We start from the raw sequence: 57,671 nt of genomic DNA, 5'->3' as shown, positions 1-57,671 counted from the left end.
AACTACATATTATTATTTTGCGATAAAACGGGCGTTCTTCGTAATAAGCAACAGAAGCGTTATTTTTCCGTAGTCGATGGAATCGTTGCTGGTGAAGGTGATGGTCCCATGGAGCCGCTGGAAAAGCATGTTGGATATATTGCATGTGGAGAAAACCCCTTTGCTGTTGATTATGTGTGTATCTGGCAGATGGGATTTGATCCTAATAAGTTGAAATTAGTCTCAGCTCTTATGCGGAGACCAGAGTTACAGTTTGATGAAGCAAAACTAAATGTAATATGTAATGATCAGGAAAACATAATTGATTATAAAAGTGTTAATTTGAAGTTTATGCCACATCCCGCTTGGATTGGGCATGTTGAGCGGTGATTAAGTGGAAAAAATAAAAATGCTTTTAAGTAATAAAACTCCACGTCAAACAGCGTGTTTATTTATATCGCAAATCCTAGGTTTAGTCTCTGGATTTGTATCCAATATGATTTTAGCAAAGAATATGGGTGTTCAGGCATTCGGTCTTTATTCTTTTACAGCAGCAGTCTTGAGTTTTTGTGCTATATTTTTTGAATTTGGGTATTTTGCTAGTGGATCTAAACTTTTAGCGGAAAACAAAGAAAAAGATAGGGAAGAAGAACTTATTGGAGCATTGATGGTTATTGCTGGCTTAATTTCGTTGGTCTATATTTTAACTATTATTATTATCTCTTTTGTTATAGATCAAGTTTTTCAAGACAAAATTGGTGATATTTTACGCGTTCTTTCCATTGTTTCATTTTCTTTTATATTACCTTTCTTTTTTGAATTGGTTATGAAAGGTTGCAATAGAATTCTAACACTGTCTGTATTCAATGTTTTATGGAGGTTGTTATTTCTTTTTGCCATTTTTGTTTTATATTTTATTAACCAATTAACACCGCTATGGGTATCTATGATGTTTTCTTGTACGTGTTTAGCAGCCTTTCTAGGATGTGTTTTATGGAAACGTCCAAAATTCACTAATTTAATTATTAATTTAAAGAGAATACATCAAGAAAATCAATGCTACGGGAAACACTTGTATTTAGGAAGAATTGTCGATGTGGCTGCTTATCAAATTGATAAAATGTTAGTATCGTTTTTTGCAGGAGCTAAAGAGGTTGGAATATATTCAATGGCTTTTTCTATAGCTAATCCTGTAAATAGCTTCTCAACAGCCTTGGCTTCTTCGAAGTTCAGAGATTTTGCTGGAAGTGAGGAAATTTCAAGAAAAGTTTTGAACTTTAATTACTATGGTATTATTGTTTCTGTAATAGCTGCGGTTTCCGGTGGATTTATTATTACTCATTTTTATTTAGGCGGAGATTTTAAAGAAAGTTTTATAGTTTTACTCATTTTGGTAGCTGCTGTCTCGTGCCAAGCAGGTTATAAACCTTATAATTCTTGGCTGACAAGTAATGGGCATGGAGTACTGCAAAAAAAGATGGCATACCAGATGACGGCAGTAAGTTTACTCTCCAATATACTTTTAACTCCGATCTTTGGTAAATACGGCGCAGCAACAGCATGTTTTATTTCGATGCTATATGCTCTTTATTTGTATAAAGTAAAATATGAGAAATTGATTAAAAGAGGCATACAATGAATAATTCTATATTAACATCATATGGGCGAACGGCTCTCTATTTAGCTTTGCTATCTATCGGGGTTCAAGGTAAAAAAGTTATACTGCCAGCCTTTACTTGTAATACTACAGTGCCGTCAGCGATTGTCCAAGCAGGTGGATATCCACTATTTGTTAACGTCAATTTAAGCAATTTAGGTATAGATACAAATGATTTAAAATCTAAGCTAGATAAAGATGTAATAGCAATTATTTCACATCATTACTTTGGTTCGTTTAATAAAAGTGTTTATGAAATACAAGAGATTTCGACTAATGCCGGTCTAATTCATATAGAAGATTGTGCTCATTCTCTAGGGGCAACAGACAATAGTAGACAAGTAGGATATACTGGAGATATTGCAATATTTTCTTTCTCAAAATCATTAAACAATCCCGCCGGAGGTGCTATTTATTTTCGTGATTTGTCGTTAAAAGAACATGCAAATGAGCTCCAGGAACAACATAAAAACTTTTTCCATTCATTTATTAACGACTATGAAACATTTAAATATTTATCAGCCATTACAAAAGATCGGAATAATGTCGAAGACAAGATGTTTCATTATCATTTATATTTCTCTAGGATTTTTATAAAAATTTTAAAGGAATTAAAAATATACATTCCCAATCATTTTTACAAAATTATGGATAATCAAAATAAGGGTAGTTATCCCGTTTTTGATACAAGAATGACTGTAAAACAAAAGAATTATATTGAAAGTTCCATAAATAATTTGCAAAATATTATTCAAAAGAGACAAATGATAGCTTCTAAACTAGATAAAATCATACCAGCTTATTTACGAGATTTTGAAGGTAATACATTTACCCAATATGTAGTCAAGCATAGCAATGTTTGTAAACTAGAAGATATATTTAGAAAAATTAATATTAAAACTCGTAGAGTATGGCCTGCTTTTCAACCAATGTGGAGTGGACAATATAATAGCAATATAGAATATCTTAAAAATCATTTATTATTAGTTGATTTAGATTTTATTACTGATGAAAAAATAATTAAACTGGAGAAGCTATTGTGAATTGTTGTTTAAAATCAAGTATGGACGTAGATAGTTCTATTTGGAATCATGACGTTTTACAGAAAACCGGCAATCCTGCCCAGTTGTATGAGGCTGCATTTGCAGTATCTACTAAAGTGACGCCTGTTTTTATAGAAATAATAAAAGATAATGTAGTTGTATTTAGGTGGCTTGTTTTTTATCGAGGATATAAATGTTTTGGTTATATACAAGCTAATGCTGAACCAACAAATTGTAATCTAGAATATATAGACCTTGCGGTGAAAGAAATAATAAAAAAGTTTAGACCATTTAAATTTGAATTCTACTCTATTACTTTATCAAGATTTACTAATCGAAAGATATTGTATGATTTGGGTTTCTGTCCAATTTATGAGTATGGCAGTAGTATTATAGATTTGACTAAAAGTGAAGAAGAGCTATTTGAAGGGGTTCATTCTAAACATAGAAATGTTATACGAAAAGCGGTAAAAGAAGGGGTACAGATAGTAGAAGATACGTCAGTAGAAGCCATAAGCACATATTTTGATCTATCTCAGGAAACGTATGCTCGTTCTAATATTCCCGGTGTAGCTAAACAAGAGTTGATACATCATTATCAGGCATTAGCAGCTACAGGAAATTGCCGTATATTTTTTGCAGTACATCAAGGATGCTTTCAAGCGGCTGCTTTTATGTTAGTGTCGAAAAACAACGCAGTTTATTGGCATGGAGCTTCAAAAAACAAACCAATACCAGGGTCGGCAAATCTATTGCACTGGGAAATAATAAAAAAATTTAAAAGGGAAAATATATTATATTATGATTTTGGAGGTATCATACTTGATGCCCCAACTGGCAGCAAGGAAAGAGGTGTTAGCTTGTTTAAAACCCGTTTTGGGGGTACGATTAATAGTTTTTTTGGGGGACAGCTAATACTAAATAGTATGAAAAACTCATTGCTTAATTGGTGGAGGCGTATTCAATGAATACACAAGATAAAATTTTTAAGTCATATAAAGCAATACGAAGTGATTTTTTATATGAAAATAGGGATCAACGGAATAATTTTATTGATAATCTATTTAAAACCCACTATCTTCCGCATATTTCCCGCAAAAAGGAGGAGGGAATCTTGGAGATCGGGTGCAATCGTGGATATATGCTCTCCGCTTTGCGGAAATATGGCTTTACTAATGTAGAAGGAATTGATTTATCTTTAGAAGATATAAAAATGGCTAAAGATATGGGTTTTTGTGCTGAGAGTACAAATGTGTTTGATCATTTAGATGGCAATAGAAAATATGATGTGATTATTTCAAAGGATGTCATGGAACACATCCCTAAAGATAGGCAGGAAGAGTTTGTTAAGAGAGTATATGATGCACTCCAGCCGGGAGGGGTTGCTTTGGTGCAAGTCCCCAACATGGATTGGATGTTTAGCAATCATGAACGGTATATGGACTTTACACATGAGATAGGGTATACTCGGGAAAGTTTAGCTGATATGTATCGGCTATATTTTTCAGGTGACCAAGTAGAAGTAGTACCGGCCTCATATATTTTTCTTAATACATTAAAACAAAAAATTATCTTTGGATTTGTTCGGCCAATCTTGTTAAAGATGTTACGACTCTTTTTTAAAATATTAGGGGAAGGTGCTTGTGATATATGGTTTGAACATAGAGAAATACTAGTTATTGCTAAGAAAGAGGACTTAAATGAAAAGAATATTGGTAACTTGTGATACCGAAATAGGGGAATTAACGAATATAGATAATGCTTTTGAAATATTTATTGAGGGTAACGTCCTTAGCAAAACAGTCGGGTATACATTCATTAATGAAATTGCCAATGAATATAAGGCCATTGTTACTCACTTTGTTGATGTCTATCCATGTGAAACTATTGGAGATAAAAAATTTGCTGCATTATGCAGTTCAATTATGGAAAACGGACATAAGATAGAATTACACACACATCCTTCAAGGAAATTTAACCTTAGACGAAGATATCTGCATCAATATAATGAAAAAGAGCAGCAAAAAATTATTTCGTTTGGAAAGAAAAAAATATATGAGTGGACAGGATATGAAACTAAGGTTCATCGGGCAGGTGGTTATGGAATAAACCGCGATACATTTAAGGTGTTGGAAAGTGAAGGTATTATTATTGATACATCTTATTTGCAGGGAAATGAGGCGTGTTTATACAGAGATGGTCGCTATAATGCACCATTTCTGGTTAATGGTATAATAGAAATTCCGATAACCGTATATCGGCGTGATACAATTTACTGGCCGATGATAAGTAGAAAATATTACCAGAAGTTAGACTTCAGATATGGCTCTACTGCACAGGAAATACTTTCGGTAATATCTCGCATGCCTCTGGATTCAGTGATCGTACTTTTTTTACATAGCTTTAATTTTCTAAAGATACCGTATAACTTCCGGACGAAAAAATATGGTGAGATTACCATTAATGATAAATTAATTGAAGAATATCATAAGGTTCTGCAAGGCATTAAGCAAAATGAGGACTGTGTCTTTTGTTCATTTTCAGATATTAATCTTGATGAACAATACGATGACTTTTTAGTCCATATTAGACAAGGCGGCCATTGGGGTGCTGTATTACGGCGTAGATTTGATAATATAATGGGTAAAGGGAACATATAAACATGCAAGGATTATATCTAAGAACTGTGTTCTGGTTTAATTTAGCAGCGGGAGGGTCTGTTGGTCATACTGCTGGAGTAATAAACTCGTTACGAAAATATATTGAACTACATGTTATTTCTAATGACAATTTGATAGGAGTCAAAGAAGATATTCAGATTATACGTCCTAGTAGTTCGCTAAGTAATTTTTTCCCTTTACATATCCGAGAGCTATTATATAATTTTAAGCTTATTTTAAATTTGAAGGAAATAAAGAGTGACTTTATTTACCAAAGATATTCAGGGGGATCTTTTATAGGAGCATACTTAGCCAAGAAATATCATATTCCGTTTGTTTTGGAATTCAATTCATCTGATGTTTGGAAAATAAAAAATTGGAATGTACAGCCGAAATCATTTTTATTTAGTATTGTAAAATATTTATACAAAAAGATTATACAATTGCCACTTGTTAAGTTTGTCGAACATTATAATCTAAAATATGCGGATATTATAGTGGTGGTATCAGAAGTATTAAAAGAAGATTTGATTCTATCAGGTGTTAACTCTAGTAAAATTTTAGTTAATCCCAATGGAGTTGATATAAAACATTTTTCTTCTAATAAACAGGGAATGGAAATTAAAGAAAAGTATGGTTTAGGCAGTAAGATTGTAGTTGGCTTTATAGGAACTTTTGGACAATGGCATGGTGTTTTGGAGCTAGCTCGTGCTATAAGTTATTTTTATAAACATAATCGACATTTACAAGAAAAAGTTAAATTTCTTTTAGTCGGAGATGGTGTCTTGTTAGCGAAAACAAAAAGTATTATAGCTAAAGATAGTCTTGCAGATAAGGTAATCTTTACCGGCTTAGTTCCTCAGCAGGAAGCAGTAAGTTATCTGGATGCATGTGATATTTTGGTTTCACCACATATCCAAAATCCCGATGGGACAAAATTTTTCGGCAGTCCAACAAAATTGTTTGAATATATGGCTATGGCAAAGGGGATTGTAGCTTCTGACTTGGAACAAATTGGAGAAATTTTAAGCCATAATGAAACTGGATATTTAACTGAACCAGGAAATATTATTCAGATTGCTGAGGGAATTAAGGTTTTGGTTGAGGATGAAGCGCTACGAAATAAAATGGGACTCAAAGCTAGAGAATATGTTTCAAGATATTACACTTGGGAACAACATGTTTTACGTATTTTAAATGAGCTGAAATATAACTATAATAGTTAGTATTAATTCAATTTCGATTTGTACTCTAAAATGGGAAAATTAGTAAAGGTGAATAAAATGAAGTTTTTTTATTATATTCATAAAGCGAGAAAATTACCGTTTCAAATAGCATTACTGAAAGCTATAAATTTATTGTGGCGAAATATTAAGGTAAGGAAATTTTTTTTTAAAGATCAATTATTTTCAACATATATAAAGAAAGATAATAAAATTAATATAAACAAGTTTAATTTTTCTGCAATAGAACTCAATGAATTAAAAAATCATAAAAAAATGATTTTGGATATTTCTGATTATTATTACAAACATTATTTTGATTTACTTGGTTCTGGATGGACTAAAGTATTTTATGGCATAAAGGTAAGAGGCTTAGAAGGCTACTGTTACACTGATAGTAAGTTGAGCCATAAAAAGAATTTAAAAAATAGAATTACTCGAAACAATTTGAAACAAGCACAAAAAATAGCATCGCTAATTGATGTTAATTATGAGCCGATTGATTGGCAATTAGATTTTAAATCAGGCTATCGTTGGTCGGAAAAAAATTGGTATATGAATATCAAGTATGGGCATAAACCGGGTGTAGATATTAAAATACCCTGGGAATTGTCCAGGATGCAACATTTGGTGATGCTAGCATATGCATATATGATTACGAATGTGGGCGATCGTAATAAGTATTTGTGTGAGTACCGGAATCAAATTTTGGATTTCATCGCTAACAATCCGCCACGTTTTGGGGTTAATTGGCGGTGTACGATGGATGTTGGGATCAGAGTTGCCAATTGGTTAATAGCGTATGACTTATTTAAAGCGGCTGGTGTGGAGTTTGACAATGAGTTCGAAGACATAATTGCTTCTTCTGTTTATGATCACGGTTTTCATATTATAAATAATTTGGAATATACGCCTTCTTTGCGTTCTAATCATTATCTTTCTGATATTGCCGGATTATTATTTGTTTCAGTATATTTAAAATCTACTAAGGAAATTGATTCGTGGCTAGCCTTTTCTGTACAAGAATTAATCAGTGAAATGAAACATGAATTTCATCCTGACGGCAGTAATTTTGAAGCTTCAACGAGTTATCATCGTTTGTCGACAGAAATTATGCTATATTGCTCTATCCTTTGTTTGAGTTTGCCAGAGGAAAAGAAAAAAGCTTTGGTCAGTTATTCTAATATAGGGCATTGGATAAAACCGAAACTTAATCTAGTCTCAGAACAATTGTATGATATTAGTAATAAGCAGTTATTTCCTGATTGGTTCTGGGTCCGTCTAGAAAAAGCCTGCGAATTTACTTTGCATATTACCAAACCCCATGGGGCGATTCCTCAATTTGGTGATAATGACAGTGGACGTTTTTTAAAGCTATGGCCTTCATATACCAAAATGACAGTTGGGCAAGCTGTAGATAAATACGAGAACTTGAAGGGGTATCAAGATTTATCTGTAGACGCAACATATTATGACGAGAATATTCTCGATCACCAGCATATCCTGGCCGTTGGTGGAATACTGTTCAATCGTCAAGATTTTTTGCAAAAAGTTGATAGTAATAACTTGGAGAAATATGTAGTTAATAAAATCTTGAATGGCATAAGAATACCTTCCTATCATATTAGAGGGAACTTGATACAGTCTGATGCTTTTAATCGTTTTATTTTATCTAATAAAAATTTTGAGCAATGGGAGACTTACTTGCAAAAAAATTATGGTCAACCTGTAGTATCAATTTTTAGCAGCTTAAATAACAATGATCTTATTGATGGATTACAGGTTTTTAGTTATCCAGATTTTGGTTTATATTTATATAAGTCTAAAGACTTATACTTGGCGATACGATGCGGTAATGTCGGACAAAATGGTAATGGGGGGCACGGGCATAATGATCAGCTAAGCATAGAATTATGCATAGATGATCAAGAAGTAGTGCGTGATCCTGGCACATATATATACACACCATTACCAGATAGCAGGAATAAATTCCGTTCTACCGAAGTGCATTTCACACCTCAAGTCCAGGGTAAGGAACAAAGTACCTGGTTTTCTGGACAAGTGGGTTTATTTGGGCTCGACAGGGTGGTTCAGTCTGAAGTATTACTATTTGATAGTAAGGGATTTATTGGTCGGCATTCGGGTTTTGGTACAAATGTTTATCGTATGGTGCAGCTAGCTTCCAGTGCTATAATAATTTCAGATTATAGCATGGATCATTTAAACAATGGATTTTTTGAAAAGTATTCAAATGGGTACGGTAAGTTAGTGAGTTGTAAGAATTGAACTATTATAAAGTGAAAGAGGGAAAAATGCGGATACTCTATATTTCGGATGGCTTTGTTAATTTGTCAGTTTTTGATAGTCAAGTTCATACTCTTTGCAACTACCATGCTCAGAGGAATGTAGTTACTTTATTAGCTTTGAGCGGTATTAAGGAATATCATAAAAGTGGACGGTCTAATGCTCAGTATTCTTTGCGAAAAGCGTTGAGATTACCTAAGGCCTTTATTCCTATAATAAATTTATATAATGCAAAATTAATAAATAGTAATTTATTTAACAGTGTTGATATCATTCATTGTCGTGGACATGTTTCTGCAGCAATAGCAATATATTTAAAAAGAAAATATAAGTTTTCCATACCAATTATTGCTGATATTCGTGGGGCGATTGTAGATGAATTAAAAAATAAAAATAGTATTCTGGCTCGATATTATGCAAACCAAGCCGTTGTTTTGGAGAGATTTGTTTTTAGCTATGCGGATTTTTTCTTTTTTGTTTCTTTTAATATGAAAAAGTACTATTCGGATAAATATGATATTTCAATTGATAAGAGCGAAGTTTTTCCGACAATAGTTGATGAAACATACTTTTTTTCATCAGATTCTTTACGAAATAAAATGCGTAAAAAATTAAATATTACAGATAAATTTGTCTATGTGTATTGTGGTGGAACGGATTATTGGCAAAATATTGATAAGATCTTAATGAAGTTTAAAGAAGCTTCTTCAAAAGATAAAACTATTTTTCTTTTAATGCTTGTTAAAAATCCGCAGGATATCAAAGAATTTTGCCATAGGCATTCGATCAAAGAGAATATTATAATTATGTCGGTTGAGTATTCTGAAGTGGGAAAATATTTAAATGCTGCAGATGCTGGAATTATTATTCGCAAAGAGGATATTATAAATTTTGTTGCATCACCTACCAAAGTTAATGAGTATTTAGCATGTGGATTGAGGATAATTGATCAACTGGATGATATTGGCAATAAAAATATAGAAAGTTCAAAGAAGTATCATTATATGCCTTTACAAAATATTATTGCAAGGCAGCAACAGGTGTATAGTGAATTAGTTGCAAATAATAAAAGGTAGGTTGTTGTGTTTGAATAAAAATATAAAAAAAAAGATACTGCATATTACTGTTCGAGCAGATTACGGTGGTGGGCCGGAACACGTCTATCAACTTATTAATCAATTAAATGATAAATGTGTAAATTTTATCGCATGTCCTAAGGAAAGACCATATTGGAATAAGTATTCTGATGTAGTAGGCGAAGGAAATTTGATAGAAATCCCACACCGAAAACTTTCTTTTAGCTGTTTATATAAATTAATTGTGTATATGAAAGATAATAAAATAGACATCATTCATACTCATGGTAAAGGTGCGGGGTTGTACGGGCGGTTTCTAACTTTATTTGCAGGTATTCCATCTATCCATACCCCTCATGGTATTCATATCGGAAAATATAACGCTATAATGAAGAGACTCTATATATCATATGAGTATTTCTTCTCAAGATATATAGATAAAATCATTTTTGTATCTCCATCAGAACAATCAATTTCAGAACAATATACCATTTGGCCTAAAAGTAAACATCTTGTTATTTTAAATGGTGTATGTGCAGTTGAGAAAAATCAGATGATTAGAGCTAATATAAGGAAACTGCTTGGCATTGGTGATGATGTACAAGTTGTTTTATCAATAAGTCGTTTCGATTATCAAAAGAATATGCAAGAATCCCTGAGCGTTGCTAAAAAGATGACCCACATGATGTTCATATGGGTCGGGGATGGTTCGGATAGGATTGCGTTGGAAGGTTTATGTTTAAAAGAGAATATAAATAATATTTTTTTTACAGGTTTTGTGGACAATGTGAAGGACTATATTGCAGCTTCGGATATAGTTTTATCAACTTCAAGATGGGAAGGTTTGTCACTTGGTTTATTAGAGGCTATGTCTGCTGGATTACCGGTTGTTGCTAGCGATGTTACTGGAAATCGAGATGCTGTTCGACATGGGTATAATGGGTATCTTTATCCATTAGGTAATATTGAGCAGGCTTGTAGTTATCTACATCGATTTAATACCCCAACGGTGTATCGGGAAGTGTCTTTAAATGCAAAACGTGAATATGAGCAAAATTTTTCAGTTGAAGTTATGGCGGAAAAAGTAGAAAAAGTTTATCAGGACGTGTTGGATAGGAAGAGGTATTAGTATGAAGGTGGCTATTGTTTGTGATTGGCTGGTTACTTATGCTGGGGCGGAACGTGTACTCGAACAATTATTGCAGCTGTTTCCCGAGGCTGATTTATTCAGTGTAGTTGATTTTATTAACATAGGAGAGAGAGAGTTTTTGTTAAATAAATCAACTACAACAACTTTTATTCAGAAATTGCCAAAAGCAAGAAAAAAATACCGGCAGTATCTTCCGTTAATGCCTCTAGCTATAGAACAACTGGATGTATCAGGATATGATCTGGTTATTTCAAGTTCCCATGCAGTAGCTAAAGGAATTTTGACCGGACCTGATCAAATTCATATTTCTTACGTTCACTCTCCTATTCGCTATGCCTGGGATCTGCAGCATCAATATTTACGTGAAGCCGGGTTGACTAAAGGTGTAAAAGGGTGGGCCGCAAAAGCGATATTGCATTATATGCGTATGTGGGATCTACGTACCGCAAACGGTGTTGACCATTTTATTGCTAACTCTCAATTCATTGCCCGGCGTATTTGGAAAGTATACCGCCGTGAGGCTAAAGTGATTTATCCACCGGTAGATATTGAATCGTTTACTTTAAAAGAAGATAAGGAAGACTTTTATTTAACTGCATCAAGAATGGTACCTTATAAAAGGATGGATTTAATTGTTGAAGCATTCGCTGACATGCCAGATAAGAGACTCATTGTTATTGGTGACGGACCCGATTTCCCAAAGATTAAAGCTAAAGCAGGAAAGAATGTGCAGTTATTAGGATATCAGTCTTTTGGGGTATTAAAGGATTATATGCAGCGGGCAAAGGCCTTTGTTTTTGCAGCGGAAGAAGACTTTGGCATTACACCGGTAGAAGCGCAAGCCTGTGGTACGCCTGTTATTGCATTTGGCAAGGGAGGGGCTTTAGAAACTGTCATTGGTATTGATGATAACAGTAATAAGGCTACAGGAATATTCTTTAAAGAACAGGTAAGCGGCTCTTTGATAAAGGCTGTACAGGAATTTGAAATATATAGTATTTCTAGTGAATGTTGTCGTATTAATGCTGAGAGATTTAGTATATCACGTTTTCAAAAGGAGTTTAGGGAATGTATTGAACTAATTAATTTACATAAATATACAACAGCGAACTTCCGATCAAATAGATAGTGACAATAAAAGTTTGCAACAATCATTGCGTTTACGAAAGGCTAGTATTTCCTGCTAATATATGTCATCGATTTATACTCCTAGGATTGTTATTTATCTTTTGGAGCTATCGATGGCTTTTTCTTTTGCAAACTTTATTTTACTTTATGGGCATAACCAACGATTAACTCTCATAAATTTATTATAAATATGATTATTTGTATTGAGGTAGAAAAATGAGGACAATATTAGTCACAGGTGGAGCAGGATTTATTGGCAGTAACTTTATTCGCTTTATGCAACAAAATAAAAAACTGAAGATTATTAATCTTGATAAATTAACTTACGCAGGAAACCTCGCTTCCTTAAAGAGTATTAATAATTGTCCTGACTATCGGTTTGTTCAGAGAGATATTTGTGATCAGACAATTGTCAATGATCTTTTGGAAGAATATTCTATTGATCAGATTGTTCATTTTGCAGCGGAATCCCATGTGGATCGGTCAATAGATGGACCGGCCGAGTTTATTAAAACAAACATTAATGGTACTTTCTCGCTTTTAGGGGCGGCAAGAAAGTATTGGCGAGAGCTAAGCGATGAAAAGAAGGACCAATTCCGGTTTCTTCATATATCAACAGATGAGGTATATGGCTCTCTTGGTGAAACGGGCTATTTTACCGAAGAAACACCTTATGCGCCCAATTCTCCTTATTCTGCCTCAAAGGCATCCTCTGACCATTTAGTTCGGGCCTATTATCATACCTATAGATTACCTACGATCATTACCAACTGTTCCAACAATTATGGTCCTTATCAGTTTCCGGAAAAACTGATTCCACTTATGATCTTAAATGCATTGGAAGGAAAGTCGCTACCAGTCTATGGTACAGGTTTAAATGTAAGGGATTGGCTATATGTAGAAGATCATTGCCGGGCTTTATTGGCTGTATTAGAGAAAGGGAGGCCGGGAGAGAAATACAATATTGGCGGTCATAATGAAAAGACCAATATAGATATTATTCACACGTTATGTGATATTCTAGATCAGAAGAAACCTCGCGTTGACGGGAAATCTTATCGGGAGCAGATTACTTTTGTGAAGGATCGTCCCGGCCATGATATGAGATATGCTATTGATGCTTCTAAAATAAAAGGGGATCTTGGATGGGTTCCTCAGGAAACTTTTGCAACAGGCATTGTGAAAACAGTTGACTGGTATCTTAATAACTTAGATTGGTGTCAACGAATTACCGATGGGAGCTATCGGAGAGAACGGCTAGGATTGAAGAGTAGGGACGTGTGAGGAGGAGGACCTGTGGCGGTAAAAAGAGGCATTATTCTGGCAGGTGGTTCAGGCACCCGCCTCTATCCAGCTACTAAAGCGACTAGTAAGCAACTTATGCCTGTATATGATAAACCTATGATTTATTATCCGTTAACAACGTTAATGTTAGCCGGTATTCGCGATATTCTAATTATTACTACTCCGGCAGATAAGGAAGGTTTTCAACAGCTATTAGATAATGGTGAACAATGGGATATTCAATTGTCCTATGTGGTGCAGCCTAACCCGGGTGGATTGGCCCAAGCCTTTATTATCGGTGAATCTTTTATTGGTAAGGAGAACTGTGCTCTTATTTTAGGGGACAACATTTTTTATGGATATAGTTTCAGTCAGATGCTGCAAAGTGCAGCCTGTCAGGATAGCGGAGCTACGGTTTTTGCTTATTGGGTAAAGGATCCGGAACGGTATGGTGTGGTAGAGTTTAATGCTGCTGGAAGAGCAATTAGTTTAGAGGAAAAGCCTCTTAAACCTAAATCTAACTATGCTGTAACTGGTCTTTATTTTTACGATAATAAAGTGGTGGATTATGCGAAGTCCTTGAAACCTTCTGCCAGAGGTGAATTGGAAATTACTGATCTGAATCGCTTCTATTTGGAAGAGAATAGCCTAAAGGTAGAGATTCTGGGTAGAGGATTTGCTTGGTTGGACACTGGGACGCATGAATCACTGCTTCAGGCGTCAAACTATATAGCGACTATCCAGGAACGGCAAGGGCTAATGGTGGCTTGTCCGGAAGAGATTGCTTATCGGATGGGATATATATCACAGGAAAAACTTATTCAATTAGGCAGTGTTATGAAAAAGAATAGCTATGGACAATATCTCCAGCAGTTATTGGAAGAAAAAGGTGTATAGATATGTAGGGGGAAAGTAATGAAAGTAATAGAAACAACACTTCCTGGTGTAGTCATTGTGGAACCTAAAGTATTTGGTGATTCCCGTGGATTTTTTCAGGAGACATGGCAGAAAGAAAGGTATGAAAAATTTGGCATAAAGGGAACCTTTGTGCAGGATAACCTGTCTTTTTCTACCCGTGGCGTATTAAGAGGGCTTCACTATCAAAATCCTAACGCGCAGGGGAAATTAGTATCTGTAATTCAGGGCGAAGTTTTTGATGTAGCAGTGGATATCCGGGCAGGTTCTCCTACCTTTGGTCAGTGGGAAGGCGTTCATTTATCCGATGAGAATCATCGGCAGTTATGGGTACCAGCAGGATTTGCCCATGGTTTTTGCGTCTTAAGTGATACGGCTTATTTTATGTATAAATGTACCGATGTATATAACCCTTTAACTGAGAGGGGCATCCTATGGAATGATCCGGATATTGGGATTGCCTGGCCGTTGCAGGAAGTCATTCTTTCGGATAAAGATAAAGTATATCCACGGCTAAAAGAAGTGGAATCAGAGAAACTTCCAGTATATTAGCATGATGAATCCAGCTAACATGATCGACAATAGACTATTCAGGAATGAAAATTTAGAATAAATGTAAAAAGACTGTTGGAGAATATATATCTTTCAGCAGTTTTTTACATTTATTCTAAAAAAATCAAAGGTTTTTCAAAAGAAGAGTAGAACCCTAGAAAATATAACCAAATAAGACCAGCTATTAAAATATCAATAGAACGAACTGAGCTGTACGAGAGCTTGTGTAGCGGCGAATTTCAATGTTCGGCGTTTTTTTATGCTGGTTATGAAGAAATTTCTAAAATATGGAAGGTGATATTGGCTAGTACTGAATTAAAATCTTAGCATTGTTTACGGGGGGGAAGGTATATTGTTAAGGATAAATCGCTTTTATAAAGGCATGCAGCAGGATCTTAAGTTTTTTTTGTTTTTCTGGATTGTTTTCACTATATTTAGACTTAGCTTTATTATTATCATGTTTCCGACGGAAACTATCTTGGATAATCTGAGCGGCATATGGGTTTCACTTTATTATGGTGCCAGACTTAGTTTAAAAAGTACCGGAGTTTTGGCACTTAGTACATTTCTTTTTTGTACAATGGCCGGATTGGTAATAACATCTGAGAAATATCTGCATAAAATACGTGTTTCAATGGGTTATATCTATGTTTTTATTATTACGCTGTTATTTCTTGTAAGAATACCGTATTATCGTGAGTTTGATTCCGGCTTTAATCAATTCATATTTAATACTTTCCGCGATGACACAAGAGCTTTATTTTATTCTTCGCTTCACTATGTGCCACTTGGTATAATTTTACTAATACCTATTTGTTTTTTGCTCTGCAAAACCCTTAAAAGATGTTTAGAAACTAAAGTTCTTGATTTTCCTAAATTTTCAAAGCCATATTATACGGTAGCGTTTCTAATATTTTTACTGCTATTTTCATATACTTTTTGGCGATTTGTTCGTTTTGGCGGCGGTTTAACCGAGAACTCGGTCAGATGGACCAATGCGGCGAAAACCAATCAGCTATTGTTGAATGAAGCTATATTAGATGATTTCCAGGCATTATCCAGGGCCTATGATACCCACGAGGTTCTAGCTAAAGCTAGAAATCTGGATCTTAATCCAGGTAAAGTAGCTGAATTTGGCAGGATGCTTTCAGGAGAGGTAACAGAATCTAATGATATGTATGATTATTTTAGAAAGAGTGCGCAAGGGGCAAAACTGCCCAAGCCCAGGCATATCTTTCTTATTGTTGCAGAAAGCTATTCACAATGGCCGCTCATGCCTGCATACGAAAATTTAAATATTGCTTCCGGTTTGAAATCAATCGCGAATAAAGAAGAAGCTGTATACCTGACGTCATTTCTATCGAATGGGAATTTTACCATTGGGGCGGTAAATGGAGTTGTCACAGGATTGTCAGAAGTGAAAGTATACCCGAACTATCAGAAGAAATCGCTTACTGAGGCATATCCTACAGCACTGGCTGCTCAAATGAAAAATTTAGGATATAAAACAAACTTCTGGTATGGCGGATATGGCTCATGGCAGAATGTTGAAAAATTTACATTAGCACAGGGATTTGAGGATTTTTTCTCATGTGGAGACCTAATATCCCCGAATGGAAATACGTGGGGAATCGATGATGGAGTATTTCTAAGGTATGTATCAGCTAAAATGACTGATGATCAGCCAAGTTTTAATGTGATTTTGACAGTTTCCAACCATCCACCGTATTCGATCGATTTGGAAAAGGCAGGTTTTTTTAATACAACAACTTATAATAATTTTCCTGCTGCTGTCAAGCAAGATGCCGAAATGGTAAAAATGTTGGGGCACTTTTGGTATAGTGATAAGGTTATAACTGAATTTATTGAAACGGTTAAAGCCCAGTATCCCGACAGTCTGTTTATTATTACGGGAGACCATGTTGGCGGTAATATACGATATATCTCAAATCCCACGTTGTTTGAAAGATATTCAATACCCTTAATTATTTACGGCAAAGGTGTGAATAAAGGAATACTCCCGGCAAATACATCAGGAGCCCAAATTAACATTGGTCCTACGTTAATTGAGTTGATTGCTCCCAAGGGATTTATTTATTATTCATTGGGAGAAAGTTTAACAAAAGGGCGAACCTTAGGGGTCAACCTGGACACCTGGATGTATGGCAATTATATAGGCATGCACGGCGATAGTAATTATGAGAAATCGCCGTTATCAACAGAGGATAACTCAAAACCTGACTTAGGTGAAATAAAGAAAATGACGGATGCCATGCGTGGTTTATCCTGGTGGCAGGTCATGAAGGGAAATAAAATTAATTAGGGGCGTAAGCTATTTATCTGGGAAAGTTATCGTCAGTTATGGTTCTAGCCTGGATTTGTCCATGGGTTTTAAATGTACCGATAATATATATCCCTGCGATTGAAGGTGGTATTCTCTGGAACGATCCTAATATGGGATTGACTGGCCGCTGTAGGAGGTCATTTTTTCAGTAAAGGATAAAGTATATCCATGCTGAGGGATATGGCGGCTGAAAGACTTCCGGCATATAAATAGTGGAGAGGCGGTTCTAGGGGACTGCCTCTCCACTATTTATTGAAGCCACTATCCTGTGGTATGATAGGTACATGAGTTGGAAAGGATAGAGTAAATATGAAAATACTGGTTACCGGTGCCAAGGGACAGCTTGGCATTGAGGTGGCGAAACAGAGCGGTGAGCACGATTTAATATTAGCCGGACGAGAGGATTTGGATATCACCGATGCCTGGCAGGTTTCTTCTTGCTTGCGGGAGGTTAAACCTGATGCTGTGATTCATTGCGCGGCCTACACCAATGTAGACGGAGCCGAGTCTGATGAGGACGGAGCTTTCCAGGTGAACGCCGTTGGGGCACAGAACATGGCGGCTGGTTGCCTAGAGACAGGGGCGCGGCTGGTCTATGTCAGTACTGATTATGTCTTTGACGGTACGAAGCAGGGTTTATACCGGGAGTTTGATTCCGTTAATCCTCAGACGGTATATGGTCAGACAAAATGGCAGGGAGAAGAACTGGTGCGGCAAATTCTCGGCCGTCATTATGTTGTCCGGACAGCATGGCTGTATGGCGAGGGAAAGAATTTTGTCCGGACCATGCTGCAGTTGGCGGAAAAGCAGCATACATTAAGGGTAGTGGCCGATCAGGTGGGCACACCTACCTCTACGGTAGATGTGGCGCGGGCGATCTATCGTCTCTTAGACAGCGATGCCTATGGGACCTATCATGCTTCGTGCCAGGGCCAGTGTTCCTGGTACGATTTTGCCTGCGAAATATTCCGGCAGGCCGGGAAGCAGGTTCAGGTACTGCCGGTCACTACGGCTGAATTTCCCCGGCCGGCGAAACGGCCGGCCTATTCCGTGCTGGATAACTACATGCTGCGCATGACGGTAGGCGATCCCATGCGTTCCTGGCAAGAGGCTTTGGCTGAGTACATACAACTAGAACTGAACAGAAAGGTATAACGGAACGGGAAGCGAGGGTATAAAACCAATGAAGATTATCATATTAGCCGGTGGCGGGGGAACCCGGTTGTTCCCTTTATCACGGACAAAGTATCCGAAACAGTTTTTGAAGCTGGAAGGTAAGGAATCTTTATTTACGCAGACGGTTCAGCGTTTTCTGCCGCTGGTTAAACCGGCGGATATTGTTGTGGTTACCAATAAAGAATATGTCCATCATGTAAAAAATGAGCTGTTTGCCTGTGGTGCCGAAGCGGCCCATGTCGTACTGGAACCGGTAGGACGCAATACGGCGCCGGCCATTGCCCTGGCGGCCAACTATTGCGGGGAAGAATTGGGAGTTGACCCAACGGAAGTGCTGTTCGTCACGCCTTCCGACCATATTATCCGGCCTGTAGGGCTCTTTGTGGAGACGGTGCGTCAGGTAGAAAAGCTGGCAACGAAAGGGCATGTGGTAACCTGTGGGATCAAACCGCAGCAGGCCGAAACGGGTTACGGCTATATTCAGGCCGGTGAGCCTTATGAGGCCGGGTTTAAGGTCAGTTCCTTTAAGGAGAAACCTGATAAGGAGACTGCTGAACAATATCTGGCAGCCGGCAATTACTATTGGAATTCCGGCATGTTTGGCTTTACTGTCGGCACTTTTCAACAGGAACTGCAGAAATTCCAACCGGAGATATTTGCTTTAAGCCAGCAGCCGTTAGAACTGCTTTTGGCGGAGTTTGAAAGCATGCCCGGCATTTCCATCGACTATGCCGTAGCGGAAAAATCGCAGCAGGTAGTGATGCTGCCCTTTACAGCGTACTGGAATGACATTGGCTCCTGGGATGCCATCTATGATGTATTGGATAAGGATGCCGACGGCAATGCCCTGCAGGGTGATTGCCTGCCGCTTGCTTGCAGCAATACATTGATGATGGGACGTAGCCGCCTGATCGCCGGCATTGGCCTGGAAGACCTTCTGATTGTGGAAACCGATGATGTCATTGTAGTAGCTAAACGGGGCGAGTCACAGCAAGTGAAAGAACTGGTCAATGTACTCAAGGAAAAGGGTCGCCGGGAAGCGGAAGAGCATACTACTGGCTACCGGCCATGGGGAAGCTGGACGGTGCTGGGTGAAGGCCCTGGCTATAAAATAAAAAAAATCACCGTCAATCCCGGACAGCGGCTTAGTCTGCAGATGCATTACCACCGCAGCGAACACTGGGTGGTCATTAGTGGTACGGCCAAAGTGCATATCGACGGACAGGAATATATGGTACCGGAGAATAAAAGCATTTTCGTGCCCCAGTGCGCTAAACACTATATGGAAAACCCCGGTAGGGTACTGCTGGAAATTATCGAGGTGCAGAACGGCTGCTATCTGGAAGAGGACGATATTGTTCGTTTTGAGGATAAGTACGGACGTTGTTAATGGATAGAAGGAGTGGGATGTGGTTTGCTAATAAGTCGCAAAGCCTTTAAGGCTTACGATATCCGGGGCAGAGTGCCCGATGAATTGAATGAGGAAGTTGTCTATCGCATCGGTAAAGCCTATGTGGACGTATTGGGCGCGAAAAAAGTGGCAGTGGGTTATGATATCCGGTTGACCGGGCCGGCGTTTCGTGATGCCCTGGTGAGGGGCCTGACAGAACGGGGCTGTGATGTGCTGGATATCGGCCTGTGCGGAACGGAACAAATTTATTTTGTCGTCAGCCATCTTAAACTGGACGGCGGTCTCATGATTACAGCCAGCCACAACCCCAAAGACTATAACGGCATGAAACTGGTAGGTCACGAGTCACGGCCTGTCGGTGCGGAAAACGGGCTGCGTGAGATTGAAGAACGGGTAGTAACTGGTACGGTAAGTAAACAATATACCGGCAAGCCTGGTTCGGTGACGGTTATTGATATTATGAATGACTATGTACAGCACCTGCTTACCTATATCGACAGGGCTGCGTTAAAGCCGCTGAAGGTGGTAGTCAACGCAGGAAACGGTGGTGCCGGTGGTGTGCTTGATGCGCTGGGAAAATATCTGCCTTTTCAATTTATTAAAATTAACCATGAGCCGGACGGCAACTTTCCGCAAGGTGTCCCCAACCCGCTGCTGCCGGACAATCGGGAAGCTACGGCGCAGGCGGTCAGACAGGCTGGTGCCGATGTGGGGATTGCCTGGGACGGGGATTTTGACCGTTGCTTTTTCTTTGATGAACAGGGGAATTTTATCGAAGGCTACTATATTGTCGGTTTTTTGGCCCAAGTTTTTTTAAAGCGGCATTCAGGCGCGAAAATTCTTTATGATCCGCGATTGACCTGGAATACAGTGGAAGTGGTAAAGGCGGCCGGGGGGATTCCGCTGCCCTGCAAAACAGGTCATGTCTTTATTAAAGACCGGATGCGGCAGGAGGAGGCCGTCTATGGTGGGGAAATGTCAGCCCATCATTACTTTAAGGATTTCTTTTACTGTGACAGCGGGATGATACCGTGGCTACTGGTACTGGAGATTCTTTGCTGTAGCGGCAACCCTTTGAGTGCGCTGCTGGCCGAACGGATTGAACGTTATCCGGCCAGTGGTGAAATCAACAGCCGGGTGGCCGACGGGCCGGCTGTTCTTGCCAAACTGGAGGCGCTGTGTGCACCGGGGGCGGTGCGGGTGGATAATATCGACGGACTCAGCATTGAATATAAAACATGGCGGTTCAATGTCCGCTTATCAAATACCGAACCACTGCTTAGGCTGAACGTGGAATCACGGGGTGACGCAGCGCTGATGCAGCAAAAGACAGAAGAGCTGCTGGCGATCATTAACGGATAGGGGAGAACCTCTATCTGTTCTTTTATTTTGTTTTGCGGCAAGAACTTGGTATAATAAGGTAGAATGGAATGGTGAGGAGGAACGGGATGAAAATAAAAAGTACAAGCCTCTATTTGCTCGTCATACTACTGGTGATCGTTGCTGCGGTGCCGGCCTGGGCGGCGGATGCGGAACTGCAGCGGACCGGACGGGTTGTTCATGTGGAACTGGCCGGCGGTTTTTATGGTATTCTCGGTGATGACGGTGTGAAGTACCAGCCGACTAATTTGCCGCATCAGTACCGCAAGGATGGTACGTTAGTCAAATTTATTGCTTGGCCTCGCGAGGACATGTTTACGTCAGTGATGTGGGGAAAAGTGATTGAAATCAAAACAATGGAGAATCTTAACGGTTCCTTATCGGATGCGGAGCGCACAGCCATCTATTTGCTCGGTAAACGGCTGGAGGCGTTTAATCAAAAAGATTTGGTGAAGCTGCAGGACGTGGATAGTCAGTCCAAGGGGCTGCTGCCCCAGCAATTTATGGACTGGCTCGGCAGCTATACCAACTTTACGCTGCGATATGTGAATATTGGGAGCGCTGATTCCACCACGATAACCGGCTTCTGCATCTATACCCGGGAGCTTCCCGGCAGTATGGATTTGAAAGATGGCGAGAATATAGCGGCCCTGCAGTTTACTCTTAGCCGCAAGCGGGATGGCTGGAAGCTGACCGACTCGTCCGCTGCCGGTGTAGAAGGCTTGCCGCAAACACTGTCCGGTGTGAAGGAGTTGGCCCGGCAAAAATACGGCACTGATAATCTGAACACTCTGTGGTTTCAGTAAAGACCGGGAAAATGTGAGGGTATAGCATTGTTTATATATATTTACAAATTTTTGGTAAGTTTTATCATGCCGCCGGGAATTTTTATTGTTGCCCTGCTGTGTATGACCGTTCATTTAGCTAGAAAGCGGGAACGAATAGCCAAGTGGTTAGGCTTGTTGACATTTGTGTTTTATTTGCTGTCGACTCCCTATGTAGGCGATTTGCTGGTCAGAACATTGGAAGCACGGTTTGTGCCGCCGGAAAACCCTGCCGGTGACGTGATTGTTATGCTGGGAGGCGGTGCAACCTTTGGCACGCCTGACATTGACGGAACGGGACAGCTTAGCGGTAATGCGGCCAACCGTCTGCTGACCGCCGCCAGGCTGCAAAAAAGACTGGGAATACCGGTGATCCTGTCCGGTGGACAGGTATTTGATGATTCCGGCCGGGAGGCGGTTATTGGCAAGCGCATTCTTACCGGCATCGGTGTCCCGGCAAATGAAGTTTTTATTGACGACACCAGTCTGAATACCGAACAGAATGCCCGCAATGTCCGGGAAATTTTGGAAACCCAGGGCTTTAGGCATCCTATTCTGGTAACTTCGGCTTTTCACATGGAGCGATCGGTGCTCAATTTTGCCCAGGAGGGTGTTGACGTTACTCCCTATCCCTCAGACTATTGGGTCAGTATCGGCGGCAATTCCGTTTACCTGAATAAGCTGGTGCCGTCAGCCGATGGCCTGCGTAGTTCCTATATCGCCATCCATGAATATCTGGGTATTGCAGCGGTAAAACTCCGGTAGCCAGCAGCCCGCTTGTGAATAATTTAACCCGGTTTTTACCAACTGGTTGGCAGGATTTTTCAGTAAATGGGCGAATTGTTTTTTAAATACATTAAAAAGTACATTCTGATGTCCGAGGTAGAAGCCGGGCCTCTTCGTCTATTAAGCCTAGTACCCTGACCGGATTAGAAAGTAAGGTTAGAGTAGTATATCCCCGGGGATAATGAATACAAGGTGGTGTAGCTATGCCAAACACACATAAGAGTAAAATACGGAAAGCTGTGATTCCGGCGGCGGGGCTGGGAACCCGCTTTTTGCCGGCCACCAAGGCGCAGCCGAAGGAAATGTTGCCGATTGTTGATAAACCGGCTATTCAGTATATTATTGAAGAAGCGGTGCAGTCAGGTATTGAAGAGATTCTGATTATTACCGGCCGCAATAAGCGGGCGATTGAAGATCACTTCGACCGGGCGGTGGAACTGGAAATGACGCTCAAAGAGCAGGGGAAATATGACCTTCTCGGGATGATCGAGGAGCTGTCGGCCGTCACCATCCACTATGTGCGGCAAAAGGAAGCGCGGGGACTGGGCCATGCCGTCCTCTGCGCCAAGCAATTTGTCGGGCAGGAACCCTTTGCGGTCCTCTTAGGTGACGATATTATTGATTCTGCAGTCCCCTGTCTAAAGCAGCTCATTGATGTATATGAAGACCGGCCTGGCAGCATCCTGGGAGTCCAGGAGGTGGCGCCCGCCAAGGTGTCCAGCTATGGCATCGTCAAGCCGGAGCTGATTAAGCACCATCTGTACCGGGCTGTCGATCTGGTAGAAAAACCAACCCTTAATCAGGCTCCTTCACGGCTGGCTGTACTGGGACGCTATATCATTGAACCCGAAATTTTCTCCCTTTTGGAAAATACTCCGCCCGGCAGCGGCGGTGAAATTCAGTTGACCGATGCGCTGCGACAATTGGCGGTTCAAAAGGATGTATATGCCTATCACTTTGAGGGGAGGCGGTACGATATCGGTGACAAGCAGGGATATTTGGAGGCCACAGTCGAGTTTGCCCTGAAACGGGCCGACTTGCGGGAACCTTTTTTACGTTATTTAGCAAAAACCATAGGACCGGTGCTAACCGGCGATTGTGAAGATTAGCATAATAGATGAGAGGATGATGGATGTGTCCGCAACAAAAGGCTGTCTGAAATTAAACTCCGGGTTTGTCTTTGATTATGAAAATCTGTATGGAGCAGGAAAAGTATCCGACGCCGATATTGAGGCGTTGGCCGACCGGATTCGTCTGGCTCACCGGGCGGTGGAGCATATGCGGGCTACCGGTGAAGTGCGGGGCCATCTGTCGAAGGATGGTGCGCCGGAACGGGTGTTATTTTCTCAACTACCCTATGTGGTGGAAGGTAATTTAAACTCACCGGCTTCGATTAAGCGACTAAAGGACTTTGGCGAGTCCTTACGCTACAAGGTAGACAGCGTGGTATCCTTCGGGATTGGCGGTTCTTTCCTGGGCAACAAAGTATTCTTTGATGCCTGTGCCGGTGAGTTTTGGAACAGCAAGTCGCAGAAAGAACGCAACGGTTATCCGAAGCTGTACTTTAACGGTAACAATATTGATGCACGCCGTACTACGGATATGATCCAGCAGTTGAGGACCGAGGCCCAGATCAAAAAAGTGCATGGCGAAACGACTCCCTATAAAGTGCTCTTGATCGTTATGTCCAAATCAGGCGGTACGCTGGATACCATGTCAACCTTCATGGTTGTTTATGAAGCGTTAAAACAGGAACCCGGCATGGAGGTAGAAGTTGTTGCTGTAACCGATCCGGCCGGCGGCGACAAGGCGACGCTGTTAAAACGCCTGGCCGATGAACAGGGTTGGAATACCTTTAGCATACCCGATGGCGTAGGTGGTCGGTTTAGCATTTTTTCGGAAGTGGGCTTGGTTACGGCGGTTTGCCTGGGTGTTGATATTGATGCTTTCCTGGCTGGCGCCAAAGATATGGATGAAGTTTGCCGGACACCGGATATCTGGCAAAATCCGGCTATGCTGAATGCAGTCTTAAAATATCTGGCTGCCGTTAATCATGACCGGGATGTGGAAGTATTTATGCCTTATGCCGATTACCTGAAGTCGCTGGCTGAATGGTATGTACAGCTATTGGCCGAGTCACTCGGCAAGCGTTATGACCGGGAAGGCGGGGAGGTATTTTACGGACGCACCCCGATTGTGGCTGTCGGTACGACCGATATGCATGCCCAGACTCAGCAGCACCAGGAAGGCAAGAAGGACAAAGTCGTTCAATTTGTCAAAATTGCCGAATGGGAAAATGACCCGGTCATTCCCGATGCATTCCCTTCGGCGGCTAAGCTGTCGGAAATTTCCGGCTTACGGCTCAGCCAGGCCCTGGATGTAGCCCGGGAATCCAACGCGGCGGCGTTGATCAGTGAAAATCGGTTTAATGCGACCTTTGTCCTGCCGAAGCTGGATGCTTACCATTTAGGGGAGATTCTCTATCTGTTGGCTCTTTCCATTGCCTATGAAGGTGAGCTGGCTAATGTCGACGGTTTTGATCAACCCGGCGTAGAGGCCTATAAGCGAATTATGGGACCCCGTCTGAAAGCACTGAAGCAATAAGCAAAGATATAAAAGCTGTAAAAAAATAATCCTGTCCGAGAGGACAGGATTATCTTATTTTTTGTAGAAATTATGTCTGAGAAAGTTTTACATACCAAAGGACACAAAGTACAGAGGGGCGGTGACAGAGATCCGTAAGATGAATGGTTTCCTTTGTGCTATTGGTGTCTCTTTGTGATGCTGACAATGAATTGTGGTCGTAGTTAAAATGGGGTGATAGTTATGGTTATTACAATTTTGGTTGCCGATGATCATGCCCTGCTCAGGCAGGGAATCAAAAACGCTTTGGAGTTGGAGCCGGATTTTCGTGTAATTGGTGAAGCCGGTGATGGCGAAGAAACCATAGAGAAGGTTAAAAAATTGAATCCTGACGTACTGCTGCTGGATATTAATATGCCGCGGCTGAACGGTTTGGAGGTGGCCAGACGGTTGGGAGACTCAGGCCACACTAAAATCGTGATTTTAACCATTCATGATGATGATAGTTACATAGTGGAAGTAATCCGGTCCGGCGCGTCCGGCTATTTATTGAAGGACGTGGAGCCGCGGATGCTGGTGCAGGCCATCCGCTGTGTCCACGGCGGCGATTCGTTTATTTATCCTACCTTGGCCAAGCGCCTGTTCAACCAGATGCGCGGTCAGGAGATCAGAAGGGCCGAATCCCTGAAGATCGCCGATCTGCCAAGCGAGGAACGCCTGACCGGGCGGGAAAAGGAAGTGCTCTACTATACCTGTCAGGGTTTAAGCAATCTGGCGATTGCTCAGAAGCTGTTTTTAAGTGAAAAGACGGTGAAGAACCATCTGACCAATATTTTCCGCAAAATCAATGTGACTGACCGTACACAGGCCGTTCTGTACGCTTTAAAACACAAAATAGTGGAACTGCCTGGTGATTAATGCCGGGCAGTCACCCTAGTGCTCCACCGACTCTGAACCCACAATTTCTTCACGGACCTTTTTCCGTAAGACTTCGTTGTCGTTCGGCTTACCTATGTTCGATAGGCGCACCTCCTCCGCCTTGCCTTACGAAAAAATCCCCGCAAATGTAATTTGCAATTTCAAAGTTGGTGGAGCACTCGCCGCCAATCTGGCATAAGCTATCCTATCCCAGGAAAAGGGGGTAGGATATTTTGTTGTTGTCATATCCGGTCAGTGTGGTATTGATATCACTTGCTCTGTATGGGCTCTATTGTCTGATCCGGGAGCTGTGGCTGTGGGCTGTGATGCCGCAATTGGCGCAGGGGGTCAGCGTTTCTTTTCTGGTTGTTACCCGCGATGCGGAACAGCAGGTGGAGAGCCTGCTCCGGGAACTGGTGCAAAAGGTGGAGCTGGCCGACGCGGATTGCGATATTGTGATTCTTGACCGGCAGTCAAGAGATTTGACGCCGGCGATTTTAGACAGGCTGGCAGACCAGAATCCCATGCTGCGGGTGGTGCATGCCTCCGACACCGTACTGTCAGTGGCCGAGGCACTACCCCTGTGTCGCGGCGACGTGGTACATATTCTGGATATTGGCTCCCGGCTGACTGCCGAGCGTTTTGCCGGAGTGACCGGCTCTTTGCTTAGACAATATGAGGGCGGCCGGACGGGACGCTGGGGTGAATACTAGTCAATTAGTCGGAAGGATGCTGCTTGAGACGGAGTATATCGTAAAATACCTCAACTAGTTTTTGGGCAATCGGTTCCAGGTGAGGATCATAGGCTACGGTTGATTCTTTTAAAGGCCGGCAGTGTCTTGCCGTCTGGGAGTAACTGGTGAACAGCCGGGCCTGTTGCAAAGTTTTGCGGACGGTAGTGCTTGTCCAAAGGCAAGGAATACTTGCCCCTCCTTGCAGGCAGATCAGGGATTTTGGTGCAGCCGGGCTATCGACCGGCTTGCAGGCTTCGAGCCCGGCAACACAATAGGAGTTGACATAGCCGATACTGCTGTCGCCAGGCACCCGGGGCAGCCGGACCTTTACCGGCACCAGGGTGAGTGATGGGCAGATCGGCAGCGGCTGGAGAATAACGCGCTGAGTAGCCAGAGCTGTCTGCTTTTTTAGTGCTGCCAGGTCAATGGCCCAGGTACGGGCCAATTGGCGGATCAGTGTGGAAGTCCGGAAGGAGGTAACGGTTTTGCCGCCTGCTGCTGTATAGAGGACAGTATGATCACCGGTGTCGGTATATTCCGGGATCAGCGCGGCAATGGTTTCCGGTGCGGAGAGGTAGGTAAGCATGATAAGACTCCTTTGATATAGAACGTATGTTCGGTTGCTTCTATACTAACAGAAATTATCTTGTCTGACAAGAGCGAATCATGTTACATAGTTCGACATCAGTCGATAGGGGTTCATCGGTTAAGAGATGCATAATATTGCCATAAGCTGCATATGCTGTGACAAGGTAGTTCCTTATCCGGCGGAATTATGGAGTATAGTACCGGGTTTTCGCTGAATGAGGTGCTGGGGAGGCGAGCCACTGTGGAAACTGGGTCTGAGATGTCTGAGACGATCGAACAGTATTATAAATGCAGTCGTTGCGGCGGGATATTTACGGTTCAAGCCGGCTTGACCATTGGCTGCCCGTATTGTGGAATGCCCTGTGATGAAGCTGCCTGCAGGCTGGAAGCAGGAGAGTGAGGAGTGGCAGCGAACTCTATCAGTAATGATAGAGTTTTTTTGTGTTATGTTTTATTAGAATTACGGGGTGAATGAATGGGAGTTTTACGGGTAGACAGGCTTTCCAAGGCATTTGGTGTGGAAACCCTGTTTAAAGAAGTCAGTTTTGAATTGCGGCGCGGCGAGAAGGCCGGTCTGATCGGCGGTAACGGGGCCGGCAAGACAACCTTGCTGCGCTGTTTGCTTGGCCGGGAGAAGGCTGACGACGGCAGTGTGCTGCTGCCGCCGGGCGAGACCATCAGCTATGTGGAGCAGGACGCACAGCTAGGTGAAGGTACGCTGTATGAGGAGCTGTGCTCGGCTTATCAGGAAGTGATTGCCTGGCAGGCCGATTTGCGCCGGCTGGAGCAGGATATAGCCGCTGAACAGGATGGGGCGGCGCAAGAGACATTGATGGCCGCTTACTCCCGCACATTGGAGCGGTTTGAGCAGGGCGGTGGTTATGAGTACGAAAGCCGGGTCCGGCGGGTGGCCTTTGGTTTGGGCTTTACAGAAGAGGATTTTTCCCGGCCGCTTACAACATTTTCCGGTGGGCAGAAGACACGGATTTTTCTGGCCCGGGCTTTGATTCGGCAGCCCGATTTCCTGTTTTTGGACGAGCCAACCAATCATCTGGATATCGGCATGGTGGAATGGCTGGAGGACTATTTGACAAGCTACAGCGGCGGGGTTCTCATCATTTCCCATGACCGTTACTTCCTGGATCGGGTCGTGGACCGGATTTTTGAATTGGAGCATCAGAGCGTTACCGTTTACAAAGCCAATTATACCGGCTATTTGGCGCAGAAGGCCGAACGGACGGCCTCGTTGGCCGGTGCCTATGCCAAACAGCAGGCCCATATTGCCCGGACCGAGGAATACATCCGCCGTTATAAGGCCGGCATCAAGGCCAAGCAGGCCCGCGGCCGTCAATCGCAGCTGGATCGCCTGGAGCGGATTATATTGCCCGGTCATGAGGCGCGGTTCGATTATTTTGCCTTTAATCCGCCGACCGAGTGCGGTGAGCGGGTGGCGGAGCTGCTGGAGGCTACAGCGGCCTATGGTTCCCGGGTTGTTTTTGAAAAGGTGTCGCTGCTCATCCGTCGCGGCGACGGAGTGGCATTGGTCGGACCCAACGGTGCCGGCAAAACTACGCTGCTTAAACTGCTGACCGGCGAGCTGCCGGTTGCCGGCGGACGGGTCAAGCTGGGCAGCCGGGTAAAAATCGGCTATTTTTCTCAGGAACACGAGGGCCTGAATCCGCTGAACCGGGTGTTGGACGAAATCATGCTGGAATATGGTCTGGGCGAAGAGCGGGCCCGCCATTACCTGGGAGCCTTTTTATTTACCGGTGACGATGTGTTTAAAATCATTGGCGATTTAAGTGGCGGTGAAAAAGCCCGTCTGGCCTTTTTAAAGCTCATGCTGACCGGGGCAAATTTTCTTATCCTTGATGAACCGACCAATCATTTGGATATTCCGGCTAAGGAAGCGGTGGAAGAGGCTATTTGTGCCTTCCCCGGCACTTTTTTTGCGGTGTCCCATGACCGCTATTTCTTAGATAAGGTGGCCAATTGTGTCGTAGAACTGACTGATGGGGCCTTGACGGAATACGCGGGAAATTACAGCTATTACCGTGAGAAAAAAGCGGCTGAACAGTCTGGTCCAACCGTTCAGCCGGTAAAACCGGACAAGAATGAAAAACCGGCGGCTAAAAAGACCGAACGGACGCGCCGGCCTCAGGATACCGAGCGGCTGGCCCGCAAACTGGAAGAGGAAATCGCCGGGTTGGAAGCCGAATTGAAAGTGCTGGAAATTCAGTTGAATGATCCGGCCAGCCATACCGATCCGGCCGTCAGTCATGAGTTGTCGGCCCGTTATAGTGAGGCAGAGGCCGCTTTGGCTGCTAAATATGAAGAGTGGATGGAATTGCAATCATATACATGACGACTGCGGCGGAGCCGAAGCAGACGGCCGACCTTTGCCGGCCCCGCTGCCTCTAATTGCCTGCTGACTTAAGCCAGCTTGACACAGATACTTGTGCCAGGCTGGCTTTTGTTTTTACAGAATTACCATGGTAGAGTAAAGCCAGCGCGAATCATCAGAGAAACCGGTTTCTCACATAAAGGTGAGAAGAATATGGAATTTAGGGAATTGACGGAGCGGGCCCGGCAGGGCGATGAAAAGGCGTTTTCTCTCTTGTGCCGGCAGTTTACCGGCCTGGTGAAACGTTATGCCTGGCAGTCTCATGTGCGGTCTATCGCCGAAGAAGCGGAGGCCGAAGGCTGGCTGGCCGTGGTAAGGGCTGTTCGTACTTTTGATGCCAAGCTGGGAGTTCCGCTGGCAGGCTATGTGGAGAGTCAGGTGAAATTTGCCGTATGGAACCTGTTTAAGCGGGAACGGCGGCGTTGGCAGCGGGAAACGGTGCTGGAAAAGCTGGCGGAGGAGGACGAGGAGAAAGAAGGCCAACTGCTGGAACGGCTGCCCGGTCCTGCCATTGTGGCGGCCGAAGTGGAGGACAGCTTGTTTGCCGGAGTTTTGGCCGGCTGGCTGGCCGGATTGCCGGAGCGGCAGCGCCAGGTCATCGCCGCTACTTTGCTGGAAGGCAGACAGCTTACGGCGGTGGCCCGGGAACTGGGCATAACGGCTCAGGCGGTGCATAATTTGCGCCGCCGCGGCTTAGCCCGTTTAAAAAAGGCTTATGAAGGAATGTATGGCAGTGAGAGGGGGTGAAAATATGGCAATAACCAAAGTACCGCAAACCAGCCGCCTGCAGATCAAAGTGGAGAGCGGCACGACCACAAGTGGACAGACTGCCTATAAAGTGCGTTCGTACAGCAATCTGAAGCCGGACGCCGCCGATGCCGATGTGTACATGCCGTCGGTCAGGCCCTGGCCGCTCTGCAGCAGCATCCGGTAGCCAGTATCAGCAGGCAGGATGATGCCCAGCTGATCAGTCAGTAAGACTGGCTGGTTCCAACAAAACTAAACGAAAGGAGGGTGGGCAATGGCTACGACTTTGGAAATGGTATTTCGTACCGAAACCGGCAAAGAGACTACACTAAGTCTGGCTGATCCCCGGGAGGGATTGAGCCTGGCGGAAGTGCAAACGGTAATGCAGGACATAGTGGTCCGGGATATTTTTACGACTAAAAACGGCGATTTTGCCGAAGCAGTGGAGGCTCGCATCCGGACCAGTGATACCGTAACCTTGAGCTAATTGCAGGGGACAGGGATAAGTCGCTTATTCCCGGAAAGGGGGCACTATGGAACAATTGCTTGGTTATGCGGCAAATTATGGCTTCCCGATGGTGATCAGCATGTATTTGCTGATTCGTATCGAAACCAAGCTGGAGAAGCTTGCCGTCAGCATTCAGGATTTGTCAAATACCCTGACAGCCCTAAAACAGTAGAGCATGGTTGACAAGGGCAATCGTGCTGTGTATGCCGGAATAAAAGTAAAGAGACTGCCGTGTTAGGCAGTCTCTTTACTTTGGCCCGCAGTCTTTATATGCTCTTCCAGGGCACTGACCAACTGATCGGCGCAGGAGGTCGTTTTATTGCCACAGCGGATGCCTTTCAGGCGGGTGATGACTTCCTCCAGCTCCATGCCTTCGACCAGTTTGGCTATGGCCTGGAGATTGCCGGGACAGCCGCGGGTGAAGGATACCTGGCTGAGCCGGTTATCCTTAATGTCGAAGGAGATGGCCGTGGAGCAAACGCCGGCGGTCTGATAAGTGAACATAATGAGAAATCCTTTCTATTGGGAAATGACGTTTCCTGGCGCTTGCCGGCCGGGCACGGTGATTCGGCTTCTGGCGGCGCAGCAGGAGAAACATATAGATTTATTCTAACCCTTCGCCGGTATTCCCGCAATAGGGTCAAATAGCTGGTTAGTACATATGTTCCGTTTATGGGCAGGATTTTTTCCAAGAACCTGCGAATAGTAGACCATAATGATTAACTGGGGTATGTCTTCAAATTAGCAGAATGGTTAATAGCTGGTGATTTTGATCGTTTGAAGACATGCTTTAGATGCAATAGGAGTATGGGTGTGGAAAAACTCGAAGGTATTGTTGAAACCATAACATTTCAGAGCGAGGACGGCAGCTTTAGCGTACTGAAGCTTAAGCCGCTGGAGGGCCGCACGACCGTCGCCGTGGTGGGAGCTATTTCGTCGCCGCTAGTGGGTGAACAATTGGAACTGAGCGGCGAGTGGGTGGAGCACGCCCGGTTTGGCCGGCAGTTCAAGGTAGGTTCCTGCAAGCGGGTTGCACCGACCGATGTTAAGGGACTGGAGCGTTTTCTGGCTTCCGGTGCCATCAAAGGCATTGGTCCGGCTATGGCGGCCCGGCTGGTCAAGAGTTTTGGCTTGAAGGTGCTGGAAGTCATTGAGTTTGCACCGCACCGGCTGGTGGAAGTCGAGGGCATTGGCAGCAAGAAGGCCGAGATGATCCGGGCTTCGTTTGGCGAGCAGTCTGAAATGCGGGAACTGATGCTGTTCCTGGAAAGCCATGGCGTCACCGGTGCTTATGCGGCAAAGATTTATGCCCAGTACGGTTCCTTCTCGGTGGAAGTGCTGCAGGACAATCCTTATCGTTTGGCGGCCGAAGTGGACGGCATTGGCTTCCGCACCGCCGATCAGATCGCCCGGTCGCTGGGGGTGGAGAAAAATCACACCGACCGGTTGACGGCGGGGATTGACTTTGCCCTGCTACAGACGGCCCAGGCCGGTCACTGCTGTGTGCCGGAGGAACTGCTGGTGCAGGAAACGGCCAAGCTGTTGCTGGCGGACAGTGCTGAAATTGCCGTCCATCTGGCTTCGCTGATTAAAGGAGGCCGTCTGTGTACCGAGGATTTTCACGGCATGGTGCTCATCTATCCTCAGTATTTGTACTATGCTGAAAAGCGGGTTGCCGCGCGTCTGCTGGAACTAAAGGACAAGGCCAAACAGGCTCCTCACAGTGATTTCAGTCAAATTGTTACCGACTGGGAGTCGGCCGCCGCCATCCAACTGGCCCCTGCCCAGCGGCAGGCTATCGAGGCGGCGCTGGAGCACGGCGTGCTGACGCTGACCGGCGGTCCGGGGACGGGGAAAACCACGGTGGTCAAGGGGATTCTGGCTGTTTTGGAGCAAGCCGGGTTTAAAATCCTGCTGGGGGCGCCAACCGGCAGGGCGGCCAAGCGGCTGGCGGAAACGACCGGACGGGAGGCTTCCACCGTGCACCGGCTGCTGGAGGCGACCGGTGGTGCCGAGGGAGCACCGCTGTTTGCCCGCGATGAGGACAATCCTTTGGATGCCGATGTGGTCATTATTGACGAGGTATCGATGATGGACATTGCGCTGATGGGGTATTTCCTAAGAGCAGTGCCTGACGGCTGCCGGGTTATTCTGGTCGGTGATGTTGACCAACTGCCGGCGGTAGGCCCCGGCTCGGTGTTGAAAGATATTCTGCGTTCCGGCAGTGTGCCGGTGGTCCGGCTGACCGAGGTGTTCCGGCAGGCTGGCGAAAGCATGATTGTGTTAAACGCTCACCGGATTAACAAGGGACAGCCGCCGGATGTGACGAGCAGCCTGGAGTTTCAGTTTATTGAAATGGCATCAAGTGAGTTGACGGCGCAAAAAATAGTTGATCTATGCTGCCGACAATTGCCGGAAGAAGGCTACGATGCGCTGCAGGAGGTGCAGGTTCTGGCACCTATGCACCGCCTGGACTGCGGCGTGGAAAATTTAAACAAGCTGTTGCAGCAGGCGCTGAATCCCCGGCAGGAGGGAAAAGAAGAAATCAACGGTTTGCATCAATCCATCCGGGAAGGTGACAAGGTGATGCAAACCCGCAATAACTATATCAAGGGTGTGTTTAACGGCGACATCGGCTATGTGGCGGCAGTGGAGGAGGGCCGGGTACGGGTGCGCTACCCGGAACATGAGGTGGTGTATGAGCACGGCGAGGTGGACGAGCTTAAGCTGTCCTATGCGATGAGTGTGCATAAAAGTCAAGGCAGCGAATATCCGGTAGTGGTAATGCCGTTGGTGCCGGGTCATCATATCATGCTGCAGCGCAACCTCTTGTATACGGCGGTGACCCGGGCCAAAGAGCGGGTGGTACTGTTGGGGACCAAGGCGGCGCTTCATACCGCGCTGGCCAATGACCGGACTAAGAAACGTTACTCGCTGCTGGCCGAACGCCTGCGGGGTGAGACCCTGTGCTGAAAAAGCTGTGGATTGCCTGGCTGGATCTTGTCTATCCGCCGAAGTGTCCGGCCTGTCGCAGCCCTGTAGCCGAACAGGGCGCCTGGTGCGCCCGCTGTCTCCATGTCATCAGCCGGCCGCCGCTGGAGGCGGCTATGCAGGTACGACGCCTGCGGGCGCTCGATGAATGTCTGATTTTATACGAATATGCCTATGGCCTTAAGCGGCTTTTGCACGATATGAAATTCCGCCGGGACGAGCGGCAGGTGGCGGCACTCATCTGGCTGTTGAACAAGGCTCTGGCCGGAAAAACGCTGCCGGCTTATGAATGGGTGATTCCGGTGCCGCTTGCCGCCGGCCGGCTTAAAGAACGGGGCTATAACCAAACGGAGCGGATTTTCGGACCCTGGTGCCGGGAGGCCTTTCCCGGAGGCTGGCGGCCGGATTTGCTGGTGCGGCGGCGTGATACGCAGCCCCAGTGGGAACTGAGTCTGGGTGAGCGGCGGCGCAATGTAAAAGGCGCGTTTTCCGCAACGCGCCCTCAGGAGGTCAAAGACCGGCATATTTTATTGGTCGACGATATTTTTACCAGCGGCGCTACGATGGATGCCTGCGCCCAAGCGCTAAAACAAGCCGGCGCAGTTCGGGTGAGCGGTTTGGCTCTGGCCGGTGGCTAGCCCAAGGCGTCGATAAAGGCTCTGACCACTTCCGGATCAAGGGCCATGCCGGACAGGCTCAACAGTTCCCGGACAGCCTCTTCCTTGGTCTTAGCCCAGTTTTGCGTACAGGGATTGATGAACCGGTCGTAATGGTCGGCTACAGCAATAATCCGGGCGCCCAGGGGAATGTTAACCCCTTTCAGCCGTTTAGGGTAGCCTTTGCCGTCCCAACGCTCATGATGATAACGGATATAGGGGATGAGCTCCTGACAGCAGGCGATGTTTTCCAACATGTTGCTGCCCGCGTTGCAGTGGTTTTTGTAAACGCTCAGTTCCCGCGTCGAGAGATAGGGCATTTTAGCCAGAATGGCACTGGGCACAGTGATCTGTCCCAGGTCGTGCAGCATAGCCGCGCAACGGATCCGCTCAATTTCTTCCCGGGGCAGGCGCATTTTTGCGGCAACGCTTACCGCATAGTTGGCCACCTGGTGGCTATGCAAATATAAGTTGGTGCTTTTCAGTTCGATCAGATGCATGAGATTGGTCATCATGGCGCCCAAAGTCTCTGTATTCGCGTAGATTTCAGGAGGGTGCATTAAGGTAAGCATATACACGACAAACTGCCTTTCCTCATAAAGTCAAATATAATGTAATTTAGCCAAAAAGTGATATAATCCTGCTTGTTTGAAAAAAAAACTGACGAATTGTGCAGACGCTGTCAAAACAGGCTGGTACAAGCAGGGAAAAACCATTATAATAAGAATACAGATTAGAGCGTGTTTTCAAACTATCCGAAACGCTCCCTGACGGCGCTTTTTGCGCCATACTTCGTTAAATTTTTTTGAAATAGGGGCCACTATTTCAAAAAAATTCAACTTGTCTGGCGTAAAAATCACTCGACATGGATTATCCGTTAGTTTGAAAACACGCTCTAGCAATTGCCAGAACGGGGAAGGGGTCGGTAGTATGGGCTTGAAAAATTGTCCGGAATGCGGAAAAATATTTGTGGATAGTCCTGCCGGAATGTGTCCGGCTTGCGTGGAGCAGGAAGAGCGGGACGAAATAAAAATCGTTGATTTTTTGCGGGAATCCGGCAATGCCGCCTCGATCGAAGAAATTCATGAGGCCACGGGCGTAAAGGAAAGAACTATCCTGCACATGATGCGCAAAGGCCGGTTTATGGGCGATTTTGAAATTAGTTATGCTTGCGAGGCTTGTGGTGCTCCGATTGTGGAGGGACGGGTGTGCGCGGCCTGTAGTAAAAATATCATCAACCAGATGAAGCAGTCAGCGGAAAAGGAAGCGCAGAAATCGCTGGAATTTAAAAAAGCCGGGCGGATGTACAGCAATCTTGAAAAAAAATAAAAGGAAAACCGTATTCAGGTGATACATGGAGAAAATGAGATATAATCTTTTAAAACGGATGGAAATGACAGATAAACGATTTTAGGCAGGGATTAATATCCTTGCTTTTTTTTTCGATACTTATGTAGAGGAAAATCTGGTACCTTGCGTTACTTACAGTATTTAGATAATGCAAGGCATTGGGAGTGCGAGGTGCGTTAGCGTGATTATTTCAGGGAAACAGGTACAAAGTATCGTAAAAGTATATGGAGAACAAAACAAACTGAATCAGGGAGTTAAACAAGAAAAGTCGGAGGCGACTAAATCGCAGGATGAAGTCATTCTTTCCGCTAATGCGCAGGAGTTTGGACAGTATCTGTCTAGTCTGCAAAGTATGTCCGGCGTAAGGCAGGACAAGGTGAATGCTCTGTCCGAGCGGATTCAATCCGGCACTTATGAAGTGGATGCCAGGGCGGTTGCCGAAAAGATGCTGGGCTTTTAGCCAATAAATATTGTTAGGGAGAGAATAGCGGTGGAAGAGTTGTGTAATAAATTAACGGTGCTTCTGACCGATATGCTGCAGGTATATACCAACATTCTGGCACTAGGCAGACGGAAAAAGGACGCTTTGGTGGCCGGTAAAGTCAATGATCTGGAGGTAATTACCAAGGAAGAGGAGCAGCTCATTCTGCAAGCAGGCAAGCTGGAGAAGGCGAGAGAGGGCATTACGCAGGATATTCTTGCTAAAAGCGGACTGCAGACGGATAAGCTGACGCTAACCGAAATCAAGGAATTGGCCGGTAGCGATATAGCGGAACAGTTATCCCATCTGGGCGATGAGTTGAGGGTTACGCTGCAGGAAATTAAAGCGACGAATGAGCTTAATACCAAGCTGATTCAGCGGGCCATGGCCTATGTGGATTATAACATAAATATTTTGACACAACACAGCACCGGTCCCGTCTATGCGGCGCAGGGCCAGGCCGGGAAAAGCGTTCAATCCCGGATGCTGGTTGATCAGAAAGCATAGAGGTGGTTATTTCATGAATTCTACTTTTGGTGGCTTGAATACTGTTATACGCGGTCTGGCGGCTCAGCAGGCCGGCTTGGATACGGTAGGTCATAACGTTTCCAATGCCAATACAACCGGCTATTCACGGCAGACGGTGAATCTGGTCACGACAACTCCGGATACCCTTTATTCCAACAATGGAACCATGCAAAAGGGCAGTGGAGTAAATGTGCAGTCTATTACCCGGATCCGTGATTTTTTAATTGACAAGCAAATGTGGGAGGGCATTTCCACCTTGAATGCCGGCAAGTCGAAGCAGGACTCGCTAAGTAAGGTGGAAACCGTTCTGAACGATACATCCGATACCGGCGTACAGTCGGTATTGAATGATTTCTGGGATTCCTGGCAGACACTGGCGACCAGCGCTTCCGACGATGGAACGAGAATGGCCGTGCGGGAGCAGGGCGTGACTTTGGCTAATGCCATTCAAACGGCAGCCGATCAGCTGACTGATATGGTGAGCGATATTAACGAAACGATTACGACAAAAGTCAAAAGCATCAACCAATTGACGTCGGAAATCAGCAGTCTTAACAAACAGATTTTTGCCGTCGAGGCGGGCGGCACCGACAATGCCAATGATTTGCGGGACCGGCGGGACGCTTTGGTGGACGACCTGTCGGGGATGGTGGATGTCCGGGTCACCGAGGACAGTTCGGGCCGCTATATTATCCAGAGCGCCAGTACGACCTTGGTTAGCGCTACCGACTACACTGAATTGAAGACGGTGTCTTCCAAGGACGCTGATTACGGCTATAACCTTGTCAATGTTGCTGATGCGCAAACCGGACAGGTGATTAAATTTACCAATGGCGAATTGAGCAGCATGATTGATATGAGGGATAATGCTTCGACCGGCATAAAAAGCTATCTTAACAATCTAAGCACCATGAGTCAGTTTTTGTTGACTGAGTTTAATGAGGTACATAAAGCAGGCTATGGTACGGATAACAGCACCGGGAATAATTTCTTTGGCGATGCGTCGACCGATTATAGTGACGCAACGGCTACGGCGTCTTATACTAAAGCCGACTGGATTGACAGGCTCGCGGTGAATCAGGCTTTGTTTACGACAGACGGTTTGGCGAAAATTGCTGCCAAAACATCTGCCAACGCGATTGCGGTGACGCAAAGCAATACCAGCGGCGGGGCAGCGAGTATTACTTCGGCGACCGGTAACTATACCAATGGCGATACGGCTACGTCGGTAAAGGTAAATCTTACCGTCGCTGCCGGGGTTGTGACGAAAATTTCCTATTCTACTTCGACCGATGGTGGAAAAACCTGGGGTACGGCAACTGATATAGCGGGCGCCGGTCCTTATACTATGACAATTAATGGTATTACCGTGGATTTGGACGTGGCGGCATCGGCTTCCAACCAAACCGGCGACCAGTACAATTTTACGTTATCAAAGGGTAATGTGGCCAGTGGCGATAATGCAGTCAACCTGAGTAAGCGCTTAAAAAACGATACCAGTGCGCTACTGGGAAATAAGTCGCTGGATGGTTATTATTCCACCGTTGTTACCGCACTGGGAGTTCAAAGCCAAAACGCACAGCGGCTGACCGCCAATCAGCAGACACTGGTAAATCAGACGACCAATTGGCGGGCTTCAGTTTCGGGCGTAAGTACCGATGAGGAACTGACTAACATGATCCGGTTCCAAAAAGGCTACAGTTCGGCGGCTAGGGTATTGACCGCTATGGACGAAATGCTTGATAAATTAATCAATGGTACCGGCACAGTCGGCAGATAAGGAGTGTGAAGTACTTTGCGGATAGCTACCAATATGATGAGCTATAATTTCCTGAACAGTCTCAATACATCACTGGAGCAGCAAAATAAGCTGCAAGAGCAATTGACCGACGGCAGAGCTATTCACCGTCCGTCCGACGATCCGGTAAAAGCTTCACGTGACCTTCGGTATCAGACTAATTTGGGTATTAACACACAATATACGCAAAATCTCCAGGATGCCCAATCCTGGATGAATACGACGGACGGTGCTATGTCCGACTTAAGTTCGGTGATGATTAAAATCAACGAACTGGTGGTCAGTGCCGATGATACCAAGCCGCAGGATGCGCTGAATACCATTGGTCATCAGATTGATGAACTGATCAACCAGGTGGTCCAGATAGGCAATACGCAGTTAGGTGACCGCTATGTCTTTGGTGGAGAAAACGACACGACGCAACCCTTTGTACGGACGACTATCCAAGATCCCCAATCAGGATTAACCAAAGAAGTGGTTATTTATAACGGAGATGATACCAAATTATCCATGCCGATTAAGAATGGTGCCGCCGATCCTACACAGGACAGCGTAAATCTAACGGGAGTGGATGCATTCGGTCCGGCGGAAACCACTTTTGGTCGTTCCACGTTGTCGGTGCTGAATCATTTGCTTGATATCAAAAATGAACTTACTAAAACGTCTACCATAAGCCAGAGTAATTCGAACGGTGGAATTGGGAAGGTTGGCGGAACCTATACAGGGGTCGGATACCAAAGTTATGATGTGCGTATTGACAGTGTAACCGGTGGAGTAGTGGATGGAGCTTCTGTTTCGATGGATGGAGGCAATACCTGGACAAGTGTGCCGGCGGCCAACCTTGCCGTCGGCAGTGCCACGGGTCCGACGGTTATTGATCTGGGACAGGGGGTTACCTTTAGTATTGCGGCCAGCAGCGATAATACGGCCCATACTGTGGGCAGCACCGGCGATGTATATTCTTTCCGGGTACCCCAGGCGACGACCTCGGTGCAGCAGAGCAATAGCGCCGGCGGAGCCGCTACGGTAACGGGTACATATACCAAAACAGAAGCGACAAATTATAGTGTCCGTGTCACAGGGTTAGACGCCACCGGCCAGATTACGGGTGCGGAGTTTACGACAGATCAGGGCACAACCTGGACGGCTGTGCCATCGCTGACGGCAGGAAATCCGGCAGTCGTTGGATTAACCAACGGGATTCAACTGAATATTACTGCCGATACGGATAACGCTGTTGGGAATACTTACTCCTTCCAGGTGCCGCAGAACACCCAGTCGGATGTGAAATGGCTATCCGGTGTGGCGACAAACTATGTGCTGGACGACCACAATATGCAGCTTAAAGCACAGACCGGCCTGGGAACGCGGATGTCGATGTATGAAATGGCTGCCAGCATGATGGCGAATCAAAGTTCGGTTATCCAGACAGATATTGCCAGCAACGGCAGTATTGATATAGCCAAAGCTATTACCGACTTTAATACCAGCCAAACTTTATATCGCGCCGCTTTGGCGGTAGGTGGGCGGATTATGCCGCCTTCGCTGGTGGATTTTCTAAGTTAATCAAGGTGTCATGGAGAGAGGAAGTTGATTTTATATGCTTCAACTCAAAATTTTACAGCAAAATGCCATGGCGCGGCTAGATATCCAGGATCCGTTTTTGAAAATGAGAATTACGGATGTGCAAGTCAGGATTTCCTCTGAGCCGGTGAAACTGGACATCAGCCAGCCGCCGGGTGAACTGTCGATTGACCAGTATCCCAGCAATTATTCACGGGGCGACAGAAACTTTATGGATTTTGACCGGGAAAATGCCCAAAAGGGCATGCGAGCTTTGCAGGATTTTATCGGTAAGATTGCCCGGGAAGGTATTATGCTGAATAAAATTGAACATAAAGGGAAGCCGTTGGTGCAGTTAGCTAAAGAAGCGATAAAAACACCGATATCGAATCTTGGTTTGGCTCCGGTTGCTTCACCGGATATCCGGTATACTCCCCGTGAAGCCAAGATCAAGGTAGAGCCGGGGCAACTTTCTATCCGGTTTGTTGACGGCACCTTCGACAGTGAACTGGAACGGGGCAGTGTGAATTTGACAATGCTGCAGTACCCGCAGGTGCATGTGCAGGTTAGCGATAGCAGCGTTGATATGGAAGTATAACAGAAATTACGTGAGGTGTAGTTATATGCTGGTTCGTTCTACCCGGTTAGGTGATATGGAGCTTTCCGAGGAACAAGTCCTTCGCTTTCCGCATGGATTGCCCGGTTTTGCGGAGGAAAGGGAGTTTGCTTATCTTCCTCACCAAGAGAATAATCCGTTTACATTTTTGCAATCAGTAACTGAACCTGATTTGACTTTTATTATTGTGGAACCTTTTCCTTTTTTTCAGGATTATGAATTTGAATTGCCGGACGAGCTTGTTCAGGAGCTGGGCTGCAGTGAGGAGAATCCACCGCAGATCATGAATATTGTCAGCGTTCCCGACAGTCCGGAGGAAATGACGGCCAATCTGCTGGCGCCGGTAGTGATCAACTGTCAGGCCAGAAAGGCGATCCAGGTGGTGCTGGAAAAAACCAAATACACTACCCGCCATCGGCTCTTTCCGAACGGATTTGCCAAGCAACCCGGCAAGGAGAGTGAATAAGTATGCTGGCTCTCACACGCAAGGCGGGGGAACGGATTGTCATTGGTGATAATATTGTGATTACCATTGTAGACATCAAGGGGGACAATATCAGAATTGGTGTCGATGCTCCCAAGGATGTGAAAATATACCGGGGTGAAATCTATGATTCCATCGTCCTTGAAAATCAGCAGGCAGCCGTGCCGGCTAAGACTGAAATCATGGATGTGCTTAAGGATATGCAGGTAAAGGGCTAACTGTTATGCGGAGTGAGTAAGGGCTAAATGGGAGGAGATGTCGATCATGGATGTTAAGGGATATTCGTCAGCGGCAGCTGTAGCAACGGCTGTTCGGCCTATGGTGAATATGCAGCAGGATGTGACTACAACGATAAAAACACTGGACAGGGCAGTCGCCGCCGTGAGCAGTTCTGATGCGGCAAATAATGAACAGGCTGCAAACAGGGACGAGAACAAGGACCGGTTGAGTAAAAAAAACGTGGAAGAAATTACTGATGGCCTTAACGACTTCATGCAGTCCATCAATACGGATCTGCGGTTTGTGCTGCACCAGAAAACCGATCAGTTGATGGTGCAGGTAGTAGATCTTAAAACAAATAAAGTACTCAGGGAAGCGCCGCCCAAGGAATTATTAGATACGTTGGCCAAGATTCGCGATCTGGTGGGTGCTTTTCTGGATAAAAAAGCCTAAACAAACGGCTTTTTATACAAGGAGGTGCAAGTTATGTCAAGCAGTGTAAGTGGAACGAGCAGTAGCGTAACACGTACTTACGGTCTCAGCGGTTCAGGGATCGATGTCGATTCCATGGTGGAAAAGTTAATGACGGCGGCCCGCCAGCCGTATACAAAAATGGGGCAGAAGCAAACCATTTTGGGCTGGAAAAAGGAAGCCTATAATACGTTGGCGACCAGTATTGATACCTTTCGGAATCAGAAAGTGTTTAACTTTCAGATGAAAAGCACTCTGGCGGCGAAGTCGGTGACTTCCAGCAACAGTTCTGTGGCATCGGTTACGGCGACCGGGGATGCGGTAAATGTAAACCACAGCATCAAAGTCACGCAGCTGGCCAGTGGTGTAACCCAGAGCAGCACGGCCAAAATCACTACAGGGAACAGTAAAAGCACGCTGGCTTCGCAGTTTGGTGTTAGCGGCAGCTTTGGCGTTACCATTAATGGTAAGTCGATTACGGTCAATTCCTCGCAGAGCATTAATGACCTGGTCAGCTCTATCAATAAGGCCGACGCGGGAGTTACCGCCACCTATGATGCTACCCAGGACCGGTTTTTTCTGTATACCAATGCTACAGGATCCAGTGCGGCGATTGATTTTAGCGGCAGCAGTCAGCAGGGATTGAACTTTATTACCAATAATCTGAAACTAAGCGCAGTCTCTAATATTACCAATGCCGGAGTCAGCAGCGCCGGAACGGTAGGGTTTTCTGATACGGCAGCGTTGGCCGGACAGTTTAGCGGACTGGCCGGCAGCTTTACCTTAAAAGTCAGTGTGGGTACAGCTGTGGCCAATATTCAGGTGGATACGACCAAGACGTCACTCAATGATATTGTGACGCAGATCAATAACATAAAGGACAGCTCCGGCAATCAAGCGGTAAGCGCCGGTTTGGATGCCAATGGCAATTTTTCCATAAAGGCGTTGACTTCTACGCCGGTCAGCCTGGCCGGCAGCGACCCAGCGGCCATCAGCTTCTTGCAGAACCAGTTGAAGCTGGGAAGTGTTGACGCTTCGACGCCGATTACAGAAACCGGTGTTGTCAGCAGTGAAACAGTGGGTTTTAATCAAAAAGCTATGTTGAGCAGTACATTAGGCTGGCCGAGTACCTTTACACTGAATGTTTCTGATGGTACGACTACTAAGGCACTGACGATCGATGCAACTAGCACGACGATGGAGAGTTTCTTAAGTCAGATTAACTCTCTCACCGGTGCTGACGGCAAACAGATGGCTGTTGCCAGCTTTGAACATGGCAAGTTTACTCTCAAATCATACAGCGGTGATAAACAACTGGATTTATCCGGCAGCGATTCGGGTGCCCTTAGCTTTATGACGAATGCATTGAAGCTGGTCAATCAGAGCGGGCAGGACGCTCAGGCTGTCCTTGACGGTGTGGCGATCACCCAGTCTACCAATAAGTTTACCGTAGCCAATGTTACCTATAATTTGTTAGGGACCGGCAGCTCGACTGTGAGCATCGCCAACGATGTTGACAAGATTATCAGCAGTGTTAAGACCTTCATTGATGACTATAATACCCTCTTAAGTTCGGTCAATACCAAAGTTAGCGAGGATTATGATTCCGACTATCAGCCGTTAACGGATGATCAGAAAAAGGCCATGAGCGACGAGGACATCTCGGCCTGGACGACAAAAGCCAAGACCGGTCTGCTGCACAATGACTCTATTCTTAAACCGATGGCGGAATCCATGCGGAGTGCGTTTACTGCTTCTGTTTCTGGGCTGACTGGCAAGTACACCAGTGCCGCCAGTATTGGCATTGCCACAGGGGTGGACTGGACGGAGAACGGGAAACTGTATGTCGATGAAGATACGTTGCGCTCTGCCCTTGAAGAGGATCCTGATGTGGTGTATAAAATCTTTGGAACCACCGGGACAAACACCAACGAGAACGGGATTGCTGTCCGGTTGAGTAATATTTTAAAGGATGCCAGCTCGAAAATTGTTGATCAGGCTGGAGCTAGTACAGCAACAACTTTAACGAATGACACCACCAGTGTATTGGGGAAACAAAATAAAGAATTAACAACGAATATGACAACGCTGAATAAAAAGTTGGTTGCTCAGGAGAATCAGTACTATTCCCAGTTTAATGCTATGGAAGAAGCACTGAGCAAATTGAGCCAACAAACTAGCTATTTATCTTCTTTGTTAGGAAATAGCTAATACAAGGAACTTTTGAGGAATAGGAAGTAAGGGGGCTTTAGGCATGAATGCAGCCAATATGGCTAATGTATACAAGCAGCAACAAATTATGACGGCATCACCGGAAGAACTGACTTTGATGTTGTACAACGGCGCCATCCGGTTTGTTACTGAGAGCATTCAGGCGATTGGACAAAAGGATATGGAACGGGCCCATAAGAAGAATATGCGGGCCCAGGATATCGTAAAGGAATTGATGTCTTCCACCGATACACAATATGATATTTCCCATGACTGGCTGCGGCTGGAGGAGTATATTCTCTACCGGCTAATTCAGGGGAATATACAAAAAGATGTAGTACAGTTAGAAGAAGCCAAGAAATTGTTAACTGAATTTCGCGATACCTGGGTAGAGGTTATCAAACAGGTGCGGCAGGCGAAAGCAGTGGGCAAGTAAAATGAACGATGCTGCACTGCAGGTTAAATGGCAGGATTACTTGTTTTTAACTGAAGAGATGAAGAAGTTTCTGCAAAAAAATGAGCTGGATATGTTTTTGTCTCTATTGGATCAGCGTGAGGCTATACAAAAGGAAATACAAGCAGCAAAAGAAGACCATCCCTTTTACGTTTCCACTGAGGGGCGAGCTTTGTTGTGTAATATACAGCAAGCCAATCAAGCTATGATGATGTCATTTCAAATGGTTTTTAATGGCTTGCGGAAACGGGAAAACATTTCTAATGCATATGAAGGTATGGTGAGTGTTACCGGTACGTTTCTGAATCGGAATACATAAACAGTATCCGGCAAATTTTTCAAAGAAACTACAAATTTTTTCATTTTACCTATTAATATCCTGGATAAGTATTACGATAATTATAATAGGGTTACCAATGCATTCTCTAACACAGCCGGCCGGGGTGGCTAGAGAATGCTTAGTAAAAGTTTGGGCATGGATGCCCAAAGTATAAAAAATCAGGGAGGAATATCAACATGATTATCAATCACAATCTTTCCGCTATCAATACGTTAAACGCATTGGGCAAGAATACCCAGGCAACCAGCAAATCCTTGCAGAAACTGTCCACCGGTTACCGCATCAACGGTGCTTCCGATGACGCTGCAGGTCTTGCTATCTCGGAAAAAATGAGAGGCCAGATCAGCGGTTTGAAACAGGCTTCTTCCAATGCACAGGACGGCATTTCCTTACTGCAAACGGCAGAAGGCGGTTTGGACCAGACTCATAGCATTCTGCAAAGAATGAGAGAACTGGCAGTACAATCGGCTTCCGATACCAACACTTCCGATGACCGTCAGAAAATCCAGTCCGAAGTGGATCAGTTGGCTAAAGAAATCAGTCGTATCTCCAATACGACCGAGTTCAATACCCAGAACCTACTTGCTGGTGGCTTGAGTGACACTTTCCATATCGGTGCCAATGCTAACCAAAATATTGATGTTTCAGTTAGTGCTATGGATGCGCAAACATTGGGCGTAGCTAGCAACATTATTACGGCTGCTTCCGTTAAAGCTGGAACTACTGGATTAAACATTTCTAGTGTGTCCAGAAGCTTAACTGATAAAACTTCTTATACTGTTAAGGTTGTTAGTCAGACTGCTGCTACTTTAAGTGTTGCAAAATCGCAAACATATAAAAATTCAGCGTCTGTTGCTGCCGCATCTTTACAAATTAGCTCGGTTACCAGCTATTCTGGAACAACGGATGCAAACTACTTAGTGAAAGTTGCGAGCGTTAATACAGCAGGTACTGCGGTTAACAGTATTACTTACTCAACGGATAATGGTACAAGCTGGACGACGGTGAATGGAACGTTTACATCCGGTGTGAAAGTTGATGGTATTAACTTGAAGTTTGCCGCAGGTACAATTACGGCTGGCGATACTTATAGCTTTAGTGTTAAAGCTGCGCAGACAACTCTCCAACTTATGCAGGGAACCTCAAATGTCGGTTCAACAGTAACTGTTCATAAGGGAGATACGGCTGCTGCTGTTGGCGATAGCAATTTGGATCAGACAGTATCTTTGTCCTTTGATTATAGCAAGCTGGGTGCAACGGCTTCGACTGCTTCTTTTGTGTCTAAGTCAACGGTTTCAACTGCTGCTATTCTAAATAACAAAAATGTAGCGGCTAATGCTAATGTAGTTGCCGGTATTAATGTTAGTACTCAGGATAATGCCAACAAGGCAATTACTGCAATTGATAAAGCAATCAATACGGTATCGGCACAGCGTTCACAGCTTGGTGCTTATCAGAATCGCTTAACCAATACGATTGACAACTTGAATACTTCAAATGAAAACATTACTGCATCCGAAGCTCGTATCCGCGATGTAGATATGTCTTCCGAAATGATGACTTATCAGAAAAACAACATCCTGCAACAGGCTGCTACGGCCATGCTGGCTAAAGCCAATCAACAACCGCAATCAGTTCTTCAATTGCTGCAAGGTTAAGAAGTTACAACTTAAAAGAGACTCTGGAAACTTCCAGAGTCTCTTTTTAAATCTGATAGCAAAGGGATTGTAGTCTGTATAGAGAATTATATAGTAGTTTTGTATAAAGGCTATTATCAATTCACGTTTAATTGGGAGGCTTTACTGATGAAACCAAGACTTAGTATATGTATGATGGTAAAAAATGAAGAAAAAAATCTGGAACGCTGCTTAAAAAGTCTCCAGCCTATGCGTGATGCTTTTCCTTCGGAACTGATTGTTGTAGATACAGGGTCGGAAGATAGTACAGTGGAAATTGCTAAGAGATTTACAGATCAGGTATATTTCCACCCTTGGCAGAACAACTTCTCTGAGATGCGTAACATAACCATAAAATACAGTAAAAGTGAATGGATCTTAATTATAGATGCAGATGAGGAATTGCATAATTATCAGCCTTTAATTGATTTCTTAAAATCACCAAAGCGCAATCAATATGCTACTGTCGCATTTACCACCAAAAATATAGTAAATACGGAAGATCCCCATGCGTATTCTACCATGGTAGGCTTCCGGATGTTTAAAAATGATAAATATTTTCATTTTGAGGGAGCCATACATAACCAGGCTAAGTTTAAGGGAGAGGCGTTGGCCATGCCGGAGGTGTATTTACTTCATTATGGTTATGTGGCAACCGATAAAGAACTAATGGAACGGAAGTTCTTGCGGACCGGCGCAATATTAAAGCAAGAACTTGAAAAGGATCCCGAAAATATTTACTATTGGACACAATTATCTGTTACCTATGCTATGCACAACGATTATAAGGAAGCGATAGAATATGCGGAAAAGGCATATTCTCTACTGCCAGAAAAACGAACACCAAACTATATGTTTGTTCTTTTGCATTTAATTCTGGTTTATCAACATGAAAGTCTATATGAAAAAGTCGCGGAAGTTTGTCGGGAAGCATTATCAATTAAAGACGGCTATTTAGATGTTTATTATTATTATGCAGAATCGCAGGCTCTTTTAAATAATCATAATGAGGCTATTGCTTATTATGAGAAATATCTTGATCTGTTGATAGAAAGAGAAAAACAATCAGAGAAAGATGTTACGATTATTGAATATACATTGGGATGCCAGCAGATTGTGTATAGTAATTTACTACGTTTATATAAAGAGCGGCAGGATTATCAAAAAGCGATAGACTGTGTTGAAAAGTTGACAGATGTGCAACTTGTAAAAAGAAATATATCAGATATTACTTATCTATACCTTGCAGTGCATAATTATGAAGGGGTGCGGTCGCATTATGACCTTTGGATTGCGGAAGAAGAGAAGAATGGCTTTCTGGACCAATTGATGAAGCAGTTAAATGAAATAGGTGAAGAACAGGCAAAATTGGGCATAGCCAAGGCGTTTCAGAATATTGGGCAGGAATATGGCTTACTATGTGATTTGATCATCGAGGACCATGAGGGATATATTACAGAAAAGACGCAGCAAGCGGCATCAATGATTACTCTGGACACATTGCCTGTGTATTGCAGTGGAATTTTGTATTATTTATTAAAATGGCACTATCCTCTGGAAAAAAGTATAAAAGATTATAAGGAAATATGGCTTACTTGTGCCTTGGAATATATTGATAAGCAATACGATGATCTAGGGGAAGTATTATATCGCTATTTGCTTAAATATACTGATTCGGTAAGCATACAGGAGTATAAGCTAGGCAAAACTATAGCTCGCTGTGCATTGCTAGTTGATGGATTGAGTGAAGACCAATATCGGAAAACCTTTGAAAGATATCTTCAAGACGGAATTGGTTATTTGCGAATGATTTACAATCCCCCCATATTAGATGAAAATATGATTTATGAAGTAAAAAATGATGAAGAAGTGTTTTTATTATATATGCATAATGCCCAAAAATATTCTAAACAACAGAGGGAATATGTAAGATATTTACGATTGGCTCTGCAGGCTTTCCCAGGGATGAAACGTAGTGTTGAATTGCTGGTTAAAGAAATAAAAAACGAGTCTAGTGGAAAACAACAGGAGTTTGAAGGTTACAAGAAACAAGTAAAGGCAACTATAAACCAACTTATTGAATCTGGTAAAATGAGTGAGGCTAAAGATATTTTGAATCAATATAAGTCGTTAGTATCCGATGACCTTGAATCCGTTTTGCTAGAATCGAAGATTTTATTAAATTGGAATAACATAAAACGTTGAAAGTGTGATAATGATGTCAGACGAAATAAAAGATATGCGTGCCCAAATTAAAAATAATATTGTTCAGTTGATTGATAAAAAAGAATATGGTAAGGCGGATCAACTTTTTAATCAATATATAGCAATTGTTCAGGATGATTGTGAGATTTATGGTGTTCAGGCAACAAGCTTACTTACTCGAGATATGATTGATGATGCTAAGCGCTTAATTGAAACAGGGTTGTTCGTTGATAAAAATAATTTTGACTTGCTTTACCAATTAGGATATATATATGAGATGGAGAAGAGTCAGGAATTATCTTGGCAATTCTATTTAAAAGCAAAAGATGCTGCTTCTAATCATATGCAAAAAAAACTTGTTGAGAAAGTTTTGCGTCGTTTGCAGCCTATAACTGAGATAAGCATAGATAAAAATGCAGTTAATAAAAGAAAGATAGCTTTTTTTGTAAAAACAGGAATGGATAGCTTTCTGGGGAATATCGTTGTTGGATTAAGTTCGGATTATGAAGTGAAAAAAGTTGTGGTTACTAATTTTAAACAAATTGAAATTGAAATGTTAGAGGCAGATATTTGTTGGTTTGAATGGTGCGATGAACTCATTATTTTTGCCAGCAAGCTTCTGCTTGCTAAAGAAAGAAAAATAATTTGTCGTTTGCATAGCTATGAAGCTTTTACTGACTTGCCTCAGCAAGTTGATTGGAATACAGTAAACACTTTGATTTGCGATGTAGCACATATTAGAGATGTTGTTATTAAAAATATTGATATTGATCAAAATAAGATAGTGTTAATACCTGTAGGTGTAGATACAGAACAATTTGTTTTCAGGGAAAGAAAAAGAGGATTTAACATAGCCTATATTGGTTATATCAACTATAAAAAGGGTCCAATGCTTTTAATTCATTTTATCCATGCACTTGTGCAAAAAGATCCACGTTATAAATTACATATTTGCGGTGAGTTCCAGGATCAACGGTATATTTTGTATTTTCAGCAAATGATCAGGGAAATGAAGCTGGAAAATAATATTTCTTATACCGGACGTGTAAAAGATGTTAATGAATGGCTGGAGGATAAAGATTACATTTTATCGACAAGTTTGCTTGAAGGACAGCATCTAACCGTTATGGAAGGCATGTGCAAAGGTATAAAGCCTATTATTCATAACTTTGTAGGTGCTAAACAAGTATATAACGAACAATATGTATGGAATACACTAGATGAAGCAGTTAAAATGGTCAGAACTGCTTCTTATAAATCGGAAGAATATCGAAAATATATTGTTGATAATTATAGTAATTCAAGGCAATTAGAGAGAATTAACGGAGTTCTAAGATCATTCGAGGAAGAAAAAAAATCTCGAGATTTTTTGATTTCCCAGCCGCTTGTTACAGTGGCGATAACCAATTACAATTATAAACAACACTTGAAACGAGCGATTCAATCCGTTTTAGATCAAACATACGACAATATTGAAATTATGATTATTGATGATTGTTCAACGGATGGATCAATAGAATTGATTCAAAAATACGAACAAAAATATCCCAATGTAAGAAGTATTGTACATAAGAAGAATAGTGGTAGTGCAGTTCTCAGTATACAAGAAAGTATTCAACAAGCTTGTGGAGAATTTCTTCTTTATCTTTCTGCAGACGATTATTTGGCTAATCCAAAGGTAATTAATGAATTTTTGCAGGAATTATCCTCTAATCTGGAATTAGATTATGTATTTGGCAATTTGCAAATTGTTAATGAAGTTGAAGAACCTACAGGAGTATGGACTTATCAACAATATAATATTAATGAGGTTGTAAAAAATACTTTTGTTCGTGGTGGATCTGGAGTATTACCTGTGACAGCAGGGTTGTATAGGATGAGTTTCTATCGCAAAAATAATTTATCATGGTATGATGATAAAGAGAATAGGGTAGCAGGCGATACTTTAAATTCATTAATTTATATTAAAAATGGGTTTAAGTATAAGTATTTAGATAAAAATATGATTTGTTATCGGCATCATGCAAAAAATATGACCTATGATATACGAAGTAGAGTTAAGTCAATCATTTCGGTTTTAGAATACATCATTGCAAATTTCTCTGAGGAAATTTATTTTGATGAAATCCCTTGGAAGGAATTAAAGGGTAATTCTTATCGACAAGCAACAAAGTTGTATCTAATAACAGTTCATTACATGAATTTGTTTAGATATTATAATACTAATGAATTTAAACCTTGGGATGGCTCAAGTATCAGTGTCTCAGATGAGGAGATTAAAAGTTATACAGAGCCCTTGGCTTTGAAGGTAAAAGAATATCTGGATGCTAGTTTAAAAACAGATAGTAGGTATTTAACGGAAATTCAAAGTATGAAAATGGAGATAGAAAAAATATTTGGCAAGTAAAGGAGCTTTTATGGATGCCATAATTTTAGCTGGTGGAAAAGGAACGAGGCTAGCTCCCTATAGTACTGTTTTTCCTAAACCGCTTGTGCCATTAGGTAATAAGCCGATCATTGATATTATAATTCAACAACTTGATTATTATGGGTTTGACCGGATCATCATTAGTCTGGGTTATCTAGGTGAGCTAATAGAGGCTTATTATAATGCCACTATAAAAGGGCGTGTAAGGGCAAATATTGAATTCGTTCGGGAATCAGAACCTTTAGGAACAGTTGGGGCCTTGTCCTTGGTTAAAAATCTTACCGATCCATTCATTGTAATTAATGGTGATACGCTGACTACATTAAATTATAAAAATCTAATGGAGTTTCATAGAGTGAATCAAGGCTTAATAACAGTTGCGAGCAATAAGAAAAAGGTTAAAATTGATTCGGGAGTTATAAATCTTAATAGTAATATGCAGATAGAAAAAATTACAGAAAAACCTACGATGGACTATTTGGTAAGTATCGGTGTTAATGTATTTCAGCCAGAAGTATTAAAATATATCCCAACAGGTAAACGGCTGGATTTTCCCGATTTAATACAGCAGTTATTGCAGGAAAATCAAAAAATAGTTGGGTTTGTTTCTGAAGATTACTGGCTGGATTTAGGTACTCATGCTGATTATGGCAAAGCGCAAGAGGAATTTGAAGTTATGAAAAGTAAATTACTGCCTGGAGTTTATGAATGACAATTTATAGGATGTGAAATTATGGAGCTGGCAGGAAAAAAGGTTTTGGTCACCGGTGGCGAAGGGTTTATTGGTAGTCATTTGGTTGAAGATTTAGTGAGGAATGGTGCTGAAGTAACTGCATTAGTTCAATATAATTCGTTTAATAACTGGGGTTGGATAGATGCCTTTGATAAAGATATTAAAAGTCAATTAAAAGTAGTAACCGGTGATATCAGAGAGTATGATTGCATTAATAAATTTATAAAAGGGCAACAGGTTGTGTTTCATCTTGCGGCACTTATTGCCATCCCCTATTCTTATTTATCGCCTATGGCGTACGTAAGGACTAATGTTGAAGGAACTACAAACGTATTAGAGGCTTGCAAAGAAAATGGTATAGAAAAGATTGTTCACACATCAACCTCGGAGACCTATGGAACGGCCCTATACGTGCCTATTAATGAAAGACATCCATTGCAAGGTCAATCACCTTATGCTGCGTCAAAAATTGGTGCTGATAAAATGGTAGAAAGTTATTATAAAAGTTTTAATTTGCCGGTGGCAACTATCCGGCCATTTAATACATATGGTCCCAGACAATCGGCAAGAGCAGTTATTCCTACTATTATCTCACAAATACTTTCAGGAAAGAAAACGTTAAAATTAGGAAAAATTTCGCCTACACGAGACTTCAATTATGTAAAAGATACAGTTGCGGGATTTGTTGAAATTGCTAAGAGTGAAAATACAATTGGAGAAGTGATTAATGTTGGATCTAATAGAGAGATTAGCATTGGTGACCTAGTTGGAAAAATTATTGGGTTAACAGCTTGCTCTGTTAAAGTTATTTGTGATGAAGAAAGGTTAAGGCCTGAAAAAAGTGAAGTTAATCGACTTTGGGCTGATAATCAAAAGATGATGCAATTAACGAATTGGTGTCCACAATATTCGCTTGATCAAGGACTGAGAGAGACGATTGATTGGATGCAGAATAATTTGAGTGTGTATAAGTCCGATCAATACAATATTTAAAAGTAAACACTGCAATAGGAAACAAGGAGAAGAAAAATGATTCAAGGGAAAAGAATCTTCATAACTGGTGGAGCTGGGTTTATTGGTTCAACGTTAATTGGCAGATTAATTCATGATAATAAAATTATTGCTTATGATAATCTTGAGCGTAATTCATTAGGGGAAAAGGATTATGCCAATCATCCTAATTTAACCTTAGTTAAAGGAGATATATTGGATTTAGCCTTATTGGAAAACTCAATCAAAGATGCTCAAATAGTAGTACACGCGGCTGCTATTGCTGGAATTGACAATACGGTGAAAAATCCGGTTAATACCATGCGTGTCAACATGTTGGGTACTGCAAACATTTTGGAAGCAGCCCGAAAGGCCGGCAATGTTGAACGTTTCATGGATTTTTCTACTTCCGAGGTATTTGGCTCTCATGCTTTTAAAGTGGATGAAGGCTGTGAAACTGTGACTGGTGCTGTCGGAGAAGCTCGTTGGACCTATGCGGTTAGCAAATTGGCGGGAGAGCATTTAACCCATGCCTACCATCGGCAGTATGGACTACCGACAGTGACGGTAAGACCTTTTAATATTTATGGACCGGGACAGATTGGTGAAGGAGCTATTCAGATATTTATTCGTAAGGCATTAAATGATGAAGATATTTACATTTTTGGTGACGGCAATCAGATCCGAGCCTGGTGCTATGTGGATGATATGGTAGATGGAATTTTGCTGACCTTGATGCATCCCAAAGCTATTGGCGAATCCTTCAATATTGGTAATGCCCGTGCTGTTACCACGATCTACGGTTTAGCCCAAGCGGTTTGTCGAGTTTTGGACTCGAAATCGAAAATTGTTTTCCGCGATCCCCTCTCCGCCGACATTGAACTGCGTATTCCCAGTGTGCAAAAGGCTAAGCAGCTTATCGGTTACCAGGCAAAAATCGATCTGGACGAAGGCGTACGGCGTACAGCAGCGTGGTATTGTCAGCATATGAATGACATGCCGGAACTGCCAATTATGTTTCGTAAAGAAGGTGCTATATAGTGATTAAACTATCAAGCCCAAGCCTTGGCATTGATGAATACCGTGCAGTGGAGCGGGTATTACGTAGTGGGCAATTAGTGCATGGTGAGGAATGCGAATTATTTGAGCAGGAACTGGCGCGTTATTTGGACTGCAAAGAAGTCATCATTGTCTCGTCAGGAACGGCGGCATTGCATTTAGCGTTAGTTGCACTTGGGATTGGGGTAGGCGATGCTGTGCTTGTTCCGGACTTTACCTTTCCGGCCACGGTGAATGTTGTCGAACTGGTTGGTGCTCGTCCAATTTTGGTTGACGTCGATTTGCATACCTACAATATTACGCCGGAGAATATTCAGGCGGCGATTGATAATTGGCAGGGGACGGAAAAAGTCAAAGCCATTATGCCAGTACATGAATTTGGATGTCCAGCGAATATGACTGAAATCATGACTATTGCAAAAAAACATAATCTATTGGTTATTGAGGATGCAGCCTGTGGCCTTGGAGCAACCCATCAGGGGAAAAAAGTTGGTACATTCGGTCAAGCGGGTTGTTTCTCTTTTCATCCACGTAAAGCGATTACTACCGGCGAAGGCGGTGCGATTGTAACAAATGATGCGGAACTGGCTGCCAAGCTACGCATTTGGCGCAATCACGGCATGCGAAAAGCAGAGCAAGGAATAGAGTTTGTATTGCCCGGTTTCAATTATCGTTTGACTAATTTTCAGGCGGCTATGGGGCGAGCTCAGTTAGTTAAATTCGATGGGTGGTTGCAAGTGCGTAGTAAGCTACAGCAGTTATATCGTCAAGAGCTAGCTAAAACAGAACTTTTGCTTCCTAATGAACTTGTAGGTCATGCATGGCAGACATTTATGGTTGTATTACCACAACACGTTGAACGCAGCAGTGTCATAGCAAGATTAAAAGAGATGGGTATTGAGGCTAGTCTTGGTGCACAAGCGGTGCATTGCCAACCTTATTATCAGCAGAAGTATTCGGAAATGTGTCGAATGCATCAAAAGAATAATGCTGAGCGATTGTATATACATGGACTAGCACTACCTCATTGTCAGGATTATTCGATACGTGATATTCAATTTGTTTCTCAAAAGATTAGGGAAATACTCAAATAAACTACCGAAAGATGAAAAGCAATGAATAATAGTATAGACACTAATGGGCAGAGATTAAAAAGTATCTGTCAAACCGCAGTTACGAGATTAGGACTTAATTTGACAGGTTTAACCGTTGTAACTGAACTGGCTAGCGGTTTGTATGCAGTAACTCCTTTGATTGCACTGCTTGCGGGCGCTAAGCGAGTCATATGTTTAGGCCAAGATACGGCTTATGGAACGTTTAATGAACTGGCCGATGATCTATATAAACTTGCTAACTCTTGGGGATTGCCTAGACCGATTATTACTGATAATCGATTTGATCCAGTATTAAAGGGTGCGGACATTGTAACAAACCTAGGAATGGTTCGACCTTTGGATAAGCAACTTCTTTCATTCATTGGTGCTCAGGCTGTAGTTCCCTATATGTGTGAAGCATGGGAATATCGTGAGGGCGATGTTGATTTAGAGGCTTGTATTCAGTTAGGTATACCGGTCATGGGAACTGATGAATCTCACTCCAGTGTTGGGGTTTTTCAATATTGTGGAATGTTAGCAGTTAAAATGATTTTAGAAGCTGGTTTTGAAGTATTGGGGAATCGAATCGCAATAGTTAGTTCGGATCGTTTTGGTTTAACTATTAGAGAAACTTTGTCCCAAAATGGTGCTTTGGTGCAACTCTTTACGGATGTTGAAGATTATTCTGACATTGAACGACAGTCCTGGGATGTTATTATTGTTGCGGAGTATGTCAAAAGAGAGTGTGTTTTGGGAAAAACTGGTTTAATTTCTGGTGGGCGTTTGGTGAAACTGCTGAAACGACAGCCAACAATAGTACAATTTGCTGGATGGAATCAGATTTGTGAACTAAAAAAATATCAGTGCCGAATTCATCCACAGGTAGAATTATCTCCGCTTAGGATGGCAAAGACATTGTCTTATTTAGGACCATATCCAATAGTGTTATTGCATACTGCTGGGTTATTGGTTGGAGAAAAGATGGCACAAGCAAAGAAGCAAGGAATGACACGATCGGATTTTAATGAGTTTGTGATTTCGAGGTCTCCTGCTCAACCAATATTAACTTTTTAAGATTTTCCATAACCAATTTTAAAACTATAGGAATGTAAAAAAGTGTTGATTTATGTTAAATATCGAGAAGTGGAGATTAGTGGTATTATTGTAGATTGAATAACTTACTTATGGTGGTGCCAATTTTAAAAAATAGCCTTTTAATATGTAGAATCTTACTTTACTGTGGAAAATACGTTAAGAATATATTTTCACCTAATTTTTATGCGAATATATATTTTAGAATAGCTTGAAGAGGGAGGAGATAGAAAGCATATGCTAGTTTCGGATATTGATTTATTTAAAAGTTTGTATACTCGAAACGTATCATTTTCACACTTAGGATTTGTTTCTTCCTTGGAAAGTGAATTATTATCGTTTTGCGAGTCAGAAGAATATGTAAATGATATTAATAATAGCTCTAACATTGTTTGTTTAATTACGACTAAAGAATTAGCTTCTTCTTTTAATCATAAATTACGCCTTATTATTAATGAAAAACCGAAGCAATTGTTTTATGAAGTACATAATTATCTTTTTGAGAAAACATCTTTTTATCAAAAAGATATCAGCTCTTTTATTGCCGATACAAGTAGAATTTATCCGAAAGCTTATATTGCCGAACGCAATATTCATATTGGCAATAATGTAGTTATTGAGCCCAATGTAACAATTTTAGAAAATGTGTTTATTGATGATAATGTTATTATTCGATCGGGAAGTGTTATCGGTTCAGAGGGTTTTCAGTACGTCCGTAGTGATAATGGTATCCTTTCAGTAAAGCATGCCGGTGGAGTTGTATTGAAAAAGAATGTGGAAATCGGTGCAAATTGTTGCATTGATAAAGGTGTCTTTGGTGAAAACACCGTGTTAGAAGAGAATACGAAACTGGATAAT

Annotated in this window: 57 protein-coding genes (2 of these 57 cut by a window edge); 54 read left to right on the top strand and 3 right to left on the bottom strand. The window is 43.1% G+C overall.

The window, feature by feature from the left end; genetic code table 11:
• The 24 genes from BMW43_RS05345 to BMW43_RS05230 all read left to right on the top strand — a co-directional run.
• On the top strand, window positions 1–369 hold the end of the coding sequence (locus BMW43_RS05345; protein WP_091744531.1) for a DUF362 domain-containing protein. Its footprint begins 1,083 nt before the window's first position; 369 of the gene's 1,452 nt are visible here — the last part of the coding sequence; the start codon falls outside the window, past its left edge; it ends in the stop codon at window positions 367–369.
• Between the two features lie 4 nt (window positions 370–373).
• Window positions 374–1,618, top strand: a complete 1,245-nt coding sequence (locus BMW43_RS05340; RefSeq protein ID WP_143050571.1) for a lipopolysaccharide biosynthesis protein — start codon at window positions 374–376, stop codon at window positions 1,616–1,618.
• Entirely contained in the window at window positions 1,615–2,679 is a 1,065-nt protein-coding gene (locus BMW43_RS05335; protein ID WP_091744527.1) for a DegT/DnrJ/EryC1/StrS family aminotransferase, read from the top strand. Before BMW43_RS05340 ends, BMW43_RS05335 begins: the two co-directional genes overlap by 4 nt.
• Complete coding sequence (locus BMW43_RS05330; protein WP_091744525.1) at window positions 2,676–3,647, top strand: lipid II:glycine glycyltransferase FemX; 972 nt, start codon at window positions 2,676–2,678, stop codon at window positions 3,645–3,647. The genes BMW43_RS05335 and BMW43_RS05330 overlap by 4 nt, the downstream gene beginning before the upstream one ends.
• Window positions 3,644–4,405, top strand: coding sequence for a class I SAM-dependent methyltransferase (locus BMW43_RS05325; protein WP_091744523.1), 762 nt, complete (start codon window positions 3,644–3,646; stop codon window positions 4,403–4,405). The genes BMW43_RS05330 and BMW43_RS05325 overlap by 4 nt, the downstream gene beginning before the upstream one ends.
• Window positions 4,380–5,339 carry a polysaccharide deacetylase family protein gene (locus tag BMW43_RS05320; protein WP_091744522.1) on the top strand — a complete coding sequence of 320 codons (960 nt, stop codon included), beginning with the start codon at window positions 4,380–4,382 and terminating at the stop codon, window positions 5,337–5,339. Before BMW43_RS05325 ends, BMW43_RS05320 begins: the two co-directional genes overlap by 26 nt.
• Window positions 5,340–5,341: 2 nt before the next feature.
• Entirely contained in the window at window positions 5,342–6,565 is a 1,224-nt protein-coding gene (locus BMW43_RS05315; RefSeq protein ID WP_091744520.1) for a glycosyltransferase family 4 protein, read from the top strand.
• Between the two features lie 57 nt (window positions 6,566–6,622).
• Window positions 6,623–8,848, top strand: coding sequence for a heparinase II/III family protein (locus BMW43_RS05310; protein WP_177173469.1), 2,226 nt, complete (start codon window positions 6,623–6,625; stop codon window positions 8,846–8,848).
• Window positions 8,845–9,942: a glycosyltransferase gene (locus BMW43_RS05305; protein ID WP_143050570.1), complete on the top strand. Its 1,098-nt coding sequence runs from the start codon at window positions 8,845–8,847 to the stop codon at window positions 9,940–9,942. Before BMW43_RS05310 ends, BMW43_RS05305 begins: the two co-directional genes overlap by 4 nt.
• A 10-nt stretch (window positions 9,943–9,952) precedes the next feature.
• Window positions 9,953–11,071 (top strand): glycosyltransferase, encoded by a 1,119-nt coding sequence (locus tag BMW43_RS05300; protein WP_177173468.1) that lies wholly within the window; start codon window positions 9,953–9,955, stop codon window positions 11,069–11,071.
• A 1-nt stretch (window position 11,072) separates the two neighbouring features.
• On the top strand, window positions 11,073–12,221 hold the full coding sequence (locus tag BMW43_RS05295; protein WP_091744512.1) for a glycosyltransferase family 4 protein: 1,149 nt from the start codon (window positions 11,073–11,075) through the stop codon (window positions 12,219–12,221).
• A gap of 215 nt (window positions 12,222–12,436) precedes the next feature.
• Window positions 12,437–13,504, top strand: coding sequence for a dTDP-glucose 4,6-dehydratase (rfbB, locus tag BMW43_RS05290; RefSeq protein ID WP_091744510.1), 1,068 nt, complete (start codon window positions 12,437–12,439; stop codon window positions 13,502–13,504).
• Window positions 13,505–13,516: 12 nt separating this feature from the next.
• Window positions 13,517–14,401, top strand: coding sequence for a glucose-1-phosphate thymidylyltransferase RfbA (gene rfbA, locus BMW43_RS05285; protein WP_091744508.1), 885 nt, complete (start codon window positions 13,517–13,519; stop codon window positions 14,399–14,401).
• Between the two features lie 18 nt (window positions 14,402–14,419).
• Window positions 14,420–14,971, top strand: coding sequence for a dTDP-4-dehydrorhamnose 3,5-epimerase (gene rfbC, locus BMW43_RS05280; protein WP_091744506.1), 552 nt, complete (start codon window positions 14,420–14,422; stop codon window positions 14,969–14,971).
• A 352-nt stretch (window positions 14,972–15,323) separates the two neighbouring features.
• Entirely contained in the window at window positions 15,324–17,294 is a 1,971-nt protein-coding gene (locus BMW43_RS05275; RefSeq protein WP_091744504.1) for an LTA synthase family protein, read from the top strand.
• Window positions 17,295–17,624: 330 nt separating this feature from the next.
• The gene (rfbD, locus tag BMW43_RS05270) at window positions 17,625–18,470 is read left to right on the top strand and encodes a dTDP-4-dehydrorhamnose reductase (protein ID WP_091744502.1); all 846 of its coding nucleotides are present in this window, start codon (window positions 17,625–17,627) and stop codon (window positions 18,468–18,470) included.
• Between the two features lie 28 nt (window positions 18,471–18,498).
• Window positions 18,499–19,881 carry a mannose-1-phosphate guanylyltransferase/mannose-6-phosphate isomerase gene (locus BMW43_RS05265; protein ID WP_091744500.1) on the top strand — a complete coding sequence of 461 codons (1,383 nt, stop codon included), beginning with the start codon at window positions 18,499–18,501 and terminating at the stop codon, window positions 19,879–19,881.
• 24 nt (window positions 19,882–19,905) lie between these two features.
• Window positions 19,906–21,264, top strand: coding sequence for a phosphohexomutase domain-containing protein (locus BMW43_RS05260; protein WP_439331447.1), 1,359 nt, complete (start codon window positions 19,906–19,908; stop codon window positions 21,262–21,264).
• A gap of 86 nt (window positions 21,265–21,350) precedes the next feature.
• Window positions 21,351–22,088 carry a hypothetical protein gene (locus BMW43_RS05255; protein ID WP_091744496.1) on the top strand — a complete coding sequence of 246 codons (738 nt, stop codon included), beginning with the start codon at window positions 21,351–21,353 and terminating at the stop codon, window positions 22,086–22,088.
• Between the two features lie 27 nt (window positions 22,089–22,115).
• Window positions 22,116–22,871: a YdcF family protein gene (locus BMW43_RS05250; RefSeq protein WP_245732232.1), complete on the top strand. Its 756-nt coding sequence runs from the start codon at window positions 22,116–22,118 to the stop codon at window positions 22,869–22,871.
• A 224-nt stretch (window positions 22,872–23,095) separates the two neighbouring features.
• Window positions 23,096–24,001, top strand: a complete 906-nt coding sequence (gene galU / locus BMW43_RS05245) for a UTP--glucose-1-phosphate uridylyltransferase GalU (RefSeq protein ID WP_091744494.1) — start codon at window positions 23,096–23,098, stop codon at window positions 23,999–24,001.
• 25 nt (window positions 24,002–24,026) lie between these two features.
• On the top strand, window positions 24,027–25,496 hold the full coding sequence (locus BMW43_RS05240; RefSeq protein WP_245732231.1) for a phosphoglucose isomerase-related protein: 1,470 nt from the start codon (window positions 24,027–24,029) through the stop codon (window positions 25,494–25,496).
• Window positions 25,497–25,718: 222 nt separating this feature from the next.
• A complete protein-coding gene (locus tag BMW43_RS05235; protein WP_091744490.1) occupies window positions 25,719–26,393 on the top strand; it encodes a response regulator in 675 nt (224 codons plus the stop codon).
• 233 nt (window positions 26,394–26,626) lie between these two features.
• Window positions 26,627–27,106 carry a glycosyltransferase gene (locus tag BMW43_RS05230; protein ID WP_091744488.1) on the top strand — a complete coding sequence of 160 codons (480 nt, stop codon included), beginning with the start codon at window positions 26,627–26,629 and terminating at the stop codon, window positions 27,104–27,106.
• Window positions 27,107–27,110: 4 nt separating this feature from the next.
• On the opposite strand, the gene BMW43_RS05225 is transcribed toward BMW43_RS05230, so the two are convergent.
• Window positions 27,111–27,713 (bottom strand): hypothetical protein, encoded by a 603-nt coding sequence (locus tag BMW43_RS05225; RefSeq protein WP_091744486.1) that lies wholly within the window; start codon window positions 27,711–27,713, stop codon window positions 27,111–27,113.
• A gap of 243 nt (window positions 27,714–27,956) precedes the next feature.
• Between BMW43_RS05225 and BMW43_RS21020 the strand changes: the two genes are divergently transcribed.
• The 7 genes from BMW43_RS21020 (at window position 27,957) to BMW43_RS05200 (ending at window position 31,546) form a co-directional block, all read left to right on the top strand.
• Window positions 27,957–28,115, top strand: coding sequence for a hypothetical protein (locus BMW43_RS21020; RefSeq protein WP_177173462.1), 159 nt, complete (start codon window positions 27,957–27,959; stop codon window positions 28,113–28,115).
• Window positions 28,116–28,190: 75 nt separating this feature from the next.
• Complete coding sequence (locus BMW43_RS05220; RefSeq protein ID WP_091744484.1) at window positions 28,191–30,080, top strand: ABC-F family ATP-binding cassette domain-containing protein; 1,890 nt, start codon at window positions 28,191–28,193, stop codon at window positions 30,078–30,080.
• A 192-nt stretch (window positions 30,081–30,272) separates the two neighbouring features.
• Window positions 30,273–30,866 (top strand): RNA polymerase sigma factor, encoded by a 594-nt coding sequence (locus BMW43_RS05215; protein ID WP_091744482.1) that lies wholly within the window; start codon window positions 30,273–30,275, stop codon window positions 30,864–30,866.
• A 4-nt stretch (window positions 30,867–30,870) separates the two neighbouring features.
• Window positions 30,871–31,053 (top strand): DUF1659 domain-containing protein, encoded by a 183-nt coding sequence (locus BMW43_RS05210; RefSeq protein WP_245732230.1) that lies wholly within the window; start codon window positions 30,871–30,873, stop codon window positions 31,051–31,053.
• Complete coding sequence (locus BMW43_RS22005; RefSeq protein ID WP_500684728.1) at window positions 31,026–31,097, top strand: hypothetical protein; 72 nt, start codon at window positions 31,026–31,028, stop codon at window positions 31,095–31,097. The genes BMW43_RS05210 and BMW43_RS22005 overlap by 28 nt, the downstream gene beginning before the upstream one ends.
• A 43-nt stretch (window positions 31,098–31,140) precedes the next feature.
• Window positions 31,141–31,353, top strand: a complete 213-nt coding sequence (locus BMW43_RS05205) for a DUF2922 domain-containing protein (RefSeq protein ID WP_091744480.1) — start codon at window positions 31,141–31,143, stop codon at window positions 31,351–31,353.
• A gap of 46 nt (window positions 31,354–31,399) precedes the next feature.
• Window positions 31,400–31,546 carry a YvrJ family protein gene (locus BMW43_RS05200; protein WP_091744478.1) on the top strand — a complete coding sequence of 49 codons (147 nt, stop codon included), beginning with the start codon at window positions 31,400–31,402 and terminating at the stop codon, window positions 31,544–31,546.
• A 62-nt stretch (window positions 31,547–31,608) separates the two neighbouring features.
• Here the strand turns inward: BMW43_RS05200 and BMW43_RS05195 are convergent, their stop codons facing one another.
• Window positions 31,609–31,878 (bottom strand): TIGR03905 family TSCPD domain-containing protein, encoded by a 270-nt coding sequence (locus BMW43_RS05195; protein ID WP_091744476.1) that lies wholly within the window; start codon window positions 31,876–31,878, stop codon window positions 31,609–31,611.
• Between the two features lie 309 nt (window positions 31,879–32,187).
• Here BMW43_RS05195 and recD2 point away from each other — a divergent pair, with 309 nt between their 5' ends.
• Both recD2 and BMW43_RS05185 read left to right on the top strand, forming a co-directional pair.
• Window positions 32,188–34,347: an SF1B family DNA helicase RecD2 gene (gene recD2 / locus BMW43_RS05190; protein WP_091744475.1), complete on the top strand. Its 2,160-nt coding sequence runs from the start codon at window positions 32,188–32,190 to the stop codon at window positions 34,345–34,347.
• Window positions 34,341–35,003 carry a ComF family protein gene (locus tag BMW43_RS05185; protein WP_091744473.1) on the top strand — a complete coding sequence of 221 codons (663 nt, stop codon included), beginning with the start codon at window positions 34,341–34,343 and terminating at the stop codon, window positions 35,001–35,003. The genes recD2 and BMW43_RS05185 overlap by 7 nt, the downstream gene beginning before the upstream one ends.
• Here the strand turns inward: BMW43_RS05185 and BMW43_RS05180 are convergent.
• Entirely contained in the window at window positions 35,000–35,593 is a 594-nt protein-coding gene (locus tag BMW43_RS05180) for an HD-GYP domain-containing protein (protein ID WP_223191664.1), read from the bottom strand. The two genes, BMW43_RS05185 and BMW43_RS05180, sit on opposite strands and share 4 nt — an antisense overlap.
• A 358-nt stretch (window positions 35,594–35,951) precedes the next feature.
• On the opposite strand from BMW43_RS05180, the gene BMW43_RS05175 reads away from it, so the two are divergent.
• From BMW43_RS05175 to BMW43_RS05075, 21 genes are all read left to right on the top strand, one after another.
• Window positions 35,952–36,350 carry a flagellar protein gene (locus tag BMW43_RS05175; protein WP_091744469.1) on the top strand — a complete coding sequence of 133 codons (399 nt, stop codon included), beginning with the start codon at window positions 35,952–35,954 and terminating at the stop codon, window positions 36,348–36,350.
• 202 nt (window positions 36,351–36,552) lie between these two features.
• Window positions 36,553–36,831: a flagellar biosynthesis anti-sigma factor FlgM gene (flgM, locus tag BMW43_RS05170; protein WP_143050569.1), complete on the top strand. Its 279-nt coding sequence runs from the start codon at window positions 36,553–36,555 to the stop codon at window positions 36,829–36,831.
• 30 nt (window positions 36,832–36,861) lie between these two features.
• Complete coding sequence (locus BMW43_RS05165; RefSeq protein WP_091744465.1) at window positions 36,862–37,359, top strand: flagellar protein FlgN; 498 nt, start codon at window positions 36,862–36,864, stop codon at window positions 37,357–37,359.
• Window positions 37,360–37,372: 13 nt separating this feature from the next.
• Window positions 37,373–39,160: a flagellar hook-associated protein FlgK gene (gene flgK / locus BMW43_RS05160; protein WP_091744463.1), complete on the top strand. Its 1,788-nt coding sequence runs from the start codon at window positions 37,373–37,375 to the stop codon at window positions 39,158–39,160.
• Between the two features lie 15 nt (window positions 39,161–39,175).
• Complete coding sequence (gene flgL / locus BMW43_RS05155) at window positions 39,176–40,744, top strand: flagellar hook-associated protein FlgL (protein WP_091744461.1); 1,569 nt, start codon at window positions 39,176–39,178, stop codon at window positions 40,742–40,744.
• Between the two features lie 34 nt (window positions 40,745–40,778).
• Entirely contained in the window at window positions 40,779–41,339 is a 561-nt protein-coding gene (locus tag BMW43_RS05150) for a DUF6470 family protein (protein WP_091744459.1), read from the top strand.
• Between the two features lie 25 nt (window positions 41,340–41,364).
• Entirely contained in the window at window positions 41,365–41,823 is a 459-nt protein-coding gene (fliW, locus tag BMW43_RS05145) for a flagellar assembly protein FliW (protein ID WP_091744457.1), read from the top strand.
• A gap of 2 nt (window positions 41,824–41,825) precedes the next feature.
• Window positions 41,826–42,059: a carbon storage regulator CsrA gene (gene csrA, locus BMW43_RS05140; protein ID WP_091744455.1), complete on the top strand. Its 234-nt coding sequence runs from the start codon at window positions 41,826–41,828 to the stop codon at window positions 42,057–42,059.
• A gap of 46 nt (window positions 42,060–42,105) precedes the next feature.
• Window positions 42,106–42,513 (top strand): flagellar protein FlaG, encoded by a 408-nt coding sequence (locus BMW43_RS05135; RefSeq protein WP_177173467.1) that lies wholly within the window; start codon window positions 42,106–42,108, stop codon window positions 42,511–42,513.
• Between the two features lie 33 nt (window positions 42,514–42,546).
• Window positions 42,547–44,742: a flagellar filament capping protein FliD gene (gene fliD, locus BMW43_RS05130; protein WP_091744451.1), complete on the top strand. Its 2,196-nt coding sequence runs from the start codon at window positions 42,547–42,549 to the stop codon at window positions 44,740–44,742.
• 43 nt (window positions 44,743–44,785) lie between these two features.
• Window positions 44,786–45,178 (top strand): flagellar export chaperone FliS, encoded by a 393-nt coding sequence (gene fliS, locus BMW43_RS05125; protein WP_091744449.1) that lies wholly within the window; start codon window positions 44,786–44,788, stop codon window positions 45,176–45,178.
• Window position 45,179: 1 nt separating this feature from the next.
• Window positions 45,180–45,515, top strand: a complete 336-nt coding sequence (locus BMW43_RS05120) for a hypothetical protein (RefSeq protein ID WP_091744448.1) — start codon at window positions 45,180–45,182, stop codon at window positions 45,513–45,515.
• A gap of 197 nt (window positions 45,516–45,712) precedes the next feature.
• Window positions 45,713–47,194, top strand: coding sequence for a flagellin N-terminal helical domain-containing protein (locus tag BMW43_RS21675; protein ID WP_091744446.1), 1,482 nt, complete (start codon window positions 45,713–45,715; stop codon window positions 47,192–47,194).
• A 147-nt stretch (window positions 47,195–47,341) separates the two neighbouring features.
• Window positions 47,342–49,417: a glycosyltransferase gene (locus tag BMW43_RS05110; RefSeq protein ID WP_091744444.1), complete on the top strand. Its 2,076-nt coding sequence runs from the start codon at window positions 47,342–47,344 to the stop codon at window positions 49,415–49,417.
• 10 nt (window positions 49,418–49,427) lie between these two features.
• On the top strand, window positions 49,428–51,824 hold the full coding sequence (locus BMW43_RS05105) for a glycosyltransferase (RefSeq protein ID WP_091744442.1): 2,397 nt from the start codon (window positions 49,428–49,430) through the stop codon (window positions 51,822–51,824).
• Complete coding sequence (locus BMW43_RS05100; RefSeq protein ID WP_218140594.1) at window positions 51,814–52,557, top strand: sugar phosphate nucleotidyltransferase; 744 nt, start codon at window positions 51,814–51,816, stop codon at window positions 52,555–52,557. The genes BMW43_RS05105 and BMW43_RS05100 overlap by 11 nt, the downstream gene beginning before the upstream one ends.
• Window positions 52,558–52,578: 21 nt before the next feature.
• Window positions 52,579–53,571 carry an NAD-dependent 4,6-dehydratase LegB gene (locus BMW43_RS05095; protein ID WP_091744439.1) on the top strand — a complete coding sequence of 331 codons (993 nt, stop codon included), beginning with the start codon at window positions 52,579–52,581 and terminating at the stop codon, window positions 53,569–53,571.
• A 36-nt stretch (window positions 53,572–53,607) separates the two neighbouring features.
• The gene (locus tag BMW43_RS05090) at window positions 53,608–54,609 is read left to right on the top strand and encodes an NAD-dependent epimerase/dehydratase family protein (RefSeq protein WP_091744438.1); all 1,002 of its coding nucleotides are present in this window, start codon (window positions 53,608–53,610) and stop codon (window positions 54,607–54,609) included.
• A complete protein-coding gene (locus BMW43_RS05085) occupies window positions 54,609–55,721 on the top strand; it encodes a DegT/DnrJ/EryC1/StrS family aminotransferase (RefSeq protein WP_177173466.1) in 1,113 nt (370 codons plus the stop codon). Before BMW43_RS05090 ends, BMW43_RS05085 begins: the two co-directional genes overlap by 1 nt.
• A gap of 21 nt (window positions 55,722–55,742) precedes the next feature.
• Complete coding sequence (locus tag BMW43_RS05080; RefSeq protein WP_091744434.1) at window positions 55,743–56,795, top strand: hypothetical protein; 1,053 nt, start codon at window positions 55,743–55,745, stop codon at window positions 56,793–56,795.
• A 255-nt stretch (window positions 56,796–57,050) separates the two neighbouring features.
• Window positions 57,051–57,671, top strand: partial view of a UDP-3-O-(3-hydroxymyristoyl)glucosamine N-acyltransferase gene (locus tag BMW43_RS05075; protein ID WP_091744432.1) — the 5' portion only. Its footprint extends 237 nt past the window's final position; 621 of the gene's 858 nt are visible here — the first part of the coding sequence; its start codon is at window positions 57,051–57,053; the stop codon falls past the right edge of the window.

Source organism: Propionispora vibrioides, from assembly GCF_900110485.1.
GTDB classification, from domain to species: Bacteria; Bacillota; Negativicutes; order Propionisporales; family Propionisporaceae; genus Propionispora; species Propionispora vibrioides.
This window is presented reverse-complemented; position numbering and strand designations above follow the sequence as displayed.

Excerpts from the sequence above, each read along its gene's own strand:
- BMW43_RS05335 (WP_091744527.1), top strand. The coding sequence starts at position 1,615 with ATGAATAATTCTATATTAACATCATATGGGCGAACGGCTCTCTATTTA.
- BMW43_RS05325 (WP_091744523.1), top strand. The coding sequence starts at position 3,644 with ATGAATACACAAGATAAAATTTTTAAGTCATATAAAGCAATACGAAGT.
- BMW43_RS05320 (WP_091744522.1), top strand. The coding sequence starts at position 4,380 with ATGAAAAGAATATTGGTAACTTGTGATACCGAAATAGGGGAATTAACG.
- BMW43_RS05315 (WP_091744520.1), top strand. The coding sequence starts at position 5,342 with ATGCAAGGATTATATCTAAGAACTGTGTTCTGGTTTAATTTAGCAGCG.
- BMW43_RS05310 (WP_177173469.1), top strand. The coding sequence starts at position 6,623 with ATGAAGTTTTTTTATTATATTCATAAAGCGAGAAAATTACCGTTTCAA.
- BMW43_RS05295 (WP_091744512.1), top strand. The coding sequence starts at position 11,073 with ATGAAGGTGGCTATTGTTTGTGATTGGCTGGTTACTTATGCTGGGGCG.
- rfbB (WP_091744510.1), top strand. The coding sequence starts at position 12,437 with ATGAGGACAATATTAGTCACAGGTGGAGCAGGATTTATTGGCAGTAAC.
- rfbC (WP_091744506.1), top strand. The coding sequence starts at position 14,420 with ATGAAAGTAATAGAAACAACACTTCCTGGTGTAGTCATTGTGGAACCT.
- rfbD (WP_091744502.1), top strand. The coding sequence starts at position 17,625 with ATGAAAATACTGGTTACCGGTGCCAAGGGACAGCTTGGCATTGAGGTG.
- BMW43_RS05265 (WP_091744500.1), top strand. The coding sequence starts at position 18,499 with ATGAAGATTATCATATTAGCCGGTGGCGGGGGAACCCGGTTGTTCCCT.
- BMW43_RS05255 (WP_091744496.1), top strand. The coding sequence starts at position 21,351 with ATGAAAATAAAAAGTACAAGCCTCTATTTGCTCGTCATACTACTGGTG.
- galU (WP_091744494.1), top strand. The coding sequence starts at position 23,096 with ATGCCAAACACACATAAGAGTAAAATACGGAAAGCTGTGATTCCGGCG.
- BMW43_RS05235 (WP_091744490.1), top strand. The coding sequence starts at position 25,719 with ATGGTTATTACAATTTTGGTTGCCGATGATCATGCCCTGCTCAGGCAG.
- BMW43_RS05225 (WP_091744486.1), bottom strand. The coding sequence starts at position 27,713 with ATGCTTACCTACCTCTCCGCACCGGAAACCATTGCCGCGCTGATCCCG.
- BMW43_RS05220 (WP_091744484.1), top strand. The coding sequence starts at position 28,191 with ATGGGAGTTTTACGGGTAGACAGGCTTTCCAAGGCATTTGGTGTGGAA.
- BMW43_RS05215 (WP_091744482.1), top strand. The coding sequence starts at position 30,273 with ATGGAATTTAGGGAATTGACGGAGCGGGCCCGGCAGGGCGATGAAAAG.
- BMW43_RS05210 (WP_245732230.1), top strand. The coding sequence starts at position 30,871 with ATGGCAATAACCAAAGTACCGCAAACCAGCCGCCTGCAGATCAAAGTG.
- BMW43_RS05205 (WP_091744480.1), top strand. The coding sequence starts at position 31,141 with ATGGCTACGACTTTGGAAATGGTATTTCGTACCGAAACCGGCAAAGAG.
- BMW43_RS05200 (WP_091744478.1), top strand. The coding sequence starts at position 31,400 with ATGGAACAATTGCTTGGTTATGCGGCAAATTATGGCTTCCCGATGGTG.
- BMW43_RS05195 (WP_091744476.1), bottom strand. The coding sequence starts at position 31,878 with ATGTTCACTTATCAGACCGCCGGCGTTTGCTCCACGGCCATCTCCTTC.
- BMW43_RS05180 (WP_223191664.1), bottom strand. The coding sequence starts at position 35,593 with ATGCTTACCTTAATGCACCCTCCTGAAATCTACGCGAATACAGAGACT.
- BMW43_RS05175 (WP_091744469.1), top strand. The coding sequence starts at position 35,952 with ATGGGCTTGAAAAATTGTCCGGAATGCGGAAAAATATTTGTGGATAGT.
- flgK (WP_091744463.1), top strand. The coding sequence starts at position 37,373 with ATGAATTCTACTTTTGGTGGCTTGAATACTGTTATACGCGGTCTGGCG.
- BMW43_RS05150 (WP_091744459.1), top strand. The coding sequence starts at position 40,779 with ATGCTTCAACTCAAAATTTTACAGCAAAATGCCATGGCGCGGCTAGAT.
- fliW (WP_091744457.1), top strand. The coding sequence starts at position 41,365 with ATGCTGGTTCGTTCTACCCGGTTAGGTGATATGGAGCTTTCCGAGGAA.
- csrA (WP_091744455.1), top strand. The coding sequence starts at position 41,826 with ATGCTGGCTCTCACACGCAAGGCGGGGGAACGGATTGTCATTGGTGAT.
- BMW43_RS05135 (WP_177173467.1), top strand. The coding sequence starts at position 42,106 with ATGGATGTTAAGGGATATTCGTCAGCGGCAGCTGTAGCAACGGCTGTT.
- fliD (WP_091744451.1), top strand. The coding sequence starts at position 42,547 with ATGTCAAGCAGTGTAAGTGGAACGAGCAGTAGCGTAACACGTACTTAC.
- fliS (WP_091744449.1), top strand. The coding sequence starts at position 44,786 with ATGAATGCAGCCAATATGGCTAATGTATACAAGCAGCAACAAATTATG.
- BMW43_RS05120 (WP_091744448.1), top strand. The coding sequence starts at position 45,180 with ATGAACGATGCTGCACTGCAGGTTAAATGGCAGGATTACTTGTTTTTA.
- BMW43_RS21675 (WP_091744446.1), top strand. The coding sequence starts at position 45,713 with ATGATTATCAATCACAATCTTTCCGCTATCAATACGTTAAACGCATTG.
- BMW43_RS05110 (WP_091744444.1), top strand. The coding sequence starts at position 47,342 with ATGAAACCAAGACTTAGTATATGTATGATGGTAAAAAATGAAGAAAAA.
- BMW43_RS05105 (WP_091744442.1), top strand. The coding sequence starts at position 49,428 with ATGATGTCAGACGAAATAAAAGATATGCGTGCCCAAATTAAAAATAAT.
- BMW43_RS05095 (WP_091744439.1), top strand. The coding sequence starts at position 52,579 with ATGGAGCTGGCAGGAAAAAAGGTTTTGGTCACCGGTGGCGAAGGGTTT.
- BMW43_RS05090 (WP_091744438.1), top strand. The coding sequence starts at position 53,608 with ATGATTCAAGGGAAAAGAATCTTCATAACTGGTGGAGCTGGGTTTATT.
- BMW43_RS05080 (WP_091744434.1), top strand. The coding sequence starts at position 55,743 with ATGAATAATAGTATAGACACTAATGGGCAGAGATTAAAAAGTATCTGT.